Below are 57,671 nucleotides of genomic sequence, written 5' to 3'. Positions count from 1 at the left end.
GTCGGTAAGGCGAACCACTGTGTTCTGATACGCTTGTGTGTGCGAGTTAGATGAACTGTTTGTACGTGCAGTATCCGAAAATGTTTCGAGCCTATTAACAAATGCAGGAAACGTCTCGTCGGTCACCTGCAATGCATCCTTGATCAAGCCAAGGGTAAGTGCATTTTTCGGCCCATTGTCCTTGAGTGCAATCGTACTGTGATTTTCGTTTGGAATGCGTGCAAAAGCAGTTAAACCTTTCGCATCTTCAAGTGAAAGCTTTGGCTTTTGAGGATCGGTTGCAAAGTCGAACCTAACCAATAGTGGATTCAGATGGGCCGTAGACACCCTTACCGTTCCATCTGTCCCTTTCTCGTTTGCGGCTGCTGCAATACCCGTATAGCCAGACGTTCCTACCAGTACGGTGCAAAGCACACGTCCTGGACCATACCAAACCTCACTGCCAAAACGATCTTGCTGCGCCAAATCCCACGAAAATGGACTCGCAAGCTCCAACCCTTTAAGAATGTGAGTACCTGTGTGAAAGAGCCGACTGCTTTTAAAACCTTTAACAACTCTACCGAAGAATGATCGTCCTTTATGAGCCAACGGCGAACCGAAATTAGCAGGCGCTAACATCAGCAACCTGTTAATTGGATTCGTTTCAGGTTTAAAAAAGGTGATCATCCAATGACGTATAACTAACCCACCCGTGCTATGAATAACAATATCAACGCTTCGAGGTGCAGTCGGTAAACGCTCTTTTTTCCAAGCCGCCTGCAAAGCATAGGAAAGATCATCGAACGTAACATCGTCGTCCAATGTAACATAATCGCCAAGACGCACATGCTTGACGTTTGGCATGATGCCATCGGCGATTAAGCGTTTACCAAGACGTTCGAATGAGCGGTAAGTATCGCTCCATCCATGAATAATCACTAACACAATCGACCTCCCTTCACGTTAGATTAAAATCCAAACACGCTACCGCGCCCCACCGTGCTCCATCACAGCAAACCAGCACATCTAAACCCTACATTTGAAAATAGACCATAATTTTTATACGTACAATTTTTTGTTTAAAATTTAATCAACTCTCAAAAACCCAGGCAATGACTGCTCCAGCTTCAGAACACAAGCCCTTAATTTTGCAGACGTTTCTAATCTTGCTGAATAAATGACGTGAATATCCGCTTGCTGTCCATAGCTAGGCAAAACACGAACAAGGTCCCCTTCTATCAGCTCTTTCTGAACATTCCAGATGGAACGCAGCATAATCCCGTGGCCTTTTAAACACCATTGTTTGGCAACAGCACCATTGTTTGTCATCATCTCTGCCGTTAGAGGTATTGAATAGACCTCATCCTCTTTTGCAAGACGCCAGATGCCATAGCTCTGATCGCGCTCACGAATACCGATGCATTGGTGTCGCTTGAGGTCTTCTAGAGAAGTGGGAAATCCGTGTTTCTCAAGGTATGAGGGTGCAGCACAAAGTATGCGCTGATTATTGGCAAGGCGTTTTGCAATCATTTGCTCAGGCAATACACCACCGATACGAATTTCAAGATCAAATCCTTCAGACACAAGGTCGACTGGGCGGTCCAGCAATTCCAAGTCAATTTGCAAATCAGGATAGCGAAACGCTAAATCAGACATAATGGGGGCAATGCAGTGCATTCCGAATCCTGTGCTCGTGACAACCCTCAAGCGACCGCGTGGGAGCTCTTGTTCACGATTGAGTTCTGCACGTAACTGATCGTGCGTTTCCAACAAACGCTCGGCCCATTCAAGTGCTATCTTTCCCTCTAGTGTTAAACAAACACTGCGGGAGGCTCGCATAAAGAGCTTAACACCCAGTCGTTCTTCCAAAAGGCCAATTCGTTTACTGATATACGCGGGCGACACCACTAATTGATCGGCGGCCACACTGAATCCACCCAGACGAGCGGCCGTCACAAACACACGAAAATCCTCAAGCGGAGGCAGTTGACTCACGATTCATATTCCTTACAAACACATTAACCTTATTTATTCACGATACATATTCAAATAGCATGGATCAACGATTACTTTCAGGAGAGATGTGATGAAAAAATTAAGAATAGCCGTCATCCCTGGCGATGGAATTGGCAAAGAAGTTATTCCTGAAGGCATTCAGGCACTTGAGGCGGCGGGACGCAAGCACAGTGTTGAGTTTGAGTGGACCTATTTCGATTGGTCTTGCGAGACCTACCATCAAACAGGCCGCATGATGCCTGAGGATGGCATTGAACAACTCCGTCAGTTTGACGCAATCTACTTGGGAGCCGTTGGCTTTCCGGGCGTGCCGGATCATATTTCACTTTGGGGATTATTACTGCCGATTCGTCGTGCTTTTGATCAATATGTAAACTTACGTCCTGTTCGGTTGTTTGACGGTGTGCCCTGCCCACTAGCCGGTAAACAGCCTGGTGATATCGATTTTTATGTTGTCCGAGAAAACGTCGAAGGTGAATATTCATCCGTTGGGGGTATTCAATATGAAGGCACTGAGCATGAGGTTGTTTGCCAGCAAAGCCTGTTCACACGCAGAGGCACGGATCGTATTCTAAAGTATGCATTTGATTTGGCACAAAGCCGTGAAGCAAAGCACCTGAGTTCAGCGACAAAATCAAATGGCATCTATCACTCCATGCCCTATTGGGATAACCGTGTACTCGAAATGGCCAAACACTATCCCGTAGTGAAGGTTGACCATTATCATATTGATATTTTAACGGCCAATTTTGTACGTATGCCTGAGCATTTTGATGTTGTGGTTGGGTCTAACCTGTTTGGTGATATTCTTTCTGATTTAGGCCCGGCCTGCACTGGCACCATAGCGATTGCGCCTTCGGCAAATATTAATCCTGAGAAAACCTATCCATCGATGTTTGAGCCTGTTCACGGCTCCGCACCGGATATCGCCGGACAGAATATTGCTAACCCACTCGGCACCATTTGGGCGGGTGCGATGATGATGCAACATTTGGGCTTTCCTGCGGTTCATGACTCTCTGATGCAGGCGATGGAGACGGTCTTAAAAGAAAAGCAGCACCTAACTCGAGACATGGGCGGGGTTGCCAGTACACAAGAATTAGGCGCTGCGTTGGTCAGACATATTGCTTAAGACAGATAGTGTTAAAACATCAAGCGCGCCGTGACACCAAAGGTTCTCGGTGCGCCTAATTGATAATACGCACGCTCTTCATAGTTGATTCTTGGATCGTTTCCGAAGAAGAAACCACGCTCCGCAACGTCTTGATTGCCAAGGTTGCGTCCCCACAAACGCACAGACCAACTATTTTGTTGATAGCCTATGTGGGCATTGACCCATGTGTAATCCCAGGACTTGGCATCATGGCTGTCCGAGAAGTAGAACGCATCTTTTCCTTCAACACTCACGCCACTAAACCAGCCCTGCCCACGGTCATAGGCAAGCCCTAACTGGTACTGCCAATGAGGGGCATGGGCCACATCGCGTTGATGAATCCGAGCACGCGCGTCCTTAACCTTGGTCTGCAATAGACCTAACGCACCTTGAACACTCAGGCCATTATCCAACGCATACTTAAACTCGAACTCGGCACCTGTGTTATTGACCTGATCGGCATTAAACAGATAATCCACAAAGCCATCTGCGGGATTACTGGATGCCATAAAACTACCTCTTAAATGCGCATCTTTACGTTGCTGATAAAACAAGCTGGTTTGCGTGATTAAACGGCCATCCAGATAACGCCCTTTCGAGCCGATTTCATAATTCCAAAGCGACTCGGTATCAAAAATAAGTTGCTCATTACTCAATTGTGCTGGCGTAAAACCTCCGTTAACGCCACCCACTTTATACCCTTTGGAAAGGCTGGCGTAGATCGACGTTTCGGGCGTTAAAAAATGCTCTAACGCAAGACGGCCACCCCACAAGTCTTCATTTTTGCGATAGGAGGCACGCACATTGTCATCAAATGCCGTTCGGCTGTGCTCAACACGTAAACCCGATGTTAAGATCCAGTCTTCAGACAAGAGTGTTTCCAGCTCACCGTATAGGGAAACACGCTCCGTTTTAAAATCACTGGTGATTGTCCGACCAGCTCGCGGTAGACCATTGCGAAAAACATCGCGCTTTAGGTCGCTGTCTTGATGAAAAGCATGAAGGCCTGCGGTCCACTGCGTGGTGCCGTTGAAAATTTCCTGACCGGGCAAAGACACAAAACGCAATTCTGCCGTTGTTGTGTTGTATTCACGCACATACTCATCGTAGGAGCTGTAACCCCAAGGATGGAAACCGTTAAATGCCCAATCTTCATCGTATCCATAATCACTGCGCGTGTTCGAATGGCTCAGACGTGTCTCAAGTTGATAGACATCGTGGCCTGTCCAAATCGATTTAAGCGCAAAGGCTTTGCTGATTTGTCGATCCCGACCCGGCTCATCCGAAAGCGTTGTGCGGGTGTTGTCTAAACTAAAGGCGTCGTAACCGTTGTTAATATCGGCGTAAAATCCCGTCAAGTCCATTAGCCAGTCATCGGTAATCGCAAATCTCAATTTGGCGCGGATGAAGGTTTCATCAATGTTACTGGTGTTTTTACGGTTCAGGTGGTCATTGCGCATAAAGCCATCACTTTTATTTTGTGAAATGGCTAAGCGTAATCCTGCGGTATCTGTTAGCGGTGTGCTGTAGATGGCGGTTAAGGAATGCGTATTGTAATTGCCGATCGTGCCTTCAAGACTGCCTTCCGGCTGAGTCGTCGGGTCGTTTGATTGCAGGTTAATTAAGCCTGCAAGCGCATTACTTCCGTACAAGGTGCCTTGCGGGCCTCTTAACACTTCAACTTGCTTAATATCCATCAGAGTTGCAGAGGCTGCAATGCTGCTCATGTCGATTCCATCTAACAAGACCCCGACCGATGGATTGACGTGTCCAACAAATTGGCTGCGCTCACCCACCCCACGCATTTGATAAAAGCGTGCGCGTGAACTGCCTTTCGCCGAATTGACGTTGGGCGTTAAAGCTAAGACATCTTCCAAATGCTGGGCTTGGCGCGCTTCAAGTGCCTCTTCGGAAACGGCCGTCACACTGGCTGGCGTTTTAAGTTGTGTCGTAGGGCGAAAGCCTGAGGTTACCAGAATTTCATCCAACACAACGTTTGAGGATGAGGTTTGCGCCATGGCAAAGGGGGTGCTGATAAAAAGTGAGGTTAACAAAAAACCCGATAATTTAGGGCTCATATACAGTCTCCGTTGGTGATCGAAGACCCGGTCGCGCGTGAGATTATAGATGACTCTGTGAGTTGTCCTATTCCTACGCCGGCATCATCCGGATCAGGTTCAAAGGGTTCGCTTAGCATCTCAGGCATTTAAAACATGCCACCCCTTAGGATTTAATTGCTGTTGTATACAGCAGCGCGCAAGTATAGCGATTTAGGCGCGCTAGGTTAAGCTAAATGAGCAGAAAGTGCGGACGCCTCTCGTGTTTCAATGATATTTACCAGTCGCATCATCCGGCGAAGTAAAAACTAGGTCTCGGAGCGCTCCTCGTTTACCTCGGCGATAAAATCAATTTCCAGCTCCGCTTTTTCGGTAAAATACTCTGGCAACTCCGCTTTGATGCCAGGTGCAAGGTTTTTAAACTCCCCCACCTGCTTCACTAAATTGCCTCGCCCACTGATCAACTGCCCCTCGGCGGAGACATAGGCACTCACGGCCGTATCCAATCCTTTTTTCACTTTTTCGAAGCTGCTTAAAAAGCTATTCAGTTTTTTAAACACTTGCTCTGCCTTGTCTGCCAATAATGCCGTATGCTTATTCTGATCTTCATAACGCCATAACTGTCGCACAATGTTAAGACTGGTCAACAAGGTCGTGGGCGTGGCGACCAGTACATTGCGTTCGATGGCTTGTTGAAACAGTGTTTCATCGGCCTTCAAGGCTTCGACAAACGCCGATTCAATCGGAATAAACATAAACACCATTTCAGGTGAGTTTAAGCCAGGTAAACGGTAATAATCACGATCCGCCAACTCCTTAATTCGACTTCCGATGGCCTGCACATGCTCTTTAAGCGCGGCTTTACGCTCCAACTCCTCCTCTGCATTCACATAGCGCGTGTAGGCATTCAGTGAAACCTTGGCATCAATGATCAAATGCTTATCATGTGGCAAATAGACAATGGCATCTGGACGCTGCCGACCTTCTTCGGTATTGATGCTGACTTCACGCTTATAGTCTTTACCGATTTGCAGGCCGGATCGATCCAATACATTTTCAAGCACCAGCTCGCCCCAATTCCCTTGCAGCTTTTTTTGGCCTCGCAGAGCCGTTGAGAGCTGATGAGCCTCTTCAGTCATTTTATGATTCAGCTCTTTTAACGAGGCCAGCTCTTTGCGGAGCTCTCCCTGTTGCAACGTTTCGCGATGATGAATGTGTTGAACCTCTGTTTTGAAGGTGTCAATCGACTGCTGGAAAGGCGTGAGGACGGCATTCAATCCTAGACTGGTTGTTTCGTGCAAGGCTTTGGCCTTAGCCTCCAATATTTCCTCGGACAAGACTTTAAAGTGTTCAGACAAACTGTTCTTTTGCTTCTCAAAACTGGCCACTTCCCGAGCATGGCTGGCTTCTCGCGCTTTAAATTCTGTTTTAATCTGGGTGAGCTCATTGTTGAGCTGGTTATACTCGTACAACAAGGCATCATGGCGATCGGACAGAATTCTGCGCTCATCATTTAAGGCATCTGTGAGGCGGCGTATGCTCACTTCAGCCTCTTTATATTTTTCATACGACAGTTCTAAGCGCGTATTTAGCTCACTAAGTTTGGCTCTAGCCGCAGACACCTCCTCGTTAAGCTGTTTATGCACGTATTGCAACTCAAGCAGTGCCGTTTCTTTCTGTTGCAGCTGGCTTTGCGCTTCGTCATATGAGGCTTCCAGCAGGCTAATGCGCCGCGAAAGCTTAACACTTGCCCCTAGGTAACCCACTATTAGCATCATCAACCCGGTTAGGGCTAAAGGAATCAAGCTGTTTATATCAACGGGCATGGTATTTCCTAATCAATTAAAGGCTGACGAAAAGACAACAAAGTGCAGATTCAAGCTAACCAGCTAATTTTACATGGATAATTGCGAAAACTGACAATAAACCTTGTCATCTTGCCTATAAATTCCGTACTTTATATAGCAAGCGTATAACTGACTCTCTTTAATTGTATTCTCCTTTACTATGCCAAAGGTAACCCAGTGAGCCAATCATCCTACATGCAACCCCATCTGGCCAAACGCTTAAGTGCACCAGCTGCATTACGCAATCGAGAGCCTATTCGCCAAGCACTTGCCGCGCATTTGCCCAGCCCGGCATCTGTTTTAGAGATCGCCTCTGGCACAGGCGAGCATGCTCTGTATTTGTCTGACAACTTAGCTCAAGTCACATGCTGGCAACCCACGGATATAGACAGTGCTGCGCTTGAAAGTATTAATGCCTGGCAAGCCGACGCCACAACAAAGACTCTGCTGTCAGCGGCGTTCTTTGATGTATTGGCTGACACCCCCCCGCCCCTTGCGACGTTTAATACGCTGATTGCCATCAACATGGTGCACATTGCGCCTTGGACGGCAACGGAAGGATTAATGCGCTTAGCCAATCGTCATCTGTCCGTTGGAGGAATCGTCTACTTATACGGCCCGTATTGGCAATCCGGTGTTGAACCAGCGCCCAGCAATCTTGCGTTTGATGCATCCTTACGCGAACGCAATCCGCTCTGGGGAATTCGGCATTTAGACGAAGTCGTCGAACTGGCACGATGCCACCAATTACACCTGAAAACCTGCATTGATATGCCCGCCAACAACCTATCGGTCATTTTTATTCGCAAGGATTAACTGCATGGAGAGTAGAGTCACAGATGTCAACATGCCGACCCAATCTAAAAATACTCAACATTCTCCCTCCACAAGATCAACAATGTGGGCACAGTCTTCTCAGACTGTTGTATAAAATACGATAAATCAACAACAGCTCATACACAAAGACCTCAAGAGTGCTAAACTTGCAATTAGATAGTTTGTATGGATATTAAGGATAGGTAATGAAAGCAAAAAGAATGATCCGCTTACTCGATAATGCTGACGCAGCCGTTTTACTGTTAAAGCAGGACAAAGAGCAAGGCTCTAATCTTAGCTTTCGAGACCTTCCATCCCCATATCGCAAGCAAGTTTTAAACTGGGCGATCAATCAAGACTCTGAATACCTAGAACTTGAATCACACCGTTTTCAACGACTGCGGGATAAACGCCATCAAATGATTCTTGGCCATTCGGGTGATCGCCATCATCTACAGCGGACGCTATTACTGAAACTCTTACCCGAACTGCAAAAAGGTGGTGAGCCGTATAATGCAACGGCCAGTGTCTTAGGCCCTCTATTAGGCTGGGATAACTGCGTGGTTGCCAAACGCGTGAGCGCGAAAGAGTTGGATATACTTGGTTTTTGGAGTCACGGTAACCTCAAGTCACCGCAGCATCATTCTTTGGCTGGCAATGCCGCCCAGAATCTCTATGAAGGATTGCATCGTTTGCATCAGAGTGCGATCTGTCGTGAATTCCCCTTGGATTCGATGATTTCACAAACCCCATCTGCACTTTGGATAGGTCATCGTATCGACTTACCCGACAATCATGGTACAGGGCATATCTGTGCTTGGGGTAAACCTGACTTGCTTGATACAGACACAAGCGAATGGCTGATTGCACTGGCCGCCGACACCCTCGGCGCTTGGCTGTTAACGCAGTCATCGACGGGAGAGAAAAATTATGAACACAGTACTGAACCTCGCGACCTATTGACGTCTCTTCCGGGGCGCAAAACCTTTGATCTTGCCCTTCAACATGCGGTTGAAGCTTACAAACAACGCCAGCAAGACTGCTTAATTGCATTGGTTGATATCCACGGCTTCTCTGAGATCAACAACACGTATGGCCGTCAGGAAGGTGACAATTTGTTAAAGCGTTTAGCGGATGAGTTACTGGAAATGAGTCGTCGCAAAGACCAGGTGTTTCGCTTTGGCGGGGATGAGTTTATGTTGTTAATGCCCCTAACCAAAGGTCGTCCTCCTGTTGCTAAGCGTCTTAAAGCCATTGAATCGAACCTGCAAGAAAATCACCCCGAATTCAAGTTAAGCTATTCAATGGCAACCCTGTCTGATGTGAATGGCAGTGCAGAAGATCTTATGCTAAAAATTGATCAAGAATTGAACAATTTCAAACACAACTATAAACTGAACTGATCCAAATGCTGCAGTGCACAGTAAAAAGTGTCGAAGTAATATTGTACTGACCGGTCAGTAAATATAAACTAGGCACTTTTAGGACAATCGGTTTAAAACTTAATGAATAAAGGCAGACCTCCAACGCATTGCCGCGAACATCTTTTACAATGCGGCATTGAACTTTTCTACAAAAATGGCTACCACGGTACCGGCCTCAGTCTTATCTTAAAAGCGTGCGGCGTATCGAAAGGCTCGTTTTATAACTTTTTCGAGAGCAAAGAAGCCTACGCCGTTGAAGTCATCGAATACTACGAAGCGATTGAGCATGATCGTTGGCAACTCGAGTGGTCGCAACTAGAGGGCAACCATGCCACTCGCATGCGAAAAATGCTCGAAAAAACGATTGAAGACTTCGATGAAACTAAAGAGAACCTCGGCTGCCTCATCACAAATTTATCGGGTGAAATTGGTGGCGAGTCTCCGGAGTTCCGTTTAGCGATTAAAAAAGCCACCAATAAAGTATTAGGCTTTATTGAAGAAGATATCCGCATTTGCCAAGCCGAAGGCAGTGTTCGAGATGATCTCCCCGCTGCCACCCTCGCAACCATGATCTGGCATTTATGGCAAGGCGCCTTGCTGCGCATGAAAGTGGAAGGCTCAAAACAACCCTTACGTGACACGATATCGTTAACCTGGGATTACCTGCTTAAACCTATTTCTGTTCAGAAAGGATATTCAGTATGAAATCGTACGCACCACCCAAACCTTTTTTATTGCTACCGCTGTTAAGCTTAACGCTTTTTTTAACGCCAGTTGTGTTTGCTGACGATGCCCCTCCCAGAGGCGGACTGCCAGCCGAGGTTCATCGCGTTGAAATCGCAAGCCTGGACCATGTCCTTCGCGGCGTAGGAACACTGCGCGCCAATGAGTCAGTCATCATTCGCTCGGAGATTAGCGGTCGCGTTGAATCGATCCTATTTAATGAAGGCGAGATGGTCACTCAAGGTCAGGAACTCTTTCGCTTAGACAGTGCGTCTTACAATGCGGAATTGGCACAGGCGCAAGCGCAAGCGAATCTGAGTCGTCAAGAATACCAACGCGCAGCCGATTTATTGGAGCGTCGCGTGGGCTCGCAAAATGACAGAGACACCAAACTGGCCCAGTTAAGAGTCAACGAAGCTCAGGTTGAGTTCGCCAAAACCAACCTCGATAAAACACGTATTCGGGCACCGTTTGCTGGAATGATCGGCCTGCGCCACATCAGCCCAGGTGATTTTATTACGTCTGGACAAGACCTTGTCGAACTCACCGACTTTTCTGAAATGAAGATCGATTTTGCCATGCCTGAGCGCAATCTTGGTCAACTCAGTATCGGTCAAACAATTATGATTGAGGTGGATGCCTTTCCCGGTGTGAAATTCAGTGGTGAAATTTTTGCCATCTCACCCTCATCGAACACACGCAGCCACAACATTAATGTGCGTGCCAGCATCCCAAATCCTGATGGGCGCTTAAGACCCGGGCTTTTCTCTAAGGTCGAGATCGTTATTGGCCGGGATGACCACGCCATTATGATTCCTGAACAAGCCATTATGCCACTGGACAATGCATTCTTTGTCATGAAGATGGATGAAAATAACATCTTGAGTATGGCGCCTGTCACAATGGGTGCGCGCCGCTTTGGAGAGGTTCAAATAACCGAAGGCTTGACACCTGGCGATGTCGTGGTCACGGCAGGCCAAATCAAACTGCAGCCGGGCATGCCCATTACGCCCTTATTCCCACCTTCTGAAACTTCATCAGGATCCGATGTATGATACTCTCTGATATCAGTATCAAACGCCCCGTACTGGCGAGCGTGATCAGTTTACTGGTCTTACTGGTAGGACTCATTTCCTATGATCGTTTGACCATACGCGAATACCCAAAAATTGACATTCCCGTTGTGAGTGTTGATACATCCTATCCGGGTGCCAGTGCATCTATCATTGAATCTCAGGTTACTAAAATTATTGAAGACTCTTTGTCTGGAATAGAAGGGATCGATTACATGACATCGATCAGTCGTTCCGAGCGCAGTCAAATCAGTATCAATTTCAGAATTGACCGAGATCCAGACTCCGCCGCAAATGATGTTCGTGACCGCGTCAGCCGTGTCCGAGGCATGCTACCCGACGACATTGACGAACCGATAGTTGCAAAATCTGAAGCAGATGCACAACCCATCATCTGGATTGCCTTGTCTTCCGATGTCCATGATCCGATGGAAGTCAGTGAGTATGCCGAACGCCGCGTGCGGGATCCCCTACAAACTGTCGCCGGTGTTGCCAGTGTTCGCTTAGGTGGCGAACGTAGATACTCAATGCGGGTTTGGCTTGACCCCACCAGAATGGCTGCATATGGTGTCATTCCACAAGATATCGAAGAAGCCTTAAGAAGTCAGAACGTTGAAATACCGGCGGGCCGGATCGAAAGCCGTGACCGTGAATTCACCATCCTTGCTCAAACAGATCTAAATGAGACGGAAGAGTTCGAACAAGTTATTATTCGTAATGACAATGGTTACGCTGTGCGTTTAGAAGATGTCGCACGCATTGAAATAGGCCCTGAAGTCGAACGTAACTACGCTCGCTTTAATGGCGAAAATGCGATTGCGCTCGGCGTTGTTCGTCAATCAACCGCTAACCCCTTAGATGTCTCAGAGGGTGTGCGCACTATGCTGGATAGCATTAGCGCGAACCTTCCCGAAGGTATGCACATTCAAATCGCCTACGACTCCTCTGTATTTATTGAGAAGTCGATCGAATCCGTATTCCAAACACTGATGATGGCTGGCGCTCTGGTCGTGCTCGTTATCTTTTTCTTCTTACGTAACCCGAGAGCGACGCTGATTCCAGTGGTCACCATACCCTTGTCCCTAATCGGTGCGTTTGCAATGATGTATGCGATGGATTTTTCCATTAACACACTAACCTTGCTCGCACTGGTACTGGCCATCGGCTTGGTGGTGGATGATGCCATTGTTATGCTGGAAAACATCTTCCGGCATGTGGAAGAAGGTCTTCATCCAATCCAGGCCGCATTCAAGGGCAGCCGAGAAATAGGCTTTGCAATCATAGCCACCACAGCCACCCTTGTTGCGGTGTTCGTGCCTGTGAGCTTTTCGAGTGGACAAACCGGTCGCTTGTTCACTGAGTTTGCTCTGACCCTTGCGGGTGCGGTTGTCGTTTCCACCTTTATCGCACTGACGCTATCACCGATGCTCTGCTCTCGTTTACTCAAACACGAGAAAAAACACAGTGCCTTATTTAACGTCATCGAAAATGCGTTAAACAACACAAGCAAAGGCTATCATTGGCTCTTAGAAAAAACGCTGAGTTCCAAAACACTCACCTTGACAATCATGGTCGTGAGCGTTGCTGGCAGCGTCTTTTTCTACGGTAAATTGCCACAAGAACTGGCCCCAATTGAAGACCGCGGCACCATCATGACCTTCTCAGTCAACCCCGATGGCTCATCGGTTGAGTATGTCAACCGCTATGCTAAACAGGTGGAAGCGATCATTTCAGGCATCCCCGAGCGGACACATCACTTCAGCATCACTGGCTTTCCGAGCGAGACCAATTCGCTTAACTTCGTTCGCTTAGAGGACTGGGAAAACCGCACTCGCTCACAACAAGACGTGGCGCAAGAACTCACCGGACGCATTTTCGGTGGTGTACCGGGCAACATGTCGTTTGCAATCAACCTACCCTCTTTAGGCCAAAGCTTCATTTCACGTCCTGTTGAGTTTATTGTCAAAACGACTGGGGATTATCAAGACCTAAAAGTCATCACTGATGCGCTGCTAGCCAAAGTAGCCGAGAACCCAAACTTTGTTCAAGTCGACACCGACCTAAAGCTCAACAAACCTGAACTGAAGGTGACCTTGCAGCGTGATAAAGTTGCTGAAGCGGGACTCAATGTTCGCGACGTCGGCCGCAGCCTAGAAACCTTTATGGCAGGACGCAGCCTGACTCGCTTTAAACGCGCTGGTGAGCAATATGACGTTATTCTTCAGGTTGAAGATGAAATGCGCCGCACACGCGATGACATCTCCAATTTGTACGTCCGTGCGGCCAATGGTGAAATGATTCAGATGAGCAACCTCATCACCATTGAAGAAACCGTGGCTCCCCGCGAACTGAACCATTTTGACAAACTCAAAGCAGTCAAAATTCAGTCAATGCTGGTTCCAGGTTACAGTCTAGGTGATGCACTCATATTCATGGAAGCGGCACTGGCTGAAATTGATCCTACGGCCATGTTTGACTACGGCGGTCAATCTCGTGAATTTAAAGAATCCAGCAATGCCATGCAAACCACCTTTGTATTGTCGCTGATCTTTATCTTCTTAGTCTTGGCCGCTCAGTTTGAGAGTTTCAAAAACCCTCTGATTATCATGTTGGCCGTTCCCCCTGCGTTAACAGGTGCTCTAATTGCACTGTTTTATTCAGGCGGGTCGATTAACATTTATAGCCAAATTGGCTTAATAACTCTTGTCGGACTGGTCACCAAACATGGTATTCTTATTATTGAGTTTGCGAATCAGTTACAGGACAAAGGAATGGCGCTACGAGAGTCTATTATTGAGGCTGCATCCTTACGTCTGCGTCCTATTTTAATGACAACGGGCGCAACCGTTTTAGGGACCTTACCTCTGGCCATGGCCGTGGGTGCAGGTGCTGAGTCTCGTCAACAAATAGGCTGGGTTATTGTGGGTGGAATGCTACTGGGTACACTATTAACCTTATTTGTCATTCCCACTATTTACAGTATCTTTGGTAAACGTAACTTCGTTGAAGTGAAACCTGACTATGAAAATTAAGGATCGGCTTGTGAAAAAGTCAAACATCGTATGGTTACCTATACTCGTCAGCTCCTTGCTGATGAGTGCTCCGGCCTTCTCTGGACCTCTGCAGGATCTTTACCGTCTGGCCTTGGAGAACGACCCACAACTTAAACGCGCCGAAGCCGAGTTTATGGCCGGTCAAGAAGCGCCGATTCAAGGCAAAGCAGCTCTTCTTCCTCGTGTGGATTTTTCGGCAAACACCTCCGAAAGCTCTAACTCGAATGGTCGTACCGGTTATAGCGTCAGCTTAAGTCAGCCCATCTACGCAAGAGCGGCATATTATAATTTCAGATCCAGCGAGCTCAGCGCGCAAGTGTCTGCACTTGAGTTCAATAAAGCTCAGCAAGATATCATCTTGCGCACTGTTCAAAACTATCTGGAAGTACTCAGAGCGAAAAGCGTACTTGAGAATGCGCAAGCGCAAGAGCGCGCCCTACAACGCCGCCTTGATCAGGTCAACGCACAGTTCGAAGTGGGTCTAATTGCCATCACGGATGTGCAAGAAGCACTGGCCAGCTTTGACAATGCCGTCGTGCAACGCATTGATGCCGAAGGTGCTTTGCAAAACTCCTTTGAAGCACTGGAACGTTTAACAGGCCAAGCCTTTAATCAGGTCGGTAGCCTACGTGCTGAGTATCCGATTGTCGCTGTTGAACCCGCAGACCCCAGCGCTTGGCTTGAAAAAGCCCTAGAGGGCAACTTGGAGTTGCAAATTGTTGAACTTCAAGTGGACTCTTCACGCCGCAATGTTCAAAGCAAACGCAGCGAACACCTGCCAACCGTCAGTGTGAGCCTAACGCACTCTAATGCCCGCACTCACGGTGGCAACAGCAACGGCTGGTCCGATGACAACACCTTAGCATTAAATCTTAACTTACCCCTGTATCGTGGCGATGCCATCAACTCCGCACAGCGTCAAGCAGAACACCAGTTCATTGCCACTGGACATGCCTTGGATGACACACAACGTGCCGTCACCGAAAGTACACGTACCCTTCTAAGAACACTGCAAACCAGCGTTCAAAGTGTTAAGGCACGTGAACAAAGCATTCTATCGCGAGAAACCGCGCTGCGGGCAACCGAAGAAGGCTTTAATGTTGGAACACGAAACGTCGTAGATGTATTGCAAGCAGAGCAAGCGCTATTTGAAGCACGCTTGGCTTACTCAAATGCACGCATTGACCACGTGAACACCCTGTTTCGCTTTAAACAAACGCTAGGAACCTTAAGCCCAGAAGATGTGACAGCGCTCGACAACTGGCTGCTTGAACGCGATTGATTTAAAAACAACTGATATAAAAAAGGCTCCCTGAAGAGAATTCAGGGAGCCTTTTTCAATGGGCTATTACGCGTTAATGAACAATAGGCCTGTCTTCTTCATCGAAAGGAATAATCATTTCACCTGCACTGTCCAACTCCAATGCTCCCATGCTACCCGCTATCTCCAATAGCGACTGTAAGAGCAAATCGGTCAAGTGCAAACTCACAATCAAGCCTGCTGGCGGGTTATCGCCAAACATTTCCTCATCAATGCGATCATCAATTCTCAAACCCAGTAGCAGAGGGTTTTCAAGAATCAAAGGTGCCAAATCCTCAGGTGAAAACACCGAATAATCCGATGCAATCTGCACGGCCAACTGATAGGCGTTGTGCGGCTCGCTGTTCAGCTTTTCGGTATAATCTTGTTCTGCCGCCATGAAAATTCGACCTAGCTCACTTTGCTGATGGGCAAGATTCGGCTTAGCGGAACTGAAGTCGGTATAGCTTACCGGTTTGACACTGTCCAGTTCTGCGGCATCGACCATGAACTGCCCTTGGTCATCCACGTCTAACCAACCACGGTTAACAGCGACGGCCAGCAACCCCTCAAGCGTTGCTGCAACCACATTGCTGTAGACGATAGCCCCTACAGAGGGGTTATCCATTTCAGTTGGATCTTCAATTAAACCCGACGGTCGAGCTGCGAGGATTTTAGGATCTTGGCTGATCATTTCAGCCATACGTTGCGGATCGGCCATCAACATTTGATGCGCAATATGATGCGCTGTCAGGTAAGGTTGATGGTGCCCTTGTACTTCAACAGCTTCGACATATTTTAGTCGAACTCTGTCTAGCAGATCGGCTAATGATTTGCTCATCCGTGTTCTCCATTTATGCTGAATTCTGTGAACTAATGAAGCGTTATTCCTAAAGGTTTAACGCTATCTTTGATTTTGTCAAAAGCATTGCGCAACTCTTCTAATGGAATCAGACCAAAATCAAGCGGATCGGCGGGTATTTCAAACCAATCCAACGACCAGATACGAGTCATTATTTCGAACTCGCCGATGATCGCATCAAGAAAAATCATAACGGCTTCAACACGTGCATCCATTTCAAGAACTTCAGGCAGTGCATCCATGTACACAGCTAGCTGGAGACGCCCCTCAATAAGACGGAGTGAGCACCAGTAGTCTTCTATACGGCATTCTTCATCGCCTAGATTCACACAGGAGGGCACTGGATCACAACGATCATTAAATGCCCTAAACTCTATTCCCCTGAGTGCAGGCGCAGCACTGATCAAACTCAAGACTGAGTGGATAGACTCAGGGTAACCATCACATCCAAAGACCATTTCAACAGGTCCTTCACCTTCTTCACGCTCAAAGTGGAAGGTCAGATTACGATCAATTTTATGCAAAATATCACGGTAATGGTCAAGCAAAAGATCGGCATCAAAATAGGTATCATTTTGACTGTCGAGTAGCTGATCTAATGTTTGCTCAAGTTGCTGCCAAAAAGCAACAATTTGTTCATAATTAACAATCATAAATGTCGATGCTTTTTCAAGTTCTAGGCACAACAACGCCCGTCTGTCCCTGATATTTTCCATTACGATCCCTGTAAGACGTTTCGCAAACTTCATCCGCACCTAAAAATAACATCTGAGCAACACCCTCATGCGCGTAAATACGAGCAGGCAAAGGCGTGGTGTTCGAGAACTCTAAGGTCACATGACCTTCCCACTCAGGCTCAAGTGGGGTTACATTCACGATGATGCCACAACGAGCATAGGTGCTTTTACCTAAGCAAATGGTGAGGACATCACGCGGTATACGAAAATATTCTACAGTACGTGCCAGTGCAAATGAGTTGGGAGGTATGATACAAACATCTGATTTCACATCGACAAAACTGCGATCATCAAAGTTTTTTGGATCCACGATCGATGAGTTGATATTCGTAAAAATTTTGAACTCATCCGCGCAGCGTACATCATAACCATAGCTCGATGTTCCGTAAGATACAATCGGCTGGTCATTTGCGCGGCGCACTTGATTTGGTTCAAATGGATCAATCATGCCATGTTCCATGGCCATTTTACGAATCCAGCGATCTGACTTGATTCCCATACACTCTCACACATTAGGTTTGCTTATATTCAAGCCGACCATTCTAACGCTTTTGACACAAAAAAGCCGCCTCTTTTTACACGAGACGGCTGCTTGTGATCGCTCTAAAGAACGAAGGATTCGTGAACAATCTTAATCATTCAAAACCGAAATCGTCGGCGGCTTGACCGCTTGCGCTTCTTGCGCGTCAACCGAAGCAACCACTTTACGCGCAATAGCGCGATAAATTTGGGCCGCGCGCCCTTCTGGCTCACTGATCACACTGGGCTGCCCCTTGTCCGTTTGTTCGCGGATAGACGCTAACAACGGCAATTGCCCCAGCAAATCTGTTTGATATTCCTGCGCAATGCGCTCGCCGCCGCCTTCACCAAAAACAGCCTCTTCATGACCGCATTGACTGCAAATATGCAGGCTCATATTTTCCACAACGCCAAGCACGGGAATATCGACCTTACGGAACATCTCAATGCCTTTTTTACAATCCAACAAGGCAATGTCTTGAGGGGTGGTGACGATCACGGCTCCCGTAACCGGTACTTTTTGCGAGAGTGTCAGTTGAATGTCTCCCGTTCCCGGTGGCATATCAATCACTAGATAATCCAAATTGTCCCATTTTGTCTGCATAATCAGTTGCTGTAGGGCTCCTGCCGCCATTGGGCCTCGCCATACCATCGGGGTCGACTCTGTAATCAAAAAGCTCATCGACATGGCCTGAATCCCCAAGGCCGTCACGGGCAAAAAGTACTTTTCTTCATCCGATTTTGGACGAACACCTTCTGCAACGCCCAGCATCATACCTTGACTCGGTCCATAAATATCGGCATCCAAGATACCCGTTTTATACCCCTCAGCAGCAAGGGCTAGCGCCAAGTTAACGGCGGTGGTCGATTTACCCACGCCACCTTTACCGGAAGCCACTGCTATTACATGCTTTACACCCATCAGGCCTGGCGGTTTTCCCGCTTGATTGACGACTGACATTTTTTTCTCCCGCTGCTTATGGAAAAGTCGCTGTTTAAATACCCGACAAACTTACTAGGATTTAAGGCCGATATCTAGTTTTTTCAACTGGCTACGCAATAATAATGCTTCAACGACGCACCAAATACACACCACACTCTCGGTGCTCAGTGTAAGGAAACTGATCAAACAAGGCGAAACGCTCAATTCGATGCGTTTGTACAAGCGTTTCTAAATTTTGCTCAAGCGTGTCGGGATTACAGGAAATATATAAAATCCGATCATACTCCTGCACTTGGAGCACCGTCGCATCATCAAGCCCAGACCGAGGAGGGTCAACAAATACCGTCGTGAAGTCACAAGCCTCAAGGTTAAGCCCCTCAACTTTACGTGTTTGTTTTTCACCCCGAAGCACTTGCACAAGGTCTTCAGACGGCATCCTTAAAACATCGATATTGGAGATACCGTTATCGTCAATATTCTTGCGGGCAGCCGCAACCGATGTTTTCGAGATTTCAGTCGCCACGACACGTCTAAAGTTTTGCGCCAAAGGTAAGGTGAAATTGCCATTTCCACAGTAAAACTCAATCAAATCCGTTTGCTTTTCAGCACGCGTCACATCTACAGCCCACTCGATCATTTTCTGACAGACTTCAGCGTTAGGTTGGGTAAAGCTATTTTCAATTTGCTGATAGGAATAGGTTTTACCGTCTATCAACAACTGTTCGGTGACAAAGTCGCGATTAAGAATGATTTTATTCTTGCGTGAGCGCCCAACTATGTCGATCCCAAATAGGTCGCGTAGAGGAGCCACTGCTTCTCGCCATTCATCGCCAATCTTACGATGGTAAAGCAGAGACACTAATAGCTCGCCCGACAAGGTGCTCAAAAAGTCCACTTGAAACAAGCGATGACGCAGCTCATGCACAGGACGAATAGCGTCCAGCAAATCAAACATCACCGATTCAATGCGGGTAGACACCATTGGACACTGATCAATACGGATCGGTTGTTTATTATTACCTGGCTCAAACATGGCATAGAAAAGATCATCTTCTTCATGCCAGGTCCTAAATTCGGCACGCATGCGGTAATGCGTTTTAGAGGATGCAAAGACGTCTAATGCAGGCGGTGAAAATCGAGAAAACTGGGCTTGCGTGCGCTCAGCTTTGCTTTGCAAAAGCGCATCGTACAGGGCAGGATCTACATGTGGAACTGACATCAAGTGCCTCGTGCTGTTAAAAGGCGATAAAAACCGACGATTTTAACAGCACTGCAGCCGGAAACCCAAGGCTATTTCATTTTATAGGCGATGTCATGCGCCATCATTTCCCACTCTGGCAACGCATGGAGCATGTCGATTTCGCGCAAATAATCGCGCGATAAACGCCCACCTAGATTGCACCCCATTGCGTTAAACAAGGGTGGCAACAAGCTATCAGCAACGTGCACCGCCGTTAAAGGTGTGAAATGCTTATCACCGGAGGCTACAGGCACATGGTGGAACAAAACCGCATGAACAATCTCTGGGGAAAGGTTCCAGGTTTCAAGCAAATATGCACCCGTCTGTGCATGCGTACTGCCTAGCACGAGTTTTTCAACAACATACACAGGCTGCCCCAACTCTTGGGCACGAACCATCGCATGATGATACTTTTCTTGATCACCCAGCGCCAACACCAACATGCCAATATCATGCAACAATCCTGCCAATCTGGCTTGGCCTTGAACAATGTTGTCGTATCCACCCAAACGACAGATTTCAGCAGCAAACTGACTGACGATCATTGAGCGCTCGTGAAGTTGTTGGAAGGAAAATCCGCGCCAACGTTCATTTTGACTCAAAGATTGAAAAAGATGTTCGGTCAACACCAAATCTTTAATTGTCCGCATACCTAAGCGACTGACAGCTTCTTTTAAACTATAGAAGTTGGCATTGCCCAGATTAAAGAAAGATGAATTCACCATTTGCAAAATTTTTGCGACCATCGTGGGATCTTTTTCAAGAATCATCGACACTTCGCGCGCGCCCGTTGTGTCCTTCGCCAAAGCTTGGTTAAGCTCATTCAAGACCTGTGGGAAGGAAGGCAGATGCCCTAAGGACATAATATATTGACGCAACTTAGGATCGCCGAGTAACTGCTCGGTTTTAACACCTCGCTGAATAGAGGCCACTAATTGATCATCCGTATAGTCACTTTTGAGTGAACGGTGAGCCACCTCTGTTGCACGGCTGGCCAGCTGCGCATTCATCGCGTCAGATATCAGGATTCTAACAACGCCCGGAAATTCGGAGCGGACACGACATAAAAAGTCGATGGCCTCTCCTTGGCGGGAGTCAGTACGCACAACAAGCACATTAAAGTCGAAGCGATCATCATCCAAAACCTGGAAGGCTTCATCCGTATTAAACACTTGTCGTTGATTTCCGTATGCCGGAAAATCCCGATAGCGCTCTGTGGTGCTCAAGTCACAAAACAACACAAGCAATTCATCAGGCACTGAGTTCATAAAAAGTCCATATCTTAGGTCAGTCGGTAAGAAGGATTAAATTACCACCAAATCGGAAAATTTGAAAGTGTACAGTTCATTAGGTTTTAAAATCAGCGTAGAATCTAAGCATAGTTCCTTTAAATAAAATTTCACAGAGTAAACGATGACTGACCAAGCCCGTAAAATTCTCGTAACGAGTGCCCTACCCTACGCAAATGGTCCGATACACCTTGGCCATATGGTTGAATACATTCAGACCGACATTTGGGTTCGATTCCAAAAGCAACGTGGGCACGAGTGTATTTATGTTTGTGCGGATGATGCCCATGGCACGCCCATCATGCTTAAAGCAGATCAAATGGGAATTTCGCCTCAAGCACTGATTGATAAAGTCAGCCAAGAGCACCAACGCGATTTTTCTGGCTTCATGGTTAATTTTGATAATTATCACTCCACGCACTCTGATGAAAATCGCTATTTTTCATCGCTGATTTATGAGCGTTTGCGTGATGCGGGCCACATTGCACGTCGTACCATTACTCAGGCGTACGATCCTGAAAAAAACATGTTTTTACCCGATCGCTTCATCAAGGGCGAGTGCCCAAAATGTGGCGCAGCGGATCAGTACGGAGACTCATGTGAAGCTTGTGGCGCGACCTACTCACCCACCGAGCTGAAAAATGCCTATTCGGCTGTTTCAGGTGCACGTCCTATCGAAAAAGAGTCAGAGCACTTTTTCTTTAAGCTAGGTGATTTTGAACCCTTCTTACAAAACTGGGTTGATAAGCACGTGCAAGTGCAAATGAAGCACAAGCTTAACGAGTGGTTTGAAGCAGGCTTGCAGCAGTGGGATATTTCCCGTGATGCACCCTATTGGGGATTTGAAATCCCCGGCGAAGAAAATAAGTATTTTTATGTTTGGCTAGACGCACCGGTTGGCTATATGGCCAGCTTCAAACACTGGTGTGAGAAAACAGGCAATGACTTTGATCAATTCTGGTCGCCTGACTCAACCACCGAGCTTTACCACTTTATCGGTAAAGACATTGCGTACTTCCACACACTGTTTTGGCCTGCAATGCTACATGGCTCCAACTTCAGAACCCCTTCCGGCGTGTTCTGCCATGGCTTTTTGACGGTTAATGGACAAAAAATGTCCAAGTCTCGTGGCACCTTTATCATGGCTGAAACCTACCTTAAGCATTTGCGCCCTGAATACTTACGTTACTATTTTGCAGCCAAACTTGGGGCAGGCATTGACGATATTGATCTTAATCTTGAAGATTTCCGTCTCAAGGTGAACGCCGATCTCGTGAACAAGGTCGTGAACATAGCCAGCCGTTGCGCAGGCTTTATTCAGAAGAAATTTGACGGCCAACTCGATTCCACCCTCGTTGAGCCTACTTTGTACCAAGACGCAGTGGCTGCTGGCGAAAGCATTGCCGATGCCTATGAAAAGCGTGAATACGGCCGTGCGATGCGTGAAATCATGCACATTGCTGACAAGGCCAACCAATACATTGACACCGCAGAGCCTTGGGTGTTGGCTAAACAAGAAGGCCGTGAAGCGGAGGTGCAAGCCTGCTGCACATTGGGCATCAACCTTTTCCGTGTCATTGTCAGCTACTTGGCCCCTGTTTTACCTCAGGTAGCTCAAGAAGCGGCTGAGTTTTTAAATATTCAGGATTTAGGTTGGAGTGCGATTGAACAACCTTTGCTCAATCACCGTATCAACAAATTCAAGCCACTGATGCAACGTGTTGAACCCGAGGTGATTGAAAAAGTGATTGAGGATTCTCGTCAAGACTTACTGAAAACCCAGCAAACCGCACCTGCAGCCAGTAAAACGGCTTTACAGCAAGAGCCAATTGCCAGTGAAATCAGCTTTGATGACTTTGCAAAAGTTGACTTACGAGTGGCCAAAATTGCCAAAGCCGAAGCGGTAGAAGGTGCTGATAAGCTATTAAGACTGACGCTAGACCTTGGTGGGGAAACACGCAATGTGTTTGCAGGCATCAAATCCGCTTACCAACCCGAGCAACTCGAAGGTAAGCTCACCGTTATGGTTGCCAATCTTGCACCCAGAAAGATGAAGTTTGGTGTTTCAGAAGGTATGGTGTTGGCCGCGGGTCCCGGTGGCAAAGACATTTGGATTCTAGAACCCCATGAGGGCGCACAGCCAGGCATGCGCATTCGTTAAGCGTTAAAGAGGTCGGCATGAGTCGCAAAGATTTAAAAGCAGTTTCTGATCGACAAGCGATTGACGCGTTCATTCAACAGGTTAACAGCTTACCAAAAGTCCATACATCAGAAGGTGGTCGTTTAATCTTTGCACTGGATGCTACCGCAAGCCGTGAAGCCTCTTGGGATCAAGCTTGCCAACTGCAAAGTGAACTCTTTTTAGCCACCCAACACCTGGGTGGCTTAAGTGTTCAGTTAAATTATTATCGGGGTTTTGGCGAGTTCGTGGCGAGTGAGTGGCTGCGCAACACCCAAGATCTCTTGCAACGAATGAATGGGGTGTCCTGCCTAGGTGGGCACACTCAGATTGAAAAAGTGTTAAAGAACGCGCTTAAAGAGACACGAATCACCCCCGTTAAAGCCGTTATACTGATCGTAGATTCCTGCGAAGAACCCGTTGATCATTTGTGCCAACGTGCGGGCGAGCTGGGCATGTTACGGACCCCTGTTTTCATTTTCCATGAAGGCCACGACACGGATGCCGAACGCGCCTTTCGTCAAATCTGCTCATTGTCTGGCGGTGCTTACTCACCCTTCGATGCCAACAGCCCATCCGTGCTTAGGGATCTTTTGAGTGCAGTTGCGGTCTATGCTAGTGGTGGGCCAAAAGCACTGGAACAATTCACCAAGTCGCAAGGTGCCCATATTAAACGCCTCACCCAACAACTGGGTCGATAGGAGCCTTTAGTGAGTCCCGCAAGTTTCTTTTTTATCTGTGCAAGTCTCTTGGTTGGCTTTTTTTGGATTAAAGCCCACCCACCCCAACAGCGCGCCAAAGGATTGATCAAACTTCTATTGGTGTTTTTAGCACTGATCATTGTCTATTTAAGCTTGACCGGACGCGTGCATGTCCTCGGCGCTTTGCTAGGGTTGTTTATACCTTTTTTGCAGCGTCTTTTCCCTTGGCTTATTCGCTTGGTGCCTTTCCTAGGTGTCTGGCTCCGCAAGCGAGCCTCTAAAAAGGCAAGTAGCACAGCAACCGGTAACAGCTCAAAAGTAACCACTGCGATGCTTGAGATGACGCTAGAACACGATACAGGCTTGATGTTTGGTCGCGTGTTGCAAGGCGCTTTTTCTGGGCGTCAGCTTGGCGATCTCAACGAACAAGAGTTTCTTCAACTCTTAACAGACTTCCGCGCACAGGACTTTGATTCGGCACGACTATTGGAAACCTATCTGGATAAACGCTTTGGCGACTCTTGGCGTGACGATGACGTGCAAGAAGACACCAATGCTCAACAGATTGATTCTGGAAACCTGTCGGAGCAAGATGCATTTGATGTCTTAGGCTTGTCTCCAGGAGCATCTAAAGAAGAGATTATTGCTGCACATCGACGTTTAATGCAAAAAATGCATCCTGACAGAGGTGGAAGCACATGGCTTGCTGCGCGCATCAATGATGCAAAACGTATTTTATTGCATAAGTAGTCTAGCAACGACGTCGCTCCGTATGACATGAAATAGAAAGACAAAATGACGGAGCGATGATGAAAACCACCCTTGATGCATTACACAAAAACGCAATTCGCATTCGTGAATTAAGGCTCAGATCCCTTGAGTATGAGCTTTACATGGTCAGCGTAGTTGACGATCTGGGCCAAGAACATCGAGTGTGTGATCAACAGGGATCACCCCTGAGTTTTAGAAGCCAACTTGCCGCAAAGAAACCTTTTAAAGGACTGGGCGTCGCAAAAACGCTGTTGGTGCATGACAGCCCATACAACGAAATGATTGGCGTGAGTCATGGCAAGGTTGACGCGATGGTTGTTGCAATAGCAAACCCTGATCAAGACTATTCTTGACCAGGGTTGATCCGGTAAGGCTTAAGGCACCGGCAAGCGTGATCCTGCGCGCCAAGGCAAAGCATCACCCGCGGGGTACAGGACTAAACCATTGTGCCCATAACTTGGGTGGAACCCTTGTAACTGCAAAACACCGTCCCCCATGTGCCTGAAGAAAAGCGTATCTTGCCGCCCGCCCTCTTCAGGACTGTCCACAGACACGATAACACGCCCGCCCGACATCATCTTCCAACTGCCCGCACTTTTCGTTACGGGTTGATCATTCAGATAGTCTTCGGTCATTTCAAACTGCCCATCGACACTTAAGTTCACCTGAATATCGCGGGTTGTAATGTCGTCGGATAAACGATACGACTGGTTCAAGTACAGGCGCTCTAAGTCTCCACGTTTTGCACAACCCATCAAGCTTTGGCGATCAAACTGTGCATAGGCGGTCAGACCAAACCAATTGTTTTCATCATCCACACACGCCTCTGGCTTAATCTCAAGATTAAGACGGTGCGTGCGGCCGCTGTTTAACTCAATTTCAGCATCCCAAATCCACGTATTTCCAGAGCGCATGGGTTGAGCGATTGGAAATTTCACACTGCGCAAAGACTCATACAAGTGCACAACGATATCGGTTTCGGTCAACTCCAGCACCCAATCCGGACTTGTGCCTCTGACGCGCATATCCACATCAGGCAGGCTGTTTTCGCATGAGGTTGGATGCGTTGACATATAGCGTAATTCGCTGACATTTACGCCATCCTGACTCGGCCTGGCTAGCCACTCAACGTATACAGGTCTGAGATCGCTGGTTAAGCGCGCATCAAACAGACGATTAAGCCCCCAAGGGGTTCGACTTACCGCCTGCCATTCAGTGGCATGACAAGGCTTAAATTCATACCCTTGAGTGTCCGATGCTTTAAGCCAACCACGTTGATACTCGGCTCCCCCCGATGACGGAAGACCCGACATCGTGGCACAGCCCGACATAACGCCCGCTAACAATACGAATGCAGCCGAGCGATATTGACAAATTTTTGCTGTAGTTTTCATATATAACAACACCTATCCCTGCGACCCCAAGACAGCCTAGCCGTATAGACTGCGTCGGAGTGAACGACTAACGAATGCGCCCTTTAAACACGGGGCTGTTTAATTCTTATGAAGATCTGCAAAGATAGCACGTAATTGCTGCAATTGTGATCTTCGTGTTTCTCGCCCTGCTTTTTTCTCATTCAGTTGAGCTGGCTGTATACACAGAATCCGCTCATAGATTAACCGGATGTCGGACAAAGGCAAGGCTAAGACCTGAGCTAAACGCTCTGGGTTCAATACAAATCGTCTGAGTTCCAGCACACTCGATTCGAGACTGCGTTGCTGCTTGATAAATCCCTGAATGCGCTCATATTCCCTTGAAGATAAAGACACCTTCACACCTGCGTACTGTAAGAGCAAAAAGAACATCACCGGAGGTAACGCCGTGTAATACCGCCCAACCTTAATCAGCAATTGTTCGAGAAACCTCTCTTTGAACGCCTCGATACATGATACAGTCGCAGGAGACAAAGGCATGTACATCATAACGGGCCACTCAGCCGTCACTGAGTCACGCTGATCACCCAGACGCAATGGAATAAACCCTTGCCGTCCCCAAAATCTGAGTAAAGCAGGTGTCGAACCAAAGCTGGTCGCGCAATAATCCAGAGCAAGTGCGTTCGCCTGCTGAATAACCTGCTTAAGCAGTATTGCACCATATCCTTGGGACTGCAGTGCTGGATGTATCGCAATGCGCATCACCCGCCAACCCTGATGGTCTTTCGCCTCTAGCCAGCCTTCGTGCGCTATCAGTGTTTGAGTGATTAAGTTACCTTTAGGGCGTCGAGTACCTTGCCAAATCGCGCTTGCCAAGTCGTCATCAATCCCTTTCTCAAGCACTAACAAGGCGACGCCAATCACCTGCTCCTCGCTCTTCATGACCATAAACGAAAGGCCAGGGCCGTCCAGCATGATCCTAACATCCCCCGGAGTCGTGCGATAATGCGCATCGATTAGTACACCCACCACTTCACGTAACAGGGTTTCCGATTGGCACAACTGATCCGCATCCAGCCATTCGCATACGGGAGAAAGACTGCCTGGCCTCTTGCTCATCTCCGATGCTTGCGCATCCAGCAACAAGGTTTGATTAAGGAGGTTTTCTAAGGGGTCATCAGCCGCCCAACGCACGGGATGAGTGAGCTTTAAATCTAACCAATTGGGCCGACGCTCACTCAAGGTCTTTAAAAACCTCAACGCAAACCCTCGCCCCTGCCCTTCATATCCTTTTAAGGTTGTAATAAAAACGATGCGCTTGTATGCCGCAAGAAAAATCGCCAATAGCTCAGCCGGGATAGCAGCAGCTTCATCGATGACAAGAACATCGGCTTTTGGACAGGTTTCACTCAGCTCTACAGGATGGCAATAATTGATTTGCAGTGATGGACCAGAGCCGCTCGTGTCTTTTAATGAATTCGCCCAGTCAAACAAGGTCGATGTGGAGTGTCGTTCAGGAGCAGATACTAAAACAGCTAAGGGTGCAGACTGTGCCATACACGCCAATGCACGCCCAACCAATGCGCTTTTTCCTCGCCCTCTGTCAGCTGATACAACCACGCAGGCCGATGGCTTGGATAGGCGGGACAACAAAGCGGTGAGCGCTAAGTGTTGTTCGGTTTGGATTTGCATCTGCTCTTGACCCGCTTCTGGGTTAGGGCTTGCAGGCTTAAACACACGATAGCAATCGGCGTCATGACCAAAATTCTGGCCAGAAGGCTGCGTAGCCTGCAATAAATGCGACTGCAAGCGCGTTAAAAAAAGCCCCTTTACATCTTCTTGAGTATAACCGCTTGCACAAAAATTCAGGTACTCAGGATCTAAATACCCTGGCCAGTCAGCGATAGGAGGCGTTAAGAGGATCAGCACACCGCCGCCGATTAAAGTCCCGGCCAACTGAGCAAATACATTGGGATTAAAGCCTGCGTGAGCGTCATAGATGAGGCATTGTGTTTCCTGACCTAAGTAGCGTGCGGATTGCCGCACATCTATGCCTTTTAGGCCGCATAAAGACATGTTGGACACCAAAACAGTCTGAGACACATCCAGATTCAACATCGGCACAATTCGACTTAATCTAACATCACGTTCAGAGGTTTGGCATGGCACCCAAATGAGCTGTCGATGCTTGGTATGGGTACTGGGCAACAGTGGCATTTCAACTAGACTCACAAGTGCTTCACTCACAGCGTCAAACCGATGGATGTTAAAAAATGAAAAAACCGAACAGCGAATATCAAAACGAAAAGCTTTCGCTGGAATCTCGCTTAGATTACTCTGTTGGTTTGCATTTAGTACTCTGCCGAGACTTTTCTTGCAACATAATAACATTTTCCGGAGTCAAGAATGATAGACCTCTATACTTGGGGAACCCCAAATGGCTGTAAAGTCTCCATCATGCTCGAAGCCTGCCGCCTCCATTATTCAGTGCACCCAATCAATATTCTCAAAAATGAGCAGTTTAGTGAGCATTTTTTGAAAATCAGCCCCAACAACAAAATCCCCGCGATTGTTGACCCCGATGGGCCGGATGGACAGCCGATTACACTCTTCGAAAGCGGTGCCATCCTCCAATACCTTGCGGATAAAACCGGGGAGTTTTTACCCTCCTCAGGTGCTGAGCGTTATGAAGTCTTACAATGGTTGAACTGGCAAATGGGCGGCTTTGGCCCGTTTCTTGGACAAGCCCATCATTTTAATCGCTTTGCACCTGAACCCGTTCCCTATGCGATAGATCGCTACAACGCTGAGGCTGCTCGCTTATGGAAAGTTCTTAACACTCAGTTATCGGGTAAAGCCTTTGTGGTCAATGATTTAACCATTGCTGACTTTGCCATTTACCCATGGGCCTGCCGTTACGAATGGCAAAACATCACTTTGAGTGACTATCCCAATGTTCAAGCCTGGATGGAGCGCATGGCAAGTCTTGCCTTTGTTGAACGGGGCATGCAAATTCCTTAATGCACCCAAGGTAGGAGCAAGGATTGTTGCTCCTACCTACAAGGCTAAAGTGCATTGAGTCGACTCACTAAACTGGCGGGTAACGAGCCCTGACGTAGGCGCAGCTTAGGCAATAATTCCTCTTTTAGGAGGCTGGGCAATCGCACGTCCTTTAAGCCAACCACTGACAAATACTCTTTTAGATATAGAGGGTCTGCAATGTCTTCTTGATGCAATACTTGCCAAGCTAAACGGGCAACATACAAAAGTGCTACACGTTGCAAGATCCCATCAGGGATCCGCTCTGGGTGTGCAAACTCCGGGAAGTCTTGATATTCAATGGTGCCTGACACCCTCTCTGGCAACTGCCAAGCCCTTAACAACTCAGCCCCCATCACATGAGTATTCATGCCATCGAAGACACTACTTAATTTTGGATTGATCGAGGTGAGCAACTCAATCACCAACAACCCCATGTCTTGCAACAAGCCAAGCGTCGCCATTTCAGCGGGCTTACCCAGCCCTGTCACTTGAGACAACGCAAAGGCGATGTGCGAAATCTCAACAGAGCGTATATAAATTTCATTAAACTTCAGTGTGTCTGGAAAGCATTGTTTAATGCTGCCCGCCATGATGATCTGATAGACGCTTTCAAAACCCAACAAAGCAATCGCATGTGTGACGTCTGAAACCTTATGGCTAAGGTTAAATTGCGCTGAGTTAATGGTCTTAAGCAGAATACTCGTTAGGGTTGGATCATTTTTGGCAAGATCAACCACTTCGGAACGCGTCGTTTTCTCATCAATCAGCTTATTTAACAGCTCAGCTGAAGACACTGGCAGCTTAGGCACGCGCTTAATCACCTGCTTCACTATATCGCCTTTCAGAAACTCATTACGCTCGGCTAACTTTGCCGACAACAAGGCCTCTTCAAGTCGATATTGCTTATGAACAAGCTCACGAATTTTAACCGTATTCATGTGCAATCTGTGTGACTGCTGCTGTTGAATTTGTCGTAAAACGAACAGCTGGACATCGACGGACAATGCCATCAAATGCTGTCGTGAAATTCTTAAAATTCGCCCTGATTTGACGGCATACACACAGGTATGATGTGTTCCTTCAAGATCAAAGTTAGGTCCCAAAATCCATTGTCCGTAACTAAAAAACTCACCCTCGTCGGATTCAAAAAGCCCATCGAGAACGATAAACAATGAATGATCAACACTGCCCGATTCGAACAGCACCTCACCCGCACTGAGCTGAATGGGCTCTAAATCCTTCCATAGCGCTACTAAATGCGTCGTACTCAGCCCTTCAAATAGCATTTTGGCTTCTGAGGGAGGAGCCGATGTGACGTACGTGGCTTGCGGTGCATTCGCACTCTTGGTAACGAGGTCTGTCGTTTGCTTCCAGCGATTTAACATGAAGAGTTCCTTTTAAAATCCATATTAAGATTATATTACTTACCTATACGTAAGTCCCTTTTCTTTATCTAGGTTTAGAATTAAATCTTCATGTTATGATGTTGGTCATTTTTAATCATTGCAGACCCATGAGTGTTCTATGAGCAAGATCGTGATTGTTGGAAGTGGCCCTTCGGGTTGCTTTCTAGCCAACGCCCTCATCAAAAAGGCACCGCATCTTCAAATCGATATTCTTGAACAACTGGAGACCCCTTTTGGTCTTCTGCGTTACGGTGTTGCGCCCGATCATTTAGTGACCCGCAAACAAGAGCAGATGCTTGAGCGCTTAATTCAGCATCCCAATATTGCCCTAAAGACCTCGGTAAAGGTTGGGCAGGATATAGACTACGAACAACTCAAGACCGACTACTCACTTGTGGTCTTTGCAACAGGCGCATCACAAGACAAACCCTTACGTGTGTCAGACGAAGAGTTAATGGGGGTTTGCGGTTCTGGCGCTTTTGCCGCTTGGTACAACGGTCATCCAGACTTTGTTGACTGGCAACCCAACCTTGGTAATAACGTCATTATCATCGGCAATGGCAATGTCTCGCTCGATATTGCCAGAGTCTTAGCCAAAACACCTGAAGAGCGTAAAGACTCCGTCATGCCCTTGCATGTTCAGGACTATTTGGCAAAGCACCCCGTCAAGCAGATTCGCATCATTGGTCGACGCGAGCCCATCGATGCAAAGTTCACTACAGCCGAACTTGCCGAATTAGACAGTCTGAGCCAAGCCAGTCCTTGGCATTCAGCCCCTACCGATTTCGTGTCACAACTGAACGATTTACCGATATCCCAACAAAAAATGCTCCAGCAGCTCGGTGACTACCACCGCCCTCAGAATGACAACAAACCCGTCTCAATTGAATTTTTGTTTAACCTAAGCCTTAAAGCGTTGAGCGGGACACAGGACAAACAGCTGAGCCATGCTACTTTTGAGCGGACGGATTCAACAAACGCAGAGCCAACCTCTTTTGAAGTCAACACGCTGATAGGGGCCATTGGGTATACGGCTCAACCCATACCTGGAGTGCCTTTTGATGCAGACAATGGAATATTTGCTCATACTAATGGACGTATAGACGCGAATGTCTATTGTGTGGGATGGTGTAAACGAGGGCCTCAAGGCGTGATTCCCGTTAACCGTGCCGATGCAATGGCACTCGCCAAAACCCTGTTCATGGACCACCCAGAGGTGTTTGCGGAATAAACAAACCGACTTGGGTTGATCTAACAATCCTTATAAGAAGAGATAGCCTATGCTGATTAATCCCCACAACTCCTGTCTGCTCGTGATCGATATTCAGGAGAGAATGCACCCTGTGATTGACCAAGCGGATGCTCTATTAACGCATGCCATTTGGTTAATTGAAGTGGCTCAAACACTTTCGATTCCGACGCTCATTTCCGAGCAATACCCCAAGGGGCTCGGGCATACCGTCAGCGATATTCAGTCCTTACTTCCCGCTAGCAGCGTTATGGAAAAAATTCATTTTTCCTGCGTTGCAGACGAAGGCTGCTCAAGATTACTGGATGAGCGTTTTGATCAGTTTGTGATTGTGGGGGCCGAAACGCACGTGTGCGTGCTGCAAACCGCCATCGAATTAAAAATGCGCGGGAAAGACGTCTTTATTGTTGAAGAAGCGGTCGGATCACGAAACCCTCGGGATAAAGCGCTCGCACTTGAACGCTTTCGCCAATGCGGGATTTTCATTGTCAGTCGTGAAATGGTTGCTTTCGAATGGATGCGAAAAGCCGGAACGGACCAATTCCGGCACGTCAGCAAAACCTTTATCCGTTAATCACGGATTCAAAAAGCTCAGTTTTTGAAGTAAGGGTTGCGGTTGAATCACGCCATGGACGGCCAGATCCTTACGCTCAACCCCCTTCTCATCAAAAAAGACCAAAGCAGGCGGACCAAACACTTGGTATTCACGGTACAGGGCTCGTGAATCCGCAGAGTTGTCCGTCACATCGACTTTAATAAGCGTAAAGTCTTTAAGTGCATCCACCACACCGGAATCAACAAAGGTAATGTATTCCATTTCAGCACAGGTCACACACCAATCGGCATAATAGTCGAGCAGTACCTTTCGATTTTCCTCTTTTGCGGAGACCAGCAAAGGCTCCAGCTCAGCCAGAGACGTAACACGCGTAAAGGATAAGGGGCTTTCCATCTGTGCCGATGCTGTATTCGTGCCTATCAAGCTCGCTTGCAAGGGGTAGAGTAGGCTCCGCGCACCTGACAACACCCCCAAAATCAGCGCCACCCCATAAACGAGTAACACGACACCGACACCCTTCCAGAACTGGCTAGCCCCCGTAGGATGTTCCAGACGATCGAGCGCTTTTAAATACACCGCCGTAATAATCAGAATCAACGCCGTTAAGCTCATGGTGATACTGGTTGGCACAATGCGATCCAGCATCCAAACGGCCAACAACAACAGCATTACACCAAAGCCCGCTTTGATAGACTTCATCCAAGCACCGGCCTTGGGAAGGAATTTCCCCGCAGAAGCCCCCACCAATAACAGTGGCACCCCCATCCCCAAGGACATTGCAAACAACGCCGCCCCGCCCAACAGAGGGTCACCCGTTTGGCCTATGTAAATCAGGGCACCCGCCAAGGGAGCGGCCATACAAGGCCCAACGATCAGTGCCGACAGAAAGCCCATGATCGCAACCCCAGTCACCTGCCCTCCTTTTTGCCCATGACTTGCTTGACTTAAACGCGTTTGAATTGAGGCAGGCAGTTGCAGCTCGTAAAAACCGAACATCGACAGCGCCAGCAAGACAAACAACACGCTGAACACCGAAATAACCCAAGTGTTTTGAAAAGCAGCCTGTAAATTCGCGCCAAACAATCCCGCCAAAACCCCCGCAAACGTATAGGTCACCGCCATGGCCAACACATACACCGCCGACAAGGACAAAGCTCTTAGCGTCGATAGTTTTCCCTGCCCTGCAATGATACTGGATAAAATCGGAATCATCGGGAACACACAGGGTGTAAAGGATAAAGCAATGCCCGCTATAAAAAAGGCCCCCAGAATCAGCCCAAAGCTCCCACTGGCCAAAACACGGGTAAACCGATCATGCTCAGAGAGACTGGTAGCATCCGATACAGGATCTGACGGCACTGACAAGGTTGGGGAGGAGGACCAACTTAAACCACTGGCCAGTGGAACCTGACTGACAGGGATCTCTTCGGTGACGGGCGGATAGCAAATACCGCCTTCCCAACAGCCTTGGTAGGTCACTTTGATTGAGGCCTGCCCTGCAACATCCTCGGTTGATCGCCCAAATAACATTTGAGCCTTAGCGGTGTTGTACCACACATCCACCTGACCAAACAAAGCATCGTCTTTGGCCACCCCTTGTTGACGTATCTCATCAACAATTTCGATCCCATCACTCACCTGCCACTTTAGATGGTCTCGGTATAGGTAGTAGTCCTTTTCAATCGCCCACTCAAGATGCAACTCGCCTATCTCACTCAGGGTCGCTTGCATTTTGAACGCTTGATCAACCGGCAATGGCCCCTTTTGAGACGCCCCACCCCACAATGAAATCTGCGCCTGTGCAAACGAAGGGATCAAGGCAATGAACATAAACAACACAAGAAAAGCGCGTATGGCCGCCAACGAACCTAAATGCTTAGACAAAATTAAATCCTTCAACCATGCATGAAAATGGAATGTATATATGACTTTTTAGCCCGTTAATCGTTCCAATAGTTTAAATTATACTTTTTCCTCTTATATGGTGCGATGGGATATGGTAAAAAGAGACCCATCCACTTGAGTGGAACTAAGTACTTGTCAGCTATCAGGAACCCGAGATGAGCGATACACGCCTAGAAGACCTTAGTATTGAATCCATTAAGCCAATTATCACCCCTCGTGAGCTTAAGGCCCAGTTGCCTATCCCTGAGGCCGCGGTAAACACGGTGATCACAGAGCGCCAAATCGTAAAAGACATCCTTGACCGCAAAGATAAGCGTTTAATGATCGTCATTGGCCCCTGTTCTATCCATGATACCGACGCGGCGCTTGAGTATGGTCGTCGCTTAAAGCAACTGGCTGAAGAAGTAAAAGATTCAATCTATCTCGTGATGCGTGTGTATTTTGAGAAGCCAAGGACCACCGTCGGCTGGAAGGGTTTGATCAATGATCCCCACATGAATGATTCTTTTGATATTGAAGAAGGTCTTCATGTTGCGCGTAAATTGCTGATTGATCTTTCAGAAATGGGGCTTCCGTTAGCCACCGAAGCACTCGACCCTATTTCCCCTCAGTACATTCAGGATTTAATCAGCTGGTCAGCCATCGGCGCTCGCACGACGGAGTCTCAAACTCATCGTGAAATGTCATCTGGCTTGTCATGTGCTGTTGGCTTTAAAAATGGCACAGACGGTGGGCTTACCGTCGCCATCAATGCCATGCAGTCTGTAAGCCACGCACATAACTTTTTAGGTATTGATGAAGACGGCAAAGTATCGATCGTCAGAACTCGCGGCAATAACTACGGCCATGTTGTGTTACGTGGCGGTGATGGCAAACCTAATTATGATTCAGTGAATGTTCGTATCTGTGAGCAGGCGCTGGATAAAGCCGGTTTGCAGAATAACATTATGATCGATTGCAGCCATGCGAACTCCAACAAAGATCCGTCATTACAGCCCCTAGTGGCTGAAAATGTGACCAATCAAATCATCGAAGGGAACAAGTCGATTATCGGCCTGATGATTGAGTCGAACCTCGAATGGGGCAACCAATCCATTCCTGCGAATCTTTGCGATCTTAAATATGGTGTTTCTGTCACAGATGCCTGCATTGACTGGAAAACAACGGAAGACAGTATCCGTATGATGCACGCCAAGCTTAAAGACGTGTTACCTAATCGCTAAGAGTGGATAACATCGCACAAATAATTAAGGGGCTCATTGAGCCCCTTAATTATTGAACGAATACACAAAAGACTTAATCGACAAAGGCTCGCTCAATCACATACTCAGCGTTCACGCCTTGACGCGTTTCCTTGAACCCCCACCCGTCCAACACAGACGTGGTGTCTTTCAGCATCGCTGGGCTGCCACAAATCATGAAACGGTCTTCTTCAAGATTTGGTTGTGGAACACCTAGATCTTCAAATAGCTTTCCTGAGCGCATCAAATCCGTCAAACGTCCTTGATTCGCATAAGGCTCACGCGTCACCGTTGGGTAATACAGAAGCTGTTCACGAATGTACTCACCAAAAAACTCATTTTCAGGCAGCACGCGTGTAATGTCATCTTGATACGCCAACTCAGAAACATAGCGTACTCCATGCACCAGAATCACCTGCTCGTAGGCATCATAGACTTCGGGATCTTTGATGATGCTCATAAAGGGTGCTAAACCTGTCCCCGTGGCCAGTAGATACAAACGCTTACCTGGGAGAAGATAATCGGTTAACAATGTTCCCGTCGGCTTGCGGCTGATGATAATTTCATCACCTGGACGTATTTGTTGCAAACGCGAGGTTAAAGGACCGTCCGCCACTTTAATGCTGAAGAACTCAAGGTTTTCTTCATAATTCGCACTTGCAATACTGTAGGCACGCATCAACGGACGACCTTCGACTTCCAACCCAATCATGGTGAAGTGCCCATTTTTAAAACGAAAGCTTTGATCTCGTGTCGTTTTAAAACTGAACAAGGTGTCATTCCAATGCTGAACTTCTAACACGCGTTCTTTTTGCAAGTTTGACATGTGCCTAACCCTTATTAACCTAATCTAATTAAAGCCATTGTATCCCGACTCACAAAATCGATAAAATGAATTAAATCTCTTAAGCTTATCGATGGGATCAATATGAAGTACACACTTCGACAGCTGGCTGTTTTCGTCGAAACAGCACGACATGCCAATATCAGCAAAGCCGCAGAGCATTTGCATTTATCGCAATCGGCCGCCAGCAGTGCCCTCAAAGAATTGGAATCACAATACAACATCCAACTCTTTGACCGTGTGGGTAAGCGTTTGTTGCTCAATGATCTCGGACGCGCTCTACGCCCAAAAGCGCAAGCGCTACTGGATCAAGCGGAAGCTCTCGAACATGATTTATTACGCCAACGTCTCGCCGCCAGATTAACGCTTGGCGCGACCTTGACGATTGGCAATTACTTGGCCGTAAAACTCCTGCTGGCCTATCGCAGCCGATACCCAAACTCGGATATTCACTTAGACGTTGACAATACCCAACATATTATTGAAAAATTGGTCAACTTTGAACTGGATGCTGCCATGATTGAGGGCGAGATCAGTCATCCAGAACTGGATTTAATCCCTTGGCAATCGGACGAGTTGATTGTTTTTTGCGCCCAAGACAACCCACTAGCCTTAAAGCATGAACTCACTGACCTTGACCTCATCAACGCACAATGGATTTTACGTGAGCCCGGCTCGGGAACACGCCAAACCTTCGATCGTGCAATGCATGGCTTATTGAGTGAACTGTCGGTTTCACTTGAGCTGCAACACACCGAAGCCATCAAAGAAGCCGTCAAAGCCAGTGATCAGATTGGCTGCCTTTCTCGGATGACCTTGGTCGAAGAATTGAAGTCAGGGCGCTTCTGTGAACTTAAGATCCCTCACCGAACTTTTGATCGCATGTTCTATTTAGTCGTTCACCATGACAAGTTTCACAGCCAGGCCATCGATCAATGGATGGCCTTGTGCCACGAGCTAGGGCCTAGTTTTTCGACTTTAGGTTGAAAGAAGAGCTGTGCTTTGATTTCCAATGGAAGATGGGAAAGCACTTTCTCAACACGCTCCTGCATTCCCTGCATTTGCTCAATCTTATCAATTTCTATACGCACCTCTAACAATAGATAGCTGCCCACTTTCGCCATTTTGCACTGAAAAGGCTTTATCCCTAATCCATGCATGGCTTGATGCACTGAGTGACGCAGACTCGGACTCGGAGTCATGAGTAAAATTTCATTAAACCCTTGCACCATCATACGCAGAGGAACAGCGATAAAATAGACTGAAGCCAAGAGCACCAATACTGGATCAACATAGACTGCAAATGAAGCGTACTCGGTGTAACTCAACCCCCAGGACAACAAAAACCCAATCAATACCGTTGCACTCAGTAGACTGTCCATCAACCACTGTTTTTCTTCGGCTAAGATTAACGCAGATGAATGCTGTTCATTTGAACGCTTTAAAAACTGCCATGTGATTAAACAGCCAAGTAAACTGAACAATGAAAAGATGATTGCTAAGCTCGCCTCGACTTCTCGCCCACCGTTGTGAATTGTTTTGATTGCACTCACCAATGACACCACACACACCAAGGTGATGACGGAGCCCTTAATGGCAATAGCCAATGGCTCTGCCAAGATCCGGCCAAAGTTATACGTCTTATCTGCTGGCGACTCTGCCCAACGTAATGCCGTTACTGATAATAGAGACAGAGCTAAGCTGACAAACGAATACGCGCCATCAAAGAGTATCGCTAAAGACCCTGACACGATCCCCCATACAATTCCCAGCAGTGCAAAGACACCCGATACAATGGCTGAAAACACTAAGGTTGATCGTTCGGAAACCGCTTTAAAACAAAACATGATTTACACTCATCATAGAGATTTATAATTTATTCATCCGCATTCTAGAGCTTGCGAAAGGATATGAATAATCACTAAGCGACGATATAATCGTCGCTTATTTGAATACAGGGTGAAGTTGTATGAGACCTTCTCAAGCGGAAGTCTTTCTTGCAGTTTTAGAAGAGGGATCGATTGCAGACGCTGCGCGTCGCTTGCATCGCAGTCGGACGACACTCAGTGCACTGCTGGCCAGTTTGGAGGACGATCTGAATGCGTGTTTATTTGAGCGCTCAGGGAAATCGATTACGCCGACAGACTTGGCTTGGGCAATTCAACCTGATGCGATTCGATTGCTTCAAGCTTACCACCAAATTGTTCGACGCTGTGAACTCGAGCGTGGCGGGATTGAAACAACTTTGCGTCTGGCGCGTGACGACTCATTGCCGGAAGCTTTCTGGCTTGAAGCGATGAGAACATTAAAAGATCGTTTTCCCATGACCGGCATCTCTGTTTACCTAGCCCCACCGCAGGAGTTACCCACGCTCGTTGCCAATCAGACAGTCGACATCGCGTTTGGACTGAACTTAACGAAAGTAATCGACCCCAATGTTTACTTAGAGCCGCTTGCGGGCCTTAGATTAATGATGATTTCATCAATCAACCACCCCCTCGCCCGTTTACCTGAAATTCAACGCGACGATTTGATTGCACACACACAAATCACGCTGGCATTTGTGGATCATGAAGAAGAGCTAGTACCGGACGTGATTTTAAGCACGAATTATCTTGCGCTAACCCAGTACGAACTCATTCGTGATGCCGTCGACGCAAATGCAGGTTGGGCGTGGTTACCCCAACCCTTAGTCAGCTCCGAAAGCATCGGAACACAGTATAAAGTACTGAAAACGGCAGAAGGACTCCTCTGGAAGGACTTCTGTGGCTTCCACTTCTCATCCAATACCAAAGGTAAAGTCGTCTTGAAGCTTGAGGAAATCCTGGCTAGCTATCTCAGTCAGTTTCATTGAGTGCATGCTAGTGATCAGCATCACTTGACTGATGATAAAACACTTCAAAAAATCTGTATTTTCAAAACATCTAGGAGGCAAACTCGGAAAAGACCTTCATCGAGCGGCCCACGCATTAAAACGCTGCTCAAGCTCCTCACCGTAATCCACCCAAAAATCCGTATTTATCCCTAAAGCATTTTTTAAATTATCTTCATGTGTTGGCATTCGAACGGCTTTGTCAAACTCTAATCCCTCAATGGCTTCAGGATGAACTGGCCCATAACTTATTTGCTGAGAGAACAGAGCCTGCCCCTCAGGCTGACTGGCAAAACTTATAAACTCGTAGGCTGTATCAAGCTGTCCTGATCCCTGAACAATTGCCCAATAATCCAAGTCATATATGCTACCTGACCACACCACTCCTAAATTTCGGCCCTCATCTTGCGCTACCGCTACGCGACCATTATACGCTGAGGACATCACAACATCGCCAGCGACCAACCATTGCGCTGGTTGTGCACCAGCTTCCCACCATTGAACGTGATCTTTAATTTCATCCAGTTTAGCAAAAGCCCTAGCCACACCTTCTTCAGTGGCTAACAATTCATAGAGTTCTGAGGGATTAACACCATCAGCCATCAAAGCAAACTCTAGAGTGTATTTAGCACCTCGTCTTAAGCCACGCTTCCCTGGAAAATCAGTTATATTCCAGAAATCCTGCCAGCCTTTTGGTCCCTCATTAAAACGCGAGGCATCATAGGCTAAAACGGTTGACCATACGAAGGTCCCCACTCCACATTCCATCTTAGCCTCGGGCAATAGATATTCGGAAACGGGTATCCGACTCCAATCAATCGGCTCAAATAACCCTTCATAACATCCTCTCATAAGCTCAGGAGAACCTATCTCAACAATATCCCAACTCACATTACCGGTTTCAACCATGGCACGAATGCGAGAAATCTCTTCGTTATACTCACCAGCCGTGACTCCATGACCGGTTGATTGCGCAAAAGGAGTAAAGTATGCAGATTGCATCGCATCACCTGTTGCTCCTCCTAATGTAATAATGGTCAGCGCCGAACTCTGAGTTGATAAGCTCAAACCAAGGGTCGCAAACACTACACTGATAGATCGCTTCATAATGGACTTCCTATTGATTATATTGACTGATGATTAATCACGACGGAGCGCCTGGCTCATACAATGCACTCCCCCTCCCCCCTTAGTAATCATTGAGATATCGGGGTCATAAACCTTTAATCCCAAAGCTCGACACTGCTCTTTAAGACGTTGACTGTGATAAGGCAAAAGCACTCGCTCATTGCCCAAGGACATCACGTTACAACCGAGATCCATCGCATCTTTGTAGGGAATATCCACGAGTGTGATTTTTTTACTCTTTAGCCATCGAATCGTCTCATCAGGCAATACATCAAGGCACACCGCTGCCGTTTTTTCTGCAATCATGACGCACTGAACGTCCATATGCAGAAAATGGGGATCAAACTGACAAATTTCGAATTCCCAGCCCTCACGCTCAAACCAGTCTTTTACTTGATGCGCACCAGCTAAACTGGTGCGCTCACCTGTTGAACCACACAGCGCAACCCCCTCTTCAATCAACATAAAATCACCACCTTCAAAACTACCTGCAGTGACAACATCGTAGATAGGGATGCTATTCTCAATATAAAAGTTAGCCGCCAGAAGCCATTCGGCTCTTCGCCACGGGCTATGCATTTGAGTAACGATGGCACCCCAAGGAGTCATGACAGATGAGTCACGAGCATAGAGTGCATAAGGCAAGTCCGATTGAGAGGCTAAAAAATGTGTTCTAACACCTGCTTCCTCATACACGGATACCATCTCTTGGTACTGAGCTTTAGCAATCTCAGCATCGAACTGTGCACCGTCTCTCAAGTATTTTTTGGACGTTGAATTTCCTGCACGCCACGAGTAGTGCTCAATCGGGCCAATCAACACATCGTGCAACAGTCCTGTTTCAGAGGCGATACCCCATGACTCTAAGCGATGGGTACCTCCTTGCTCATGCCGAGACTTAAACGTAGATTTCATAGGGAGTCCTTATTAGCAGCAGTGGATAAATTGATGATTGTCTGAAGCAATACCTGTGCACCGGCCTCCAAATGATCGGGATGCGCATATTCAGCTTCGTTATGAGAAATCCCTAAATGGCAGGGAATAAAAATCATGGCTGTAGGTATGACTTGAGCGAGGTAAGCAGAGTCGTGCCCAGCACCCGAGACCATGGTGATTGAGGGCAACTCACATATTTCAGTTGCTTTTTGAATGGCTTGGATGCATTTATCATTGAACTTAATCACAGGTGAGTGCCAAAGATGATTAACCGCAATCTCGATACCGGGTTCTGGCGATTGTAGTTTTGCCTGAATACCATCAACCAACTGCTGGAGCTTATCTTCATCAGGGTGACGAATATCAACACTAAAACGTAAATGGCTAGGTAAGGTGTTGACAGATCCCGGGTAGGCTCTAAGTTGACCGATTGTCAATCTAGCTTGGTCATCCTCCGCATCGACAAGCTGATAGAGTTGCTGAATAATCTGTGTGGTTGAACGAACAGCATCCTTACGCATTGACATAGGCGTTGGGCCTGCATGGGTTGTTTCGCCCTTTACGGTCACCTCAAACCAGTGAATGCCTTGAATACCCGTCACAACGCCTATAGGAATAGACGTTGCGTCCAGTATTGGCCCCTGCTCGATATGAACTTCCAGAGCAGCCAACAAAGGAAACACTTGCGCAGGGCGAGCACCTAACTGACCTGAATCAACAAGTGCTTCATAATAGGTCATGCCTTGCTGATCCTGGCTTTGATACATTTCAGTCTGCGACAGTTTTCCTGAAAAAACGCCAGACCCCATCATCGCGGGCCTAAAGCGAGCACCTTCTTCATTCGCCCAAACCGCGAGCACAAGAGGATGTTCCAGTACTATATTTTGCTCATAAATAGACTCGATTACCTCAAGTCCTGCAATCACTCCGTAGACGCCATCATACTTACCCCCTGTTGGTTGCGTGTCTAAATGAGAGCCTACCAAAATAGGAAGCGCGGCGGTCTCGCGTCTATTAAAGTGAATAAACAAATTCCCCATTGAGTCACACTCAGCAACTCCACCCAGCTTTGCGGCCCATGCAACCAAGGTCTCTCGTGCCTGCACATCACCTGGCGTAAAGGCTTGTCGATTCGACCCTCCGTTATTCGTTTCACAAATTTCACCTATTTGAAATAGACGATCTAGAAGTCTGTCTTTATTTATCTTCATCGATATATTCTTTTATTAAATTAAAGGACCCATAACATGCTTTACACCGCGATAAGCATCTAAGCCAAAGGGCCCAAGCTCTCGCCCTATACCACTGTGCTTAAATCCTCCCCAACTTGTTTGAGGAAGCACGACCTGCTCTGTATTAAACCAAACCGTTCCAGCCTGTAATCGCTTGGCGATATCACGGGCTTTTTCTTTATCTTCACAAATAACGGTAGCGGCCAAAGCAAACGGATGATCATTGGCGATGAACAACGCCTCTTCGTCATTGCGGAATGATTGGGTACACAATATCGGCCCAAAAATCTCTTCTTGCCAAAGGCAGCTAGATCTCGGCACGTTACGAAACACATGTGGTCGAACGAAGTAACCTGTTGAAGGGCGCTGAGCAACTTGGTTGCAAGTCAAACCTTCCAGCCCCTCTTGTTTAGCAAGAGAGAGATAACGGTTAACTTGCTCAAGCTGCTTTACATGAGTGAGTGGACCCATGCCGGTTGATTGATTGAAAGGATCGCCCAATGAAATCTGAGCGATGGCATTGGATAATCGGTCATAGAGAGCTTCCTCTATATCCTTGTGTACTACGAGCCTAGACGTAGCAGAACACATCTGTCCGGCATTAAAACAGATACCCGAAACCACTGCTTCAACAGCCGCCTCTAAGGATACGTCTGGAAAAATAAGAATAGGAGATTTACCTCCTAGCTCCAATGTCAGATCTTTCACATCCTTTGCAGCCATCCGCATCACGGCTGATCCAGTTGAATTACTGCCAGTAAAAGAGATTTTATTCACGTCTGGATGAGAGGTAAGAGCAACACCCGTCGAAGCTCCACCATTAACCAAGTTAAAAACACCCTCAGGCAAACCCATTTCAATTGCCGCTTGCGCTAAGGATTGCTCTGGCAAGGGGACAACCTCCGAGGGCTTAAACACCAATGTGCAACCCGCTAACAATGCAGGGGCAATCTTCCAAGCACTGGTCACAAGGGGGAAGTTCCAAGGGGTGATAATAGCAACAACACCCAAGGGTTCGTAACAGCGTGTAATGCTGTAGGATGGATGGTGTATGGACTGCTCATCTTCTAGAGTGGCTGAAACTTCGGCATAATACCGATAGCAAGAAATAGCGTCGTCTATATCCATTTCGGCCTCAAGAAGGCGCTTACCGTTGTTCTGCACCACCTCTCGCACCAAGCGAGATTTATGAGCCTCCAAAAAATCGGCAAAACAACTTAAATAATGACCACGCGCTTGGCTCGATAGACATCTCCAATGAGGAAGCGCCTTTACAGCTGCCTGCACGGCCCGATTAACATCATCTGTAGAACACTCTGACACAACGCCAAGAACTTGTTCAGTATAGGGATTGTAATATTCAAGATGCTGCGCGCTGCTTGACTCAACCCAAGTATTGTTAATAAATTGCTTTAGCAGATTCATTAAGACTCACTCCACTGTTTTGAATACGAGCCAGAACGCACTCGAATCTTTTGAATCAGAAAATATAGCCCTCCTGTCAAAATAAAAACGGGTAATGAAGCGCCAATTGCACTGGGCGATACCCAGTTAAGGTAATAGGCTAAACACGCACCGATGATGTATATGCCAATTGCAACCCAATTAACCTTTGGTAAGTGTTCTAACTGATCAACCAGTTTTTTGGGCTCATAGGCCTTCTTATCGATTAAGTAATAATCAACTATCATGATTGAAAAAGCGGGAATAAATACACTACCGATGATGAGTAAAAAGTTCTGAAACTGATCCAAAATACCGGGAATTGTCCCCCCTATAATTGAAATGATACCGATCACCAGCGCTGGCATTAAAAAACCACTGCTCGGTTTAATACTCATATAAGATAAGGTCGCACTGTAAACACACATGACGTTAGTTGTGAGCACCGAGAAAAAAATAACGAATGCAGCTGGCAACCCAAATCCTACATTGTTCAGTAATGCGGTCGGATCATAGGTTTGAGGAAAACCGATCGAGATGGAGAGTGCAGATACCGTTGCTCCTAACCCCATCGCAATTAAAGTCGCCGTTACATAACCACCCCAAGTACCGATTACGCTTGCCTTTATACTTTTACAGTGGCGATTGTAATCGGCCGCTAAGGGTATCCATGAGAAAGCCGTTGCAACGACAATATCAAAAATAACCCCAGCCCCTAAAATTCCAGTTGTTTCAATCTCCACAACACTGGGTAAATCATAATGACGGTTTAACGCATACAAAACCGCACCACACAGCAGCATCATTAAAACAGCCGCTATTTTTTCAAGACGTTCAATACCTAAATGCCCTTTTAAGGCAATACTAACAACGATAACCTCGCAAAGAACCGTAAACAGCGCAACATTTGAGTAACCCGTTAAAGCTGAAATTGCATAATCAAGACTCATACCTGCCAATAAGGCTTGAATCCAACTCCAAGCAATCAACGCCAACAAATTTATCCAAGCTGGCATCATTGCCCCAATACGACCATAGGTCCCCCTTGCTAACACCATCGTGGTCAGGCCTGTTTTTTGCCCCATGACACCGATGAGTACCAAGGGTATGATTCCAATAGCAGAACCAATAAAAACCAACCACATAGCATGGTAAAAGGTTAAATCAGGAACCAAAAACATTCCTGTTAGTACTGTCGTTACGACGACATTCGCACCAAGCCACAGTGCAAAAGTACCTGGAAGGGATAAACTTCGCTCAACAGTATCAGCCAAAGGGCTACACTCACTGGGCGCTCGTTCTTGTTGTGTGTTGTGCATACCTAAGACCTCAAGTCAGTATTAAGAAACTGATATGAGTCTAAAGGTGCGTAATGGACGGGTATATTACCCGCTTGAGGTATGCGAGTGCTTAGTGAGTGTCATTCAACACATCGTCAATTAAGTGAGCCAGTAGTTCTTTTTGTGAGCTCATACCAAGCTTTGCATAAATGTTTTTACGATGGACTCGGTCTGTCTCGTAAGAAATTTCCAGCTTCTTTGCTGACTCTTTACTCGAATAACCGCGGATCAACAACTGCAGTACTTCTTGCTCACGTGCTGTCAATTTATCTTCACCAAACGATCGAAGTTTTTGCTTAACCGATTGATGAGACATCACTCGATCAGCAGGAATAATATCCCTCTCGCGTGAATGAAATTTGAATGCGTGGATAATAATTTTCGCAATAGGTTTTAATGTTTCAAAAACACGGCGGTTAAATTTAGGCAGTTTAGAGGTACGACCCAATGAAATTAAATGACAGTAGCCTTGATCAGACTGAATAGTTATACATACCTCATCCACGAGATGTGAAGGCGAAAAGTAGTCTTCATAATAGGCACTGTCATAGAAGTCATCTGGTGCTATCTCTTTCAAGCTAACAAGCCCCTCATTCCCACTAATAGCATACTCATAAAAAGGACTTAACAAATACGCGCCTTGAATATACTTATCCCACACGTGAAGATCTTGATTGGCGAATGACGAATGCAAGACCAAGGGTTTCATATCAGGATGGTAGGTCAGTACGACATGGTCATCAAAACTCGTTGAAATTTTTAACAGATCAATGACCTGATCAATAAAATCATCCTGACCTAACGCGGCAAACAAATTAGAAATGGCATACAGTTGGCTTAGATCTTTCATAGGGAAAACAAGGTACCTTGTGTCGTTCAAAGTCATATGCAGCAAACATGAGAACGCAATTTACTACAAAAGAACACAAGATACCTTAGGAACTACACTCTAGTTAAGCATTTGCCACCTGCCGCTCCAACTCTGTCACCAGTTCAGGCGTCAGTTTCAACTGGACTGCAAGCTCTTTCAAATAGACTCGTTCCATATAACTTTGCTCATCAATGACCAAGAGACTGGCTAGATACATTTCGGCGGCCATTTCTGGGGTTTTAGCAGAGGCAGCAACCTCCGCGGGATCAAGCGGTTTTTTCAGTTCAGCATCAACCCACTGCACCATGGATAAATCTGCACCCTGTTGCTCCAACGCTTGATCAATCAATTCGCGCTCACGATCATCTATATGGCCATCTGCTTTGGCCGCACCAATCAATGCCCGCATCACCGCTTGGCTATGCACCTCAACTTCTGGCGCAGGCAACCGATCCAATGTTTGGGGCTCTGCTACAGTCTGACCTGCTGGCGCCTGCTGTTGTTGCCAGTTGCCATAGGCCTTGTAGGCCATCACTCCTAATGCGGCTAGACCACCATAGGCTGCAACTTTCCCTCCCATTTTTCGCGCTTTTTTGTTCCCTAGCAACAGCCCCAAAGCACCACCTCCCAATGCTGCACCTGTTTTGCCAGACAACAGCCCTCCAAGCTCATTGGGCAGTTTGTCTTTAACACTCGAGAGCGACGAGGACTGTTGATTAACCAGCTCAGTCCCTTTTTTCAACAACATATCTAAAAAATTCGACGTATTCATCCTTTACCCCACTTGTTTTTAAGCATGCATGTACGTTAACCAACAAAACCTTCAGCTTCGACAAGGAAGCATCAAAGATGTTCAGAGGATAGTCTGAATTTTTGAATAAAAAACGTTGGCAAGGTTTGCATTCATAGGGGTTAGCTGTTCTCGAGAATGTATGCACGAAGCTGACGCTCCTCTCGCATGACATAGAGGACGAGAACCCGCTTCTCATCCTCACGATAAAAAATACGGCAAGGTGGAACAACTACCTCCCGGTATACCGAATTAGGGAGTTCTGGAGGAATCCGTCCGGATTGAGGAAAATCTTCCAAGCGCTCGGTATTATCAATAACGTCCTGAACAAGATGACTTGCAGCAACAGGATTATCCAGAGCAATGTACTCAGCAATGACATCCAGTTCTTGAAGCGCAGGCTCCGTCCAGATTACTTCAGCCATTTACTCATTTTCTCCTTGGCATCATTTTGGCTGTACGTTCTTCCTTCAAGTACAGCACGCTCTCCTCGTGAGAGTCCTTCAAGCAACTCGAGGCGACGTTGCATAAACTCGTAATCCTGCACATCGACAAGGTATGCGGATGGCTGACCATGCTCGGTGATCAGTACCGGCTCTTTAGACTGGTGCAGGTCAGCCAAGATTTTCGTAGCTTGGCGCTTAAGGTTTGTAACAAGTTCAACTTTCATGGGATCACTCTGAATCAGACCAGTAGTATCACTATAGTATCACTTCTCAAGGGTGGCAAGGTGCTAGGTGTAACTTGCCGTTTCTTGCAGCAGGATAATAGAGCAGTTCACTCAGCCAACTTTCTACAGAGGTATCAAATGCGATGGAAGATAGAAAATCGAACCTCCATTTCGGGACTAGTTCCCGCTCGGCCATTCAGTATAGTACTCAACGTTTTACAAGATCGACCTATCGCAACCCGAGTAAGTCCATATCCTTTGGTCCTGTTGCCGTATCAACTATATCTTCTGGGCTATAGCCTCCATCTCTCATTTCATGAAAGAAAGTCCCAATCATTGATATATGTGTCGCCTTTGCGTGACTGCTCACCGCCCTATCGGGCGATGCTTCCAACGTCGCAGGCCGTAACCGATACGTGATCGGATTTACACAGCCTCAGTTGGCAGGAACGGACAGTCCTTCCGCTCGTAAATGAATCAAACCTTGCTGGCGGATATTGATCGCGGCATTGATGTCACGGTCTATGTCGGTAGTGCCGCAGGCAGGACAATCCCACGTGCGAACAGCCAGCGATAACGATGCGATTTTATGGCCACAGCACGCACAGGTTTTGCTGCTAGCAAACCACGGATCAATCTTCACCAAGTGCTTACCTGCATGCATCGCTTTATACGTTAACTTCTTGATCAAACTATCCCAGCTTACATCGGCAATGTGCTTGGCAAGCGTCCGATTTTTAAGCAGGTTTTTGATCTTTAACGTCTCAACAATCACCGCTTGGTTATCGTCAATGAGTTGTCGAGACAGTTTATGCTGATAATCAGCACGGGCGTTGGTCAGGCGCTCATGCGCCTTGGCAACGAGTAATCGCGCTTTCGCCCAGCCCCGACTGCCTTTTTGGCAGCGTGAAAGGGCTTTTTGCTTGCGCCGCAGATTAGACGCGGCCTTCTTTAGGAACCTCGGATTAGGCGTTTTAACGCCCTCAGAGGTCACACACAAATCAGTTAAGCCCATATCAATACCGATCACACGATCTAGGACCCGTGTCGGTGCGGGCGCGATGGCGCCATCATCGGTGAGGATTGAAGCGTAGTATTTACCGGCGGCTGTGCGGCTGATCGTAATGCTGCGGATTGATCCGTTCAGTTCGCGATGAATTCTGGCCTTAATCGAAGACATCTTTGGGATCTTAATCCAATCAGCGCCCGCACTCACACTGGTGCAGTGGTAACTGGATTGTTTGCTACGTTTAGATTTGAAGCGCGGGAACCGTGCTTGCAACTTCGGGTTGAAAAAGTTCGTAAACGCCGTATCCAGGTTGATTACGGCCTGCTGCAACGCCATGGAATCGAAATCTTTTAGCCAGTGGTATTTACGGGACTTTTTTGCCACCGCCAGTAAAGGCTTGATGTCACGCTTAGCCCGCAAACTCACGCCATGGCGTTGATACTGGCTACGTATAATCCAGAGCGCTTTGTTATAACAAAAGCGCACAGCGCCGAACTGCTGGTTTAAAAAACCAGCTTGATCGGGTGTTGGATAAATACGGACTTTGGTGGCAGTTATCATGTTCACATTATACCATAGACATTAACAACGCGTTGCGTTGTGCGCTTTCCTACCCAAAGGGCACGATGTCACCGCCCGATTGGGCGATGGTTCTCGCGCTATTTTGCTGAACGCCTGCTTAACCTGCATTACGTTCATTGGCGCACTTTTTGCTGAGGAGAGCAGCCACGACAAGCAAAAAGTGTGACAATAGCAATGTCAGGTTGAAGCAGTTGTTAGCTTTTTTTAATACTATTTAGTTTCATTATTTAAAAACCAGATAATATCTACTTCATTTTTTTCTCAAAACGAAAGAAATCAGCGAAATAATCAGTTTCAGGAAATTGTTCTGCATCTTCTTTTTCATTCGGATCTTTATGATACTTATTATAATAATCTACAATGTGAAAACCGCATTTATTAACATAGAAATGTATATTCCGTTTATCAAAGTATGGCGTATGAGTTTCCCATACTTTAGTATCGGGGTATAGATTTTCAATTGAACTCCATATCAATCGTCCTAAACCTTTACTATGAATTCCTGTTTTAACATACAAAAAATCAAGATGATTGTGTTGTGTTTCGTTACTGATCACAACGACTGCTCCTCCAACTAATTCTCCATCAAGTATTGCCCCATAAGCAAAAGAACCATTAGAAGAGAGAGAATTATCAATATCCTTTTCCGGAAGTATTTCTGTGTTAACATCACTAAATTCATCAACTGCACCTTGTTGAAAAGACTCTTGCATATCTTTTTTAAATTGTTTTAAGTGTTTAGGGGCAAGGGGAATCAATTTAAAAGTCATGCAGTATTCTCCAAGTAAAATGCTTCTTTAGTGTAGTTATAGAGCTCTTAAATCTATCAGCTACACGCATAGTATAATACTAATATATTAAATATACTAAATTTTATTCACTACTATTTTCTATTTCTTATACTGAAAATGACTCAATAAAACGATAAAAACTAATTAAGTTTTCCTAAAGATAACTGCTTAATGATTTTTTTATTCTTCCGCCGCGCGCAGTGCTTAGCTAACGAACCTGTCGGATTAGACATTTTGAAATCAAAATACCCAGCATCAACAGCACGCCCTTTACTATATACCGCCCAAATCGATGACCTACCACCTATTCAAACAACCTACACTCCTTGGCAGCTTTCGAGGGCATCTTGCAGCCATCAATCGCGAACATCTCCCGTCCGATTAAGTTTAAGCTATCACGGATCATAGGCAGGCTCGCCGTTGTAGTCATTGCGATAGCGAGATTCAAACACGCTGAGATCTAAATCATTATCCACGACATGATTCAGCTTATGTTCGAACGTGCTAGGTTGGATCTGATCCGAAAACCGCAGAGGTATCATTTTGGCTTGGTTATGCAGCATGTAGCGGCTTGATTCGATCCACCTCTTCTTTCACCAACTTCGCAGCATTCCAGAGATCAACAGATCGCTGTGCATTCAGCCAGAATTCTGGCGAGTTACCAAACAAGCGAGCAAGCCGGAGCGCCATTTCAGGACTAACAGCACGACGTTCGCGCAATAATTCATTAACTGACTGACGAGAGACACCCAAAGATTTGGCCAACCCCGAAACTGTCAGTCCATAATCCGGAAGAAAATCTTCCCTCAGCATTTCGCCGGGATGTGTGGGTTTGCGTTGCATACCGGTTGTATTAAGAATAGTCATATCATCACCTCACTCAGCGGTAGTCACAAACTTCGACTTCATATGCATCGCCACCTTCAAAACGAAAACAGATACGCCACTGATCATTGATTGAAATTGCATGCTGCCCCTGCCTGTTTCCCGACAGTGGATGAAGGCGATTACCGGGTGGCACTTTCAAATCCTCAAGCTGTTCGGCCAGATCCACGTATTCAAGCTTTCTAGCAGCTCTCGGTGCAACATCCGCAGGAAATTTCTTTGACTTACCCTTGGAGTAGAGCTCTTGGGTTAGTTTGTCAGCAAAGGATTTAATCATGGGAATAACTGTATTCTGTCACGTGACACTTGTCAATACGACATAGAAGTGACTGCCGTCACCAGTGACAAAGCCAGAGCAAAGCGGAGGGTTTAGCATCCGGTGCACGGCTTGGTTATGTTTCGTTGGCTGGTAATTCGAACTGCCTCTCGCTACACCAGACTCGTATGAGCGCTACCTCTTTTGCCTGCCTGAGATAGATTACCTAGCCAACGATTTGGTGCTACTGATAGCACCGGTTAACAGGTGCTGTCAAGAAACATAACACCGACAGGACGCGCGGCTTTGCAGTGAAGGCAAAGCCGTAACGAAAAAGCCGTCGCAGCGACTGGCCTTGTTATGAAATCTACTTGATGGCGATAAAAATCTGGATTTCGCTATCACTTTTATACAGCTCAAAGTCAGTGGTGTAAGCCCGTATATACTCTGGCTCACTTGAACTGAAGCACTCCCAAATCCTTGACCATGTTTCTATGACGGCCTGTGGCATGCTGCCACTGCCTTCGAAAACCAAGTATCTACCCTCTTGGATCGTGACGGAATCATAAGCAACGTCACCTTCAAGTTCATCGGATCCTGCCAACACATCAAATTCACCAGTGAAGTCCGACTCATAGTTGCAATAGAACTGCAACCACCGCGGCTAAATGTGACTGGAAACACCACGCATTGACAGCCCCTCTTGAGGCGTTTGTTAGGACGCAAATTCTTTAAAGTTGACCACAAGGACCAATTGAGCCAATATGTATAGACCATATGAACCAAAAGGATCACTATTATGGCTAATACTACACTCAAAAGCTTTAAACCTAAGCCATCTTACCAACCGAACTTTTGGTATACACTTGGCATTGAAGACGAAAACACATCAAAGAATACCGCTATACATCAAGGTTTTAAACCCATTGTCTATCGCAATATTGTTGAGAAAGCCAAATTGTCTCAGAGCGAGTTTCATAACGTTACTCTTATCCCAATCAGCACAATAAAGCGTAGACTCAAGAACGAAGAGCGGTTCAGCACTCAAGAGAGTGATGTTATGTATCGCCTTGCCATGCTTATCAAACTTGCCACTGACCTTTTTGGTAATGAACAGCGCGCATTAGAATGGATGCGTGAGAATGTCTATGGTCTTAACGGAAAGCGTCCACTAGATATGATTGCAACAACTGTCGACTTCGAAACCGTTAAAGATCTCATTGGTCGTGTTGAGCATGGAGTCTTCTCTTAATGAAGATGTACAGGCTCACTCAGAAGAAATTTGCTGACACGCCTTTTAATCCCATGGGAGCAAAGCTATTCGGAGGACGATGGAATTCAAAAGGGATTGAAGCGCTTTATTTTGCCGAGTCGGAATCGTTGTGTGTTCTTGAGGTTTTTGTTCACATAAACAACGACTCGGAACTCATTCATAAATATGACCTATATCGAATTGATGTGCCTGATGAGCTGATTGCGCAACTAGAAACTGAGGATCTCCCAAACAACTGGCGGGCAATACCCGCTAGCGAACAAACCCAAGAGATTGGAGATCAGTTTTTAAAAGTAGAAAATCCTGAATTTGCAGCACTTCAAGTTCCATCAACGATCTCCCCCAGAGACCGCAACTATGTCGTAAATCCAAATCATCCACTCATGCCAGAGATATTTAACAAGGCTGAGAAACTGGATTTCAGCTTTGATCAACGGATCTTCAAGTAGAAGATTTGAGCCCTAACGAGCCTGTCGGATTAGACATTTTGAAATCAAAATCCCCAGCATCAACAGCCCGCGCTATACTATAATCTTTATTTAGCGCCCAAATCGATGACCTCAATCACCTATTCAAACAACCTACACTCAATAACTCATGGGCTTCAAGGTTACTTTACCCTCAACTCAAATTTCTCTATGAAGGTTCCACCCAATCCCGGAACTTTTGATTCGTAATAGCCAGCCGATTTCAGGAACTCGGCTTCCGCTGCCGAGTGAAAAGAATAGTTCATTTGATGAGTGCATGGCTTAAACCTCCTAATGATTAAAGGAGATTTAAGTGTGGACAAAAAACTAAGGGATGCAGCCAAGCTACGCGAAGCGGCTTAGTTCAACGCTCGCAACACCGGACAATTTGCAGCGAAGCGAAAAATTGTTCCGTGTGCTTGCGTTTGTCAAATAATTTGCGTACAGTTTCCTGTACAGAATAAAACGGGGTACAAAAAATGGATGCCATCAGTTACACCAGTGCTCGCAGCAACTTAGCCAAAATGATGCAACAAGTATGTGATGACCATAGCCCTGTCATCATCACACGCAGCAAAGCACCTTCTGTCGTTATGCTGTCACTTGAAGACTACGAAGCACTACAAGAAACAGCCTACCTGCTCCGCGCTCCGAAAAATGCTCGCCGCCTACTTGCTTCTATTGCAGAGCTTGAAAGCGGAAAAGGCGAAGAAAGAGAGCTGGCTGAGTGAAGCTTATCTTCTCAGAAAATGCTTGGGAAGATTACCTTTACTGGCAAAAAACAGATAAAAGAACGCTCACCAGAATCAACAATCTCATTAAGGACATAAAGCGTAATCCATTCGAGGGCATCGGAAAACCAGAACCCCTCAAGCATAATTTAACAGGCTACTGGTCAAGAAGGATCAATGAGGAAGACCGCATGGTCTACAAAGCAATCGACGACACCCTCTTGATCGCTCAGCTGCGCTACCATTACTGATTTAATGTCAAAGCTCAGGAGCGTGCCGCTTGCGGCGCGTCCCTTGGTCAATTAGGCCAAAGGAACCTCCCCTTCAGCCTCTCACAGAACCGTACGCGAACCTCTCGATTCATACGGCTCTTCACGTTCAACTATTTAACAATACTTTACGCCAGTGCGGAAAAGCCCTTGGGTAATCCCGCCTAACTTTATTCACTCGTTTTGCTGCCTGCATCAACGCCTTAAGCTTCTTGTACTTCTTCAGCCCCCAGCGACTTAGCCGCTTGTAAAAATGAAACAATACATTGCGGATAATACTTTTTCCAAACAACCCATAATACTGATACCACCCTCTCAGGCGGCTCAGCGCAAAGGCACGTATATCCACCAGCTCTTTATGACACCAATACGACCATGGCCAACGATTGATTTCATGGCGCAACGCCTTTGCGGCTTTCTGACTGATGCCACCCAGAAAATACAACCCCATATCGCCTCGTCGTGTTTTAATCCAGCGAGGTCTGAACGTATAACCAAGAAAATTAAATGCCACTACCGGAAAACTTTGTCGATTATATCCACCCTTGCAATACACAACTTTAGTTTTCTTTGGGTGTAGCTGTAAACCGCATGATTCAAAGCGCTGCTCCAACACTGTACGAAGTCGCTGCGCCTCATGATAGCTTGCACAGTGGCACACAAGGTGAGTCAGCCAAGGGCACCTCCCCCTCGGCTGCTCTCAGAACCCAGCGTGAACCTCTCAGCTCACTGGGCTCCCATTATCCAACCATCGGCCTAACACCCAAGCCCTAACGCTGCCAACACGCGCAGCTTTGTAGTGAAGGCGAAGCCGCAACAAAAAAGCTGTCGCTGTGCTTGGCCTTGTTAGGGCATTTGACGTATACTTGTACGGAAATCCCGTACATCGAGGCACCATTATGGATACAATCAGTGTAAACAAATTTAGAGACAACCTGAAAAGCGTTGTAGAGCAAGTGGTTAACAGGCATGAACCCCTCAAGGTAACTAGACGAGCCGGAGAGGCTTTTGTTGTAATAAGCGCCGACGACTGGGATCGAGAGCAAGAAACGCTTCATGTTCTCCAAAACCAGAGCCTCATGCAACAGATTGCCTACTCCCTTGAAACCCACAACCGTGGTAAAGGCTATATACCGACTGAAGAGCAAATGAATGAGATCACTGGTATTTGAAGGCAACACTTGGGAAGCATATGAAACTATGCGCGAGAAGGACAAACAATTACACAAGGCTTTGCGTAAAGTACTCAAGGAAATGCTGCGTTCAAACGACCCTGCTTCAGGTTTAGGGAAGCCGGAGCCACTTAAGCACAACCTCTCTAGCCTTTGGTCTAAGCGGATCTCACAAAGAGATCGTTTGATATATCGGTTTGACGAAAAGTCCATTTATATCTTCGCTATTGGTGGCCATTACGATCAGCCCTAACGAGACTGTCGAATTAGACATTTTGAAATCAAAATCCCCAGCATCAACAGCCCGCCCTTTACTATAATCTTTATTTACAGCCCAAATCGATGATCTGAATCATCTATTCGAACAACCTACACTCAATAACTCATGGGCTTCAAGGTTACATTAGATTTAAGCTATCACACACCATTAGAACGTGTGTGAACAAGGGTGCAATCACTTCATCCATTCGAGAGATGAAATCGGCTAGGGTGCTGTGATTGGGTTGGCTGTCAGCTGACAATGCCATGAACAGTACATTCTCACGGCAAGCCTGAGCGATCTTGCGGCTGCTGATAATGCCTCTACAATAAGCGAATAACACGACCTACAGCAGAATTGCCGGATCATAGGCTGGTGCGCCGTTGTAGTCATTGCGATAGCGAGATTCAAACACGCTCAGATCTAAATCATTATCCACGACATGATTCAGCGTATATTCGAACGTGCCAGGTTGGATCTGATCCGAAAACCGCAGAGGTATCATCTTGGTTTGGTTGTAATCGTAGTGTTTATACCGCGCCATCCCTTGCCACCTCTGAGGTAAAGTTTAGTTAACAGATGTTAGCCTTTATTTACCACGTGAGCCAAGGGCTCTGGGACTAATCCGACAGTCTCAACGCTCGCCATCACCGGTGACAAAACCGCAGCGAAGCGGAGGGTTTAGCATCCGGTGCATGGCTTGGTTATGTTTCGTTTGCTGGTAATTCGATCTGCCTCTCACTACGCCAGACTCGTATGAGCACAACCTCTTTAGCCTGCCTGAGATAGACAACTCGAAACGGCGCATGAATCAATTCGCGAATATGATCCATATTGAATTCAGGAACAACTCGGCCAGCATCAGGGTGGACTCGAAGCATTTCACTGTGCTCCAGGATAGCAGCCACGAAATCATCACCGATGTGTGGCACATCCTGTTCTTTGTAATAGCCCTGAATAGCCTGTAAGTCCTCAAGAGCAGACTGTGAGATGCGTAATTCCATTTACTTGATACCCAACGATTTCCTAGCATCCTCCAACGATATGGTGTTGCCCTCGCGAACATCCAAAAGCCCCTGCGCCACCGCCTTTACAAACCGCATCTCCTCGGCAGCTCTCTCATAATCCTCGAGCCCCTGCACAACAGCCACACCACGGCCACGACTGGTAAGCAGGATCGGGCGATGCGTATCCTGCGCTCGACCAACCACCTTGCCAGGATTGATCTTCAGGTCTGATAGAGGAATGACATCCTCGGAAAATTTCACTTGCATAGTGATTACCTAGCCAACGATTTGATGCTATTAATAGCACCGGTTAACAGGTGCTGTCAAGAAACATAACGCCCGCCATCACCGGTGACAAAACCAGAGCGAAGCGGAGGTTTTGGCATCCGGTGCATGGCCTTGATACTCATTGAGCCCTCCCCCCCAGCTTAGCCTGATTGACTAAGCTAAAAGGTGACAAAACCAAAAAAGGAGAAGACTCAATGAACTTTTACAATAGCACTCATCAACACTATTGTGGAATAGATTTGCATGCACGCAGTCTTTATGTGTGTGTTCTCGGTCAACAGGGCGAAACCTTATTACATAAAGAGATCGCTGCTCAACCTGAAGCACTGCTTCCTCTCATCGAACCTTATCTCGACGATCTAGTCATCGGAGTTGAATGCATGCACTGCTGGTATTGGATCGCTGACTTCTGCGAAGACCAAGGTATCAACTTTATTCTTGGTCACGCTTTATATATGACAAATTCTTCTGGAAAGAATTTGGACAGCTTTAGCTGGCCCGAAGGGAAAAGTACAGGACGTACTTTTCAACCTATTCATGGCGGTAAAACCAAAAATGATCGAATAGATTCATACAAAATTGCAGCATTAATCAGAGGTGGAAACTTCCCGCTCGCCTATGTCTATCCCAAACGCATGAGAGCAGCCCGCGATCTTCTGCGCCGCCGCACCAACCTCGTTCGTCACGGTGCAGATCTCAAAGCTCATGTCGTCAACACCACCAGCCAATACAATTTACCGCCTAACAAGGTCAACCTGAAAAATGTCTGCGCCAGAGAACAGCTCAATAAAACCTTTAATGACCCACTTGTTCAACGCAACATCGACCTAGATATAGCTGTTCTAGAGTGCTATCACCGAGAGTTAAGTCAAATAGAATGGCTATTAGAAAAACAGGCCAAACAGCATCAACCTACATACTTTTATTTACTGCAAACCATCCCCGGTATTGGCCGCATATTAGCCTTAACCATACTGAACTGGTCTAATAGAACTGGACACTTTAATTAGCGACAATATCAGTCAGCTATTGAGGTGTCATTATGAGTCAGAAACGAACCTACAAACAGTACTCAACTGAGTTTAAAGAAGAAGCTGTATCT

Annotated in this window: 60 protein-coding genes, 1 pseudogene and 1 riboswitch (1 of these 62 running past the window's edge); of the genes and pseudogenes, 25 read left to right on the top strand and 36 right to left on the bottom strand. The window is 46.8% G+C overall.

The annotated features are described in order from the left end of the window. Together F5971_RS15260 and F5971_RS15255 are read right to left on the bottom strand one after the other, a co-directional pair. A protein-coding gene (locus F5971_RS15260; protein WP_193495800.1) for an esterase/lipase family protein crosses the window boundary here: on the bottom strand, positions 1–924 show its 5' portion. It extends 411 nt beyond the left edge of the window; 924 of the gene's 1,335 nt are visible here — the first part of the coding sequence; its start codon is at positions 922–924; its stop codon lies beyond the left edge, outside the window. 141 nt (positions 925–1,065) lie between these two features. Next, positions 1,066–1,974, bottom strand: coding sequence for a LysR family transcriptional regulator (locus tag F5971_RS15255; RefSeq protein WP_193495798.1), 909 nt, complete (start codon positions 1,972–1,974; stop codon positions 1,066–1,068). Positions 1,975–2,065: 91 nt separating this feature from the next. Between F5971_RS15255 and F5971_RS15250 the strand changes: the two genes are divergently transcribed. After that, positions 2,066–3,127, top strand: coding sequence for a tartrate dehydrogenase (locus F5971_RS15250; RefSeq protein WP_281348325.1), 1,062 nt, complete (start codon positions 2,066–2,068; stop codon positions 3,125–3,127). An 11-nt stretch (positions 3,128–3,138) separates the two neighbouring features. Here F5971_RS15250 and F5971_RS15245 read toward each other — a convergent pair whose 3' ends face one another. Both F5971_RS15245 and F5971_RS15240 read right to left on the bottom strand, forming a co-directional pair. Continuing rightward, entirely contained in the window at positions 3,139–5,226 is a 2,088-nt protein-coding gene (locus tag F5971_RS15245) for a TonB-dependent receptor (protein WP_193495793.1), read from the bottom strand. A 53-nt stretch (positions 5,227–5,279) separates the two neighbouring features. Continuing rightward, positions 5,280–5,382, bottom strand: a riboswitch (TPP riboswitch). A 131-nt stretch (positions 5,383–5,513) separates the two neighbouring features. Continuing rightward, positions 5,514–7,031, bottom strand: coding sequence for a DNA recombination protein RmuC (locus F5971_RS15240; protein WP_193495791.1), 1,518 nt, complete (start codon positions 7,029–7,031; stop codon positions 5,514–5,516). Between the two features lie 198 nt (positions 7,032–7,229). On the opposite strand from F5971_RS15240, the gene F5971_RS15235 reads away from it, so the two are divergent. From F5971_RS15235 to F5971_RS15210, 6 genes are all read left to right on the top strand, one after another. Then, a complete protein-coding gene (locus tag F5971_RS15235) occupies positions 7,230–7,868 on the top strand; it encodes a DUF938 domain-containing protein (protein WP_223116341.1) in 639 nt (212 codons plus the stop codon). 206 nt (positions 7,869–8,074) lie between these two features. Further along, positions 8,075–9,271, top strand: coding sequence for a GGDEF domain-containing protein (locus tag F5971_RS15230; RefSeq protein ID WP_051514500.1), 1,197 nt, complete (start codon positions 8,075–8,077; stop codon positions 9,269–9,271). Positions 9,272–9,373: 102 nt separating this feature from the next. Then, positions 9,374–9,997 (top strand): TetR/AcrR family transcriptional regulator, encoded by a 624-nt coding sequence (locus F5971_RS15225; protein WP_036512267.1) that lies wholly within the window; start codon positions 9,374–9,376, stop codon positions 9,995–9,997. Beyond that, positions 9,994–11,070, top strand: coding sequence for an efflux RND transporter periplasmic adaptor subunit (locus tag F5971_RS15220; RefSeq protein WP_193495788.1), 1,077 nt, complete (start codon positions 9,994–9,996; stop codon positions 11,068–11,070). Before F5971_RS15225 ends, F5971_RS15220 begins: the two co-directional genes overlap by 4 nt. Further along, positions 11,067–14,120, top strand: a complete 3,054-nt coding sequence (locus F5971_RS15215) for an efflux RND transporter permease subunit (protein WP_193495786.1) — start codon at positions 11,067–11,069, stop codon at positions 14,118–14,120. The genes F5971_RS15220 and F5971_RS15215 overlap by 4 nt, the downstream gene beginning before the upstream one ends. A 10-nt stretch (positions 14,121–14,130) precedes the next feature. After that, the gene (locus F5971_RS15210) at positions 14,131–15,423 is read left to right on the top strand and encodes a TolC family outer membrane protein (protein WP_246187823.1); all 1,293 of its coding nucleotides are present in this window, start codon (positions 14,131–14,133) and stop codon (positions 15,421–15,423) included. A gap of 73 nt (positions 15,424–15,496) precedes the next feature. On the opposite strand, the gene F5971_RS15205 is transcribed toward F5971_RS15210, so the two are convergent. The 6 genes from F5971_RS15205 to F5971_RS15180 all read right to left on the bottom strand — a co-directional run bounded on the left by F5971_RS15205 (position 15,497) and on the right by F5971_RS15180 (position 21,010). Beyond that, positions 15,497–16,282: a hypothetical protein gene (locus F5971_RS15205; RefSeq protein WP_193495781.1), complete on the bottom strand. Its 786-nt coding sequence runs from the start codon at positions 16,280–16,282 to the stop codon at positions 15,497–15,499. 32 nt (positions 16,283–16,314) lie between these two features. Further along, complete coding sequence (locus tag F5971_RS15200) at positions 16,315–17,019, bottom strand: hypothetical protein (RefSeq protein WP_343042650.1); 705 nt, start codon at positions 17,017–17,019, stop codon at positions 16,315–16,317. Next, positions 16,973–17,539 (bottom strand): dCTP deaminase, encoded by a 567-nt coding sequence (gene dcd, locus F5971_RS15195; protein ID WP_036512261.1) that lies wholly within the window; start codon positions 17,537–17,539, stop codon positions 16,973–16,975. Before dcd ends, F5971_RS15200 begins: the two co-directional genes overlap by 47 nt. 132 nt (positions 17,540–17,671) lie before the next feature. Then, complete coding sequence (apbC, locus tag F5971_RS15190) at positions 17,672–18,520, bottom strand: iron-sulfur cluster carrier protein ApbC (protein ID WP_081763859.1); 849 nt, start codon at positions 18,518–18,520, stop codon at positions 17,672–17,674. A gap of 109 nt (positions 18,521–18,629) precedes the next feature. Beyond that, a complete protein-coding gene (gene trmA, locus F5971_RS15185) occupies positions 18,630–19,721 on the bottom strand; it encodes a tRNA (uridine(54)-C5)-methyltransferase TrmA (RefSeq protein WP_036512257.1) in 1,092 nt (363 codons plus the stop codon). A 71-nt stretch (positions 19,722–19,792) separates the two neighbouring features. After that, complete coding sequence (locus F5971_RS15180) at positions 19,793–21,010, bottom strand: response regulator (protein WP_036512255.1); 1,218 nt, start codon at positions 21,008–21,010, stop codon at positions 19,793–19,795. 145 nt (positions 21,011–21,155) lie between these two features. Between F5971_RS15180 and metG the strand changes: the two genes are divergently transcribed. The 4 genes from metG to F5971_RS15160 are packed head-to-tail and all read left to right on the top strand — an operon-like array spanning position 21,156 to position 25,035. After that, positions 21,156–23,192 carry a methionine--tRNA ligase gene (gene metG / locus F5971_RS15175; RefSeq protein ID WP_036512252.1) on the top strand — a complete coding sequence of 679 codons (2,037 nt, stop codon included), beginning with the start codon at positions 21,156–21,158 and terminating at the stop codon, positions 23,190–23,192. Positions 23,193–23,209: 17 nt separating this feature from the next. Further along, positions 23,210–23,911 carry a VWA domain-containing protein gene (locus F5971_RS15170; RefSeq protein ID WP_193495778.1) on the top strand — a complete coding sequence of 234 codons (702 nt, stop codon included), beginning with the start codon at positions 23,210–23,212 and terminating at the stop codon, positions 23,909–23,911. Positions 23,912–23,920: 9 nt separating this feature from the next. Next, on the top strand, positions 23,921–24,661 hold the full coding sequence (locus tag F5971_RS18840; protein ID WP_281348324.1) for a DnaJ domain-containing protein: 741 nt from the start codon (positions 23,921–23,923) through the stop codon (positions 24,659–24,661). 59 nt (positions 24,662–24,720) lie between these two features. Then, positions 24,721–25,035, top strand: a complete 315-nt coding sequence (locus F5971_RS15160; RefSeq protein ID WP_193495776.1) for a DUF6482 family protein — start codon at positions 24,721–24,723, stop codon at positions 25,033–25,035. 21 nt (positions 25,036–25,056) lie between these two features. On the opposite strand, the gene F5971_RS15155 is transcribed toward F5971_RS15160, so the two are convergent. Then, the gene (locus tag F5971_RS15155) at positions 25,057–26,076 is read right to left on the bottom strand and encodes a hypothetical protein (protein WP_193495773.1); all 1,020 of its coding nucleotides are present in this window, start codon (positions 26,074–26,076) and stop codon (positions 25,057–25,059) included. 99 nt (positions 26,077–26,175) lie between these two features. After that, the gene (locus F5971_RS15150; RefSeq protein WP_193495771.1) at positions 26,176–28,302 is read right to left on the bottom strand and encodes a tRNA(Met) cytidine acetyltransferase TmcA; all 2,127 of its coding nucleotides are present in this window, start codon (positions 28,300–28,302) and stop codon (positions 26,176–26,178) included. 159 nt (positions 28,303–28,461) lie between these two features. Here F5971_RS15150 and F5971_RS15145 point away from each other — a divergent pair, with 159 nt between their 5' ends. Further along, complete coding sequence (locus F5971_RS15145; RefSeq protein ID WP_036512241.1) at positions 28,462–29,076, top strand: glutathione S-transferase family protein; 615 nt, start codon at positions 28,462–28,464, stop codon at positions 29,074–29,076. 44 nt (positions 29,077–29,120) lie between these two features. Here the strand turns inward: F5971_RS15145 and F5971_RS15140 are convergent, their stop codons facing one another. Beyond that, positions 29,121–30,482: an HDOD domain-containing protein gene (locus tag F5971_RS15140; RefSeq protein WP_193495769.1), complete on the bottom strand. Its 1,362-nt coding sequence runs from the start codon at positions 30,480–30,482 to the stop codon at positions 29,121–29,123. A gap of 139 nt (positions 30,483–30,621) precedes the next feature. Between F5971_RS15140 and F5971_RS15135 the strand changes: the two genes are divergently transcribed. Then, entirely contained in the window at positions 30,622–31,734 is a 1,113-nt protein-coding gene (locus F5971_RS15135) for a ferredoxin--NADP reductase domain-containing protein (RefSeq protein ID WP_193495766.1), read from the top strand. Between the two features lie 49 nt (positions 31,735–31,783). Further along, positions 31,784–32,326, top strand: a complete 543-nt coding sequence (locus F5971_RS15130) for a hydrolase (RefSeq protein ID WP_036512233.1) — start codon at positions 31,784–31,786, stop codon at positions 32,324–32,326. Here F5971_RS15130 and dsbD read toward each other — a convergent pair whose 3' ends face one another. Further along, complete coding sequence (gene dsbD / locus F5971_RS15125) at positions 32,327–34,192, bottom strand: protein-disulfide reductase DsbD (protein WP_246187822.1); 1,866 nt, start codon at positions 34,190–34,192, stop codon at positions 32,327–32,329. A gap of 176 nt (positions 34,193–34,368) precedes the next feature. Here dsbD and F5971_RS15120 point away from each other — a divergent pair, with 176 nt between their 5' ends. Next, positions 34,369–35,436, top strand: a complete 1,068-nt coding sequence (locus F5971_RS15120) for a 3-deoxy-7-phosphoheptulonate synthase (protein WP_036512230.1) — start codon at positions 34,369–34,371, stop codon at positions 35,434–35,436. Positions 35,437–35,509: 73 nt separating this feature from the next. On the opposite strand, the gene F5971_RS15115 is transcribed toward F5971_RS15120, so the two are convergent. Next, positions 35,510–36,280 (bottom strand): ferredoxin--NADP reductase, encoded by a 771-nt coding sequence (locus F5971_RS15115; RefSeq protein WP_036512227.1) that lies wholly within the window; start codon positions 36,278–36,280, stop codon positions 35,510–35,512. A gap of 102 nt (positions 36,281–36,382) precedes the next feature. Here F5971_RS15115 and F5971_RS15110 point away from each other — a divergent pair, with 102 nt between their 5' ends. Further along, positions 36,383–37,285: a LysR substrate-binding domain-containing protein gene (locus tag F5971_RS15110; RefSeq protein ID WP_036512225.1), complete on the top strand. Its 903-nt coding sequence runs from the start codon at positions 36,383–36,385 to the stop codon at positions 37,283–37,285. Here the strand turns inward: F5971_RS15110 and F5971_RS15105 are convergent. Continuing rightward, complete coding sequence (locus F5971_RS15105) at positions 37,231–38,145, bottom strand: cation diffusion facilitator family transporter (protein ID WP_051514496.1); 915 nt, start codon at positions 38,143–38,145, stop codon at positions 37,231–37,233. The genes F5971_RS15110 and F5971_RS15105 overlap by 55 nt on opposite strands. Positions 38,146–38,267: 122 nt before the next feature. Here F5971_RS15105 and F5971_RS15100 point away from each other — a divergent pair, with 122 nt between their 5' ends. Beyond that, the gene (locus tag F5971_RS15100; RefSeq protein ID WP_051514495.1) at positions 38,268–39,152 is read left to right on the top strand and encodes a LysR family transcriptional regulator; all 885 of its coding nucleotides are present in this window, start codon (positions 38,268–38,270) and stop codon (positions 39,150–39,152) included. Positions 39,153–39,248: 96 nt separating this feature from the next. Here the strand turns inward: F5971_RS15100 and F5971_RS15095 are convergent, their stop codons facing one another. The 15 genes from F5971_RS15095 to F5971_RS15025 all read right to left on the bottom strand — a co-directional run bounded on the left by F5971_RS15095 (position 39,249) and on the right by F5971_RS15025 (position 51,758). Further along, positions 39,249–40,277 carry an ABC transporter substrate-binding protein gene (locus F5971_RS15095; RefSeq protein ID WP_193495764.1) on the bottom strand — a complete coding sequence of 343 codons (1,029 nt, stop codon included), beginning with the start codon at positions 40,275–40,277 and terminating at the stop codon, positions 39,249–39,251. A 33-nt stretch (positions 40,278–40,310) separates the two neighbouring features. Then, positions 40,311–41,213: a dimethylarginine dimethylaminohydrolase family protein gene (locus tag F5971_RS15090; RefSeq protein WP_193495761.1), complete on the bottom strand. Its 903-nt coding sequence runs from the start codon at positions 41,211–41,213 to the stop codon at positions 40,311–40,313. Then, the gene (locus F5971_RS15085) at positions 41,210–42,445 is read right to left on the bottom strand and encodes a M20 family metallo-hydrolase (RefSeq protein WP_193495759.1); all 1,236 of its coding nucleotides are present in this window, start codon (positions 42,443–42,445) and stop codon (positions 41,210–41,212) included. Before F5971_RS15085 ends, F5971_RS15090 begins: the two co-directional genes overlap by 4 nt. 15 nt (positions 42,446–42,460) lie before the next feature. Beyond that, complete coding sequence (locus tag F5971_RS15080; protein ID WP_193495756.1) at positions 42,461–43,891, bottom strand: aldehyde dehydrogenase family protein; 1,431 nt, start codon at positions 43,889–43,891, stop codon at positions 42,461–42,463. Beyond that, a complete protein-coding gene (locus F5971_RS15075) occupies positions 43,891–45,228 on the bottom strand; it encodes a purine-cytosine permease family protein (RefSeq protein ID WP_193495754.1) in 1,338 nt (445 codons plus the stop codon). Before F5971_RS15075 ends, F5971_RS15080 begins: the two co-directional genes overlap by 1 nt. A gap of 91 nt (positions 45,229–45,319) precedes the next feature. Continuing rightward, a complete protein-coding gene (locus tag F5971_RS15070; protein WP_193495752.1) occupies positions 45,320–46,099 on the bottom strand; it encodes a helix-turn-helix transcriptional regulator in 780 nt (259 codons plus the stop codon). 103 nt (positions 46,100–46,202) lie between these two features. Continuing rightward, positions 46,203–46,892: a tellurite resistance TerB family protein gene (locus F5971_RS15065; RefSeq protein ID WP_193495750.1), complete on the bottom strand. Its 690-nt coding sequence runs from the start codon at positions 46,890–46,892 to the stop codon at positions 46,203–46,205. A gap of 140 nt (positions 46,893–47,032) precedes the next feature. Then, a complete protein-coding gene (locus F5971_RS15060) occupies positions 47,033–47,335 on the bottom strand; it encodes a type II toxin-antitoxin system RelE/ParE family toxin (protein ID WP_036512220.1) in 303 nt (100 codons plus the stop codon). After that, positions 47,323–47,580: a type II toxin-antitoxin system Phd/YefM family antitoxin gene (locus F5971_RS15055; RefSeq protein WP_036512217.1), complete on the bottom strand. Its 258-nt coding sequence runs from the start codon at positions 47,578–47,580 to the stop codon at positions 47,323–47,325. The genes F5971_RS15060 and F5971_RS15055 overlap by 13 nt, the downstream gene beginning before the upstream one ends. Before the next feature lie 436 nt (positions 47,581–48,016). Continuing rightward, a complete protein-coding gene (locus F5971_RS15050) occupies positions 48,017–49,150 on the bottom strand; it encodes an RNA-guided endonuclease InsQ/TnpB family protein (RefSeq protein WP_036512214.1) in 1,134 nt (377 codons plus the stop codon). A gap of 266 nt (positions 49,151–49,416) precedes the next feature. Continuing rightward, positions 49,417–49,941 (bottom strand): GNAT family N-acetyltransferase, encoded by a 525-nt coding sequence (locus F5971_RS15045; protein WP_193495747.1) that lies wholly within the window; start codon positions 49,939–49,941, stop codon positions 49,417–49,419. A gap of 416 nt (positions 49,942–50,357) precedes the next feature. Beyond that, entirely contained in the window at positions 50,358–50,525 is a 168-nt protein-coding gene (locus tag F5971_RS15040) for a hypothetical protein (RefSeq protein WP_193495745.1), read from the bottom strand. Then, entirely contained in the window at positions 50,515–50,829 is a 315-nt protein-coding gene (locus F5971_RS15035) for a HigA family addiction module antitoxin (RefSeq protein ID WP_193495743.1), read from the bottom strand. Before F5971_RS15035 ends, F5971_RS15040 begins: the two co-directional genes overlap by 11 nt. Positions 50,830–50,842: 13 nt before the next feature. Continuing rightward, a complete protein-coding gene (locus tag F5971_RS15030; protein WP_193495741.1) occupies positions 50,843–51,124 on the bottom strand; it encodes a type II toxin-antitoxin system RelE/ParE family toxin in 282 nt (93 codons plus the stop codon). A gap of 346 nt (positions 51,125–51,470) precedes the next feature. Beyond that, a complete protein-coding gene (locus F5971_RS15025; RefSeq protein ID WP_223116340.1) occupies positions 51,471–51,758 on the bottom strand; it encodes a GyrI-like domain-containing protein in 288 nt (95 codons plus the stop codon). A 144-nt stretch (positions 51,759–51,902) separates the two neighbouring features. Between F5971_RS15025 and parS the strand changes: the two genes are divergently transcribed. The 4 genes from parS (at position 51,903) to F5971_RS15005 (ending at position 53,825) form a co-directional block, all read left to right on the top strand. After that, entirely contained in the window at positions 51,903–52,355 is a 453-nt protein-coding gene (gene parS, locus F5971_RS15020; protein WP_036514875.1) for a type II RES/Xre toxin-antitoxin system antitoxin, read from the top strand. Next, positions 52,355–52,825, top strand: coding sequence for an RES family NAD+ phosphorylase (locus F5971_RS15015; RefSeq protein ID WP_193495740.1), 471 nt, complete (start codon positions 52,355–52,357; stop codon positions 52,823–52,825). Before parS ends, F5971_RS15015 begins: the two co-directional genes overlap by 1 nt. A 497-nt stretch (positions 52,826–53,322) precedes the next feature. Further along, entirely contained in the window at positions 53,323–53,574 is a 252-nt protein-coding gene (locus F5971_RS15010) for a type II toxin-antitoxin system Phd/YefM family antitoxin (RefSeq protein ID WP_036514868.1), read from the top strand. Further along, on the top strand, positions 53,571–53,825 hold the full coding sequence (locus tag F5971_RS15005; RefSeq protein ID WP_036514865.1) for a Txe/YoeB family addiction module toxin: 255 nt from the start codon (positions 53,571–53,573) through the stop codon (positions 53,823–53,825). Before F5971_RS15010 ends, F5971_RS15005 begins: the two co-directional genes overlap by 4 nt. 127 nt (positions 53,826–53,952) lie before the next feature. Here the strand turns inward: F5971_RS15005 and F5971_RS15000 are convergent, their stop codons facing one another. Continuing rightward, positions 53,953–54,357, bottom strand: coding sequence for an RNA-dependent RNA polymerase family protein (locus F5971_RS15000; protein ID WP_157682430.1), 405 nt, complete (start codon positions 54,355–54,357; stop codon positions 53,953–53,955). A 77-nt stretch (positions 54,358–54,434) separates the two neighbouring features. On the opposite strand from F5971_RS15000, the gene F5971_RS14995 reads away from it, so the two are divergent. From F5971_RS14995 to F5971_RS14985, 3 genes are all read left to right on the top strand, one after another. After that, positions 54,435–54,617, top strand: a complete 183-nt coding sequence (locus F5971_RS14995) for a hypothetical protein (protein WP_051514687.1) — start codon at positions 54,435–54,437, stop codon at positions 54,615–54,617. A gap of 125 nt (positions 54,618–54,742) precedes the next feature. Next, a complete protein-coding gene (locus F5971_RS14990; RefSeq protein ID WP_036514863.1) occupies positions 54,743–55,015 on the top strand; it encodes a type II toxin-antitoxin system Phd/YefM family antitoxin in 273 nt (90 codons plus the stop codon). Next, entirely contained in the window at positions 54,996–55,268 is a 273-nt protein-coding gene (locus F5971_RS14985; protein ID WP_193495739.1) for a Txe/YoeB family addiction module toxin, read from the top strand. Before F5971_RS14990 ends, F5971_RS14985 begins: the two co-directional genes overlap by 20 nt. Before the next feature lie 145 nt (positions 55,269–55,413). On the opposite strand, the gene F5971_RS14980 is transcribed toward F5971_RS14985, so the two are convergent. The 4 genes from F5971_RS14980 to F5971_RS14965 all read right to left on the bottom strand — a co-directional run bounded on the left by F5971_RS14980 (position 55,414) and on the right by F5971_RS14965 (position 56,548). After that, positions 55,414–55,617, bottom strand: coding sequence for a transposase (locus tag F5971_RS14980; protein ID WP_081763958.1), 204 nt, complete (start codon positions 55,615–55,617; stop codon positions 55,414–55,416). Positions 55,618–55,620: 3 nt separating this feature from the next. After that, entirely contained in the window at positions 55,621–55,818 is a 198-nt protein-coding gene (locus F5971_RS14975; RefSeq protein WP_051514686.1) for a hypothetical protein, read from the bottom strand. A gap of 160 nt (positions 55,819–55,978) precedes the next feature. After that, complete coding sequence (locus tag F5971_RS14970; protein ID WP_036514858.1) at positions 55,979–56,278, bottom strand: type II toxin-antitoxin system RelE/ParE family toxin; 300 nt, start codon at positions 56,276–56,278, stop codon at positions 55,979–55,981. After that, positions 56,279–56,548, bottom strand: coding sequence for a type II toxin-antitoxin system Phd/YefM family antitoxin (locus F5971_RS14965; RefSeq protein ID WP_036514856.1), 270 nt, complete (start codon positions 56,546–56,548; stop codon positions 56,279–56,281). 215 nt (positions 56,549–56,763) lie between these two features. Here F5971_RS14965 and F5971_RS14960 point away from each other — a divergent pair. Then, a pseudogene (locus F5971_RS14960) lies at positions 56,764–57,546 on the top strand (transposase); the annotation flags it as partial. Between the last annotated feature and the right edge of the window lie 125 nt (positions 57,547–57,671).

This window comes from Nitrincola alkalisediminis (assembly GCF_009821115.1).
Taxonomy (GTDB): Bacteria; Pseudomonadota; Gammaproteobacteria; order Pseudomonadales; family Balneatricaceae; genus Nitrincola; species Nitrincola alkalisediminis.
This window is presented reverse-complemented; position numbering and strand designations above follow the sequence as displayed.

Coding starts and splice junctions, on each gene's coding strand:
- F5971_RS15250 (WP_281348325.1), top strand. CDS start 2,066: ATGAAAAAATTAAGAATAGCCGTCATCCCTGGCGATGGAATTGGCAAA.
- F5971_RS15245 (WP_193495793.1), bottom strand. CDS start 5,226: ATGAGCCCTAAATTATCGGGTTTTTTGTTAACCTCACTTTTTATCAGC.
- F5971_RS15240 (WP_193495791.1), bottom strand. CDS start 7,031: ATGCCCGTTGATATAAACAGCTTGATTCCTTTAGCCCTAACCGGGTTG.
- F5971_RS15230 (WP_051514500.1), top strand. CDS start 8,075: ATGAAAGCAAAAAGAATGATCCGCTTACTCGATAATGCTGACGCAGCC.
- F5971_RS15225 (WP_036512267.1), top strand. CDS start 9,374: ATGAATAAAGGCAGACCTCCAACGCATTGCCGCGAACATCTTTTACAA.
- F5971_RS15220 (WP_193495788.1), top strand. CDS start 9,994: ATGAAATCGTACGCACCACCCAAACCTTTTTTATTGCTACCGCTGTTA.
- F5971_RS15215 (WP_193495786.1), top strand. CDS start 11,067: ATGATACTCTCTGATATCAGTATCAAACGCCCCGTACTGGCGAGCGTG.
- F5971_RS15205 (WP_193495781.1), bottom strand. CDS start 16,282: ATGAGCAAATCATTAGCCGATCTGCTAGACAGAGTTCGACTAAAATAT.
- F5971_RS15200 (WP_343042650.1), bottom strand. CDS start 17,019: ATGGAAAATATCAGGGACAGACGGGCGTTGTTGTGCCTAGAACTTGAA.
- dcd (WP_036512261.1), bottom strand. CDS start 17,539: ATGGGAATCAAGTCAGATCGCTGGATTCGTAAAATGGCCATGGAACAT.
- apbC (WP_081763859.1), bottom strand. CDS start 18,520: ATGTCAGTCGTCAATCAAGCGGGAAAACCGCCAGGCCTGATGGGTGTA.
- trmA (WP_036512257.1), bottom strand. CDS start 19,721: ATGTCAGTTCCACATGTAGATCCTGCCCTGTACGATGCGCTTTTGCAA.
- F5971_RS15180 (WP_036512255.1), bottom strand. CDS start 21,010: ATGAACTCAGTGCCTGATGAATTGCTTGTGTTGTTTTGTGACTTGAGC.
- metG (WP_036512252.1), top strand. CDS start 21,156: ATGACTGACCAAGCCCGTAAAATTCTCGTAACGAGTGCCCTACCCTAC.
- F5971_RS15170 (WP_193495778.1), top strand. CDS start 23,210: ATGAGTCGCAAAGATTTAAAAGCAGTTTCTGATCGACAAGCGATTGAC.
- F5971_RS15160 (WP_193495776.1), top strand. CDS start 24,721: ATGAAAACCACCCTTGATGCATTACACAAAAACGCAATTCGCATTCGT.
- F5971_RS15155 (WP_193495773.1), bottom strand. CDS start 26,076: ATGAAAACTACAGCAAAAATTTGTCAATATCGCTCGGCTGCATTCGTA.
- F5971_RS15145 (WP_036512241.1), top strand. CDS start 28,462: ATGATAGACCTCTATACTTGGGGAACCCCAAATGGCTGTAAAGTCTCC.
- F5971_RS15140 (WP_193495769.1), bottom strand. CDS start 30,482: ATGTTAAATCGCTGGAAGCAAACGACAGACCTCGTTACCAAGAGTGCG.
- F5971_RS15135 (WP_193495766.1), top strand. CDS start 30,622: ATGAGCAAGATCGTGATTGTTGGAAGTGGCCCTTCGGGTTGCTTTCTA.
- F5971_RS15130 (WP_036512233.1), top strand. CDS start 31,784: ATGCTGATTAATCCCCACAACTCCTGTCTGCTCGTGATCGATATTCAG.
- F5971_RS15120 (WP_036512230.1), top strand. CDS start 34,369: ATGAGCGATACACGCCTAGAAGACCTTAGTATTGAATCCATTAAGCCA.
- F5971_RS15115 (WP_036512227.1), bottom strand. CDS start 36,280: ATGTCAAACTTGCAAAAAGAACGCGTGTTAGAAGTTCAGCATTGGAAT.
- F5971_RS15110 (WP_036512225.1), top strand. CDS start 36,383: ATGAAGTACACACTTCGACAGCTGGCTGTTTTCGTCGAAACAGCACGA.
- F5971_RS15105 (WP_051514496.1), bottom strand. CDS start 38,145: ATGTTTTGTTTTAAAGCGGTTTCCGAACGATCAACCTTAGTGTTTTCA.
- F5971_RS15100 (WP_051514495.1), top strand. CDS start 38,268: ATGAGACCTTCTCAAGCGGAAGTCTTTCTTGCAGTTTTAGAAGAGGGA.
- F5971_RS15095 (WP_193495764.1), bottom strand. CDS start 40,277: ATGAAGCGATCTATCAGTGTAGTGTTTGCGACCCTTGGTTTGAGCTTA.
- F5971_RS15090 (WP_193495761.1), bottom strand. CDS start 41,213: ATGAAATCTACGTTTAAGTCTCGGCATGAGCAAGGAGGTACCCATCGC.
- F5971_RS15085 (WP_193495759.1), bottom strand. CDS start 42,445: ATGAAGATAAATAAAGACAGACTTCTAGATCGTCTATTTCAAATAGGT.
- F5971_RS15080 (WP_193495756.1), bottom strand. CDS start 43,891: ATGAATCTGCTAAAGCAATTTATTAACAATACTTGGGTTGAGTCAAGC.
- F5971_RS15075 (WP_193495754.1), bottom strand. CDS start 45,228: ATGCACAACACACAACAAGAACGAGCGCCCAGTGAGTGTAGCCCTTTG.
- F5971_RS15070 (WP_193495752.1), bottom strand. CDS start 46,099: ATGAAAGATCTAAGCCAACTGTATGCCATTTCTAATTTGTTTGCCGCG.
- F5971_RS15065 (WP_193495750.1), bottom strand. CDS start 46,892: ATGAATACGTCGAATTTTTTAGATATGTTGTTGAAAAAAGGGACTGAG.
- F5971_RS15060 (WP_036512220.1), bottom strand. CDS start 47,335: ATGGCTGAAGTAATCTGGACGGAGCCTGCGCTTCAAGAACTGGATGTC.
- F5971_RS15055 (WP_036512217.1), bottom strand. CDS start 47,580: ATGAAAGTTGAACTTGTTACAAACCTTAAGCGCCAAGCTACGAAAATC.
- F5971_RS15050 (WP_036512214.1), bottom strand. CDS start 49,150: ATGATAACTGCCACCAAAGTCCGTATTTATCCAACACCCGATCAAGCT.
- F5971_RS15045 (WP_193495747.1), bottom strand. CDS start 49,941: ATGACTTTTAAATTGATTCCCCTTGCCCCTAAACACTTAAAACAATTT.
- F5971_RS15040 (WP_193495745.1), bottom strand. CDS start 50,525: ATGCTGCATAACCAAGCCAAAATGATACCTCTGCGGTTTTCGGATCAG.
- F5971_RS15035 (WP_193495743.1), bottom strand. CDS start 50,829: ATGACTATTCTTAATACAACCGGTATGCAACGCAAACCCACACATCCC.
- F5971_RS15030 (WP_193495741.1), bottom strand. CDS start 51,124: ATGATTAAATCCTTTGCTGACAAACTAACCCAAGAGCTCTACTCCAAG.
- parS (WP_036514875.1), top strand. CDS start 51,903: ATGGCTAATACTACACTCAAAAGCTTTAAACCTAAGCCATCTTACCAA.
- F5971_RS15015 (WP_193495740.1), top strand. CDS start 52,355: ATGAAGATGTACAGGCTCACTCAGAAGAAATTTGCTGACACGCCTTTT.
- F5971_RS15010 (WP_036514868.1), top strand. CDS start 53,323: ATGGATGCCATCAGTTACACCAGTGCTCGCAGCAACTTAGCCAAAATG.
- F5971_RS14995 (WP_051514687.1), top strand. CDS start 54,435: ATGATTCAAAGCGCTGCTCCAACACTGTACGAAGTCGCTGCGCCTCAT.
- F5971_RS14990 (WP_036514863.1), top strand. CDS start 54,743: ATGGATACAATCAGTGTAAACAAATTTAGAGACAACCTGAAAAGCGTT.
- F5971_RS14985 (WP_193495739.1), top strand. CDS start 54,996: ATGAGATCACTGGTATTTGAAGGCAACACTTGGGAAGCATATGAAACT.
- F5971_RS14975 (WP_051514686.1), bottom strand. CDS start 55,818: ATGGCGCGGTATAAACACTACGATTACAACCAAACCAAGATGATACCT.
- F5971_RS14970 (WP_036514858.1), bottom strand. CDS start 56,278: ATGGAATTACGCATCTCACAGTCTGCTCTTGAGGACTTACAGGCTATT.
- F5971_RS14965 (WP_036514856.1), bottom strand. CDS start 56,548: ATGCAAGTGAAATTTTCCGAGGATGTCATTCCTCTATCAGACCTGAAG.